The organism is Deinococcus aquatilis DSM 23025, assembly GCF_000378445.1.
Lineage (GTDB): Bacteria > Deinococcota > Deinococci > Deinococcales > Deinococcaceae > Deinococcus > Deinococcus aquatilis.
The window spans coordinates 1-55,147 of the sequence record NZ_KB899701.1 but is presented as its reverse complement, the minus strand read 5'-3'; the positions used below and the strand labels follow the sequence as shown (position 1 = coordinate 55,147).

Genomic DNA, 55,147 nt, shown 5'->3' with positions numbered 1-55,147 from the left:
GATGCCATCCACCACAGACCCGCGCAGATGCAGCAGCAGATCATCAGGAGCCTGCTGAGTCACGGCCACCGCACGGTCAAAGGCATCCATCAGTTGATTGGCCCCAGCAATGCGGGCGATGGCTGAAGGGCGCTCACTCACTGCGCCGACCAGAGCAATCAGGTCAGCCAGCGAGAGATTGCTATAAGCAGCGGCCACCGAACGCAGTGCCCGCGCTTCCAGGCGCTTGCCCTCGCGTTCCAGACGGCGGGCAATGGCAGCAAGTTCGGGATTCATGGAGCTGGCCCCGCAAATGCCTCATCTCCGGGATAGGGCCGCTCACGCATAAACAGACGGTCCAGACGAGTCACCGCCCGTTCATTGGCGTGTGTCATGGCGCGTTCCTGGGTACCCTTCATGCCCTGCTGGATCGCGTCGTACTCCATCAGCAGCAGATGGGCAACCTCATGGCCCATGTTCCGCCACAGGTGCGCCCCATCATCGTGACGGGCAGGGTCATAGACCACCTTGGCCCGTAAGTAATCGATTCGGAACCACAGCACCGCTTCTCCAGTGCCGTCCTCACTGGGAAGCTCTTTGGCCTCTATCGGTTCCATCAACCATTCGGGCGAAGGTTGGAAAAATCCCCAAGCGCTGGCATAAGCACGCTGCGCCACACGGGCAGCAAAGTCAGGATCAATCATGCCTCGCCTCCCAGAGCACACAGCCGAACTCGCTAGGGGTCAGCATCCGGCCCCACTCGGCCTGGTCATTGCCCTCGCGCACCAGCAGCAACGTGTGGTCATCGCCGTACCCACTCTCAGTAGGACTGCCCTTGGTGAGCTGGCTGCAGAACCCTTCGTTGTACGGCGGATCTTCAGTCCAGAAGCGGCACCGCTCGCAGCGTTTACGCGGCTTGCTCATATGCCACCTCCCAGATCAGGTATCAGGTCAGCGGCTTCAGCAGCGGCAGCGGCCTGAATCATCTCGTCAGTGATCGAGTTAAATCCCGCCGTCTGAAGCTCCTGGAGCGCCACCGACTTGGGCAGCACCGCCTTGCTGAACAGGTCACCCACCTCACTGATCCGCTGAGTGTTATCCATCGCCCAGCGAGGCGTCAGGCTGGCCACCAGATCCTCAGGCACATTCGCCCCCGGCAGTCCAGAAGCCAGTTTGCAGGTGTCGGTCACTAGTCCAGCAATCGCATTGCACAGATCACGAATCAACGCCCGCGCCTTGGTCTGACGCTCTGCGAGGGCCACACCGGACAGGTTGCCGCCTGACAGGTCAGGACTCCGCAACAGATCCAGCAGCGCCTGCTTATCCGAGGTCTCGGCGGCCATGTGCGGGGCGAGGTCTACGCCATCCTGAACCTCATAAGTGTCATTGGTACCGATGATCTTCAACTGGCGCGGTCCGACTTTCTTCAAGGCGTTCAGCGCAGCGTCGGCCATCGCCTTGATCACGCCCTGCACCTTGCCCAGCAGCAGATCCCGGTACATGTCGCTCTTGACCACGCGCTCCGGCCAGCCTGCGTTCTCCTGCACCGCGTTCCGGTTCACAGCGGTTTTGGCATAGCGCCGGAAAGCAGGCAGGCATTCAGGCACCAGCCCAAACGGTTGCCGGTGGGCGTCACGCCGGATGACCAGGAAGGCCAGCGGCAGACGCCCCTGAGCATGGGCCTGGGGATAGGGTGTCGGCTCCCCAGCGGCATAGTCTTTCCAGTCCTTGACCGTTGGGAAAATCTCCAACAGGCCAGCGCTGTAGCGTCTGACCTGATATTGAGTCTCATCCCCAGCCGCCACCGGCAAGACTTGGAGCACGGCCACCACTTTCAGCGCGTTGGTCGGGCTGAAGATCGGGTACAGGTAGCCGGTCAATGCCTCGACTTCCAACTGGCCCGCTTCATTGATCCGGGGAAACAGCGCCAGTTTGGCCGTGACCAGCGCATCGACCGCCAACAGGCGCACCAATTCAGAGGTGAAGATGCTGTCTACGCCCGCATCATCAGCGCTATCGGTGGTCCAGTTGATGCTGGCCGCACTCACCGCGTCGGCAATCTCACCTGCCCCACGTCCCAACTCATTGGAGAAATGCCCATTGCTGGGCAGGAATTCAGCCGGGGCCTGAGGAAACAACAGGGTGAGCTGGGCCGCCAGGCGGTTGGAAAGAACGTCGCGGGCTTCGCTCTCCAGCAGCTGCGCCCGCGTGGCGTATTCAAGATCGCCCTTCGAGAGGGGATACGGATTAGTTGTGTCCATGTGCCCCCCTACCAGCCGTCCAGGCTGCCTGCGCCAATGCTGGCGTGCTCAGTCGAATCTGCGTACATCACGGCGTAGCGCAGCATGTCCATCCCGTCATCGCCCTTCTTGACTGGGCGCTCTTTAAGCATTTCGCCATCTTTGCCCTTCTGTTTCTCCCACACGTACTCATCGATCTCTTCCACCGTGCATGTTGGCCCTTCGGCCAGCCCGGTCTCACCGTCAATCAATGCCGGATCCTGCTCGATCAGCGCACCGCGCATCACGAACAGCCGGGGTGGGGTGCCTGGGCCTCCCAGTCGGTCTTGCACGGCCTGGATACCGCTGCTCACCCGCTTGTCGGCAGGCATGGTGGTCACACCCAGTTCCTGTTCCAGGGTGGCGCGGTCTTCAGCGTCATGATCGGTAATCAGGGCCTCATACCACTCGCCCTTGCTGTACTCGGCAATCTGGACAGCATGGTCGCGCACAGTGCGCCGGGTGCGATACAGCTCGCGATACAGGTACAGCGCCCCATCTGGGTTGATAGCCCACCAGCCACAGACAAACGGGTGAATGAACCCGAAGTCGATACTTCGGAAGCGCCGCCAGTCAGACGGAATGGGGAACGGGTCAATCACATGCACCGCTTCATCGAAGGTGTCGAAAACCAGACCCTCTGCAGCGGCCCACTTCCCGTACCTCAGACGATCCCGGCGAGGCCCGGTGAGCTTATCCAGACGGGCCATATAGGACTGACCAAACGGCGTGATCTCGCCCCGGCTGCTGAAGAGTCGGGGGTTCTCTTCATGGCGGGACAGCAGACGCGTGGTCAGGCCTGCATCCATCCGTTTCTTCAGCCAGTGCGAGGGCGGCCCAGGGTTGCAGTCTCCAAAGAGCTGCTGATACGGGATGACACCGTTGCGGAGACGGGTGCTCAGGAACTCCCAATCGTTCAGGGTGAGTTCGGTTGCTTCCTGAACATAGATCGCGTCGAACTCAGCGCTCATCAGCTTGACCGGGTTATCGATGCCAGCCACGATGATCTCCGACTTGTTCGCGTACACGTAGGACTGGCGCACGTTGCGCTGCTGGTTGCGAACGTTGCAGCGGGGCTTGACGTGCTGCTCGAAGGTTACAAGGGCTGTTTCGGTCAGGGCTGCTCGAAACTTCCGGACGATGGCGAGACGGCAGCCAGGATATTTCTCGGCCAGTGCGTTGATCTTCTCCAAGGCGACTCGGCTCTTGCCGGTTCCGGCGGGGCCGTCAATCATGAATTCATCGACCTGGCAGCGCAGCACGTCCAGTGCGGAGCCACGCGGGAAATAAACACGAGCACCTGGCAGCAACGCAGCGGTCACAAGTCATCCTCGGAGAGTCCTGCAATGTACTTAACACCCAGGTCGACCTGACCCGAATGCTCAGTGCGATCGGTGAATAGCTTGTGGTGCTTACCGATCAGTTCAAGCGCCCGCACGTTGTCCTGACGCTTAAACTTCAGACCGTGCTGGGTGTATTCCACAGACTCAATAGCGAACAGCACGCCATGATCGGCAGCAGCTTCTAGCGAGGGCACCACTCGGCGGCGCGTCTCAGTCCCCGTCTGAGTCTCATAGGTAGCGTCTGGATTCAGAGCCAGCTGCACTTCCAGATCGGCAATCTCAGCTTGCCTTCTCTGGATCTGACCCTTCAACAGTTCCGGATCAATCCTATGCATCTGAGCCACTTGGGCTTCCAGGTGATCAATCTTCAGCTGCAAGGGGCGGGCCTCGAAGACCGGCACGGTGTATTCCTCTTCTTTGAGGAACTGGTCACCACCCGTGCGGGCGAGTGCGGTCAGGCGCTGCATGACTTCATCGGCGGGCATGTACTCACTCATGCGGGCCTGCACATACGTCTGCACTTCAGGACGTTGCAGGATGCGCCAGCCTTGGCGGTGGTCTTTATAGCCAGCAGCGCGTGTGGCTGCAGCTTGGTTCAAGTTGACGGCGAAGTAGTGCTCAACAAAGAGGCGGTGCTGAGGCTTGAGGGCCGCGCCCAGCTCGTCAACAGTTTTGGATGGGGTGTCAAGTTGCTGTACCACTGCGCGGTCACCTCCAGGTGAATAAGATTGGGGAATGAGTCCTTACCAACAGATTGAACTGACCGAAGACACCACCACACTGTCTCCCTACCAAGAGAACGGGCGCAGTTATGTACGAATCACTGTGGCGAAAACTGGGGTAGGCGACGGCGCGAAACTGATGGGTGGGAAGGACAAGATGGTCAGCATCACCACGGCCACCAAGGGTGGAACACATGGATTCCTGAAGTGGGAACCCATGACCACCTTCATTGTTGAAGAAAGCGCCTGATCACCACACCCGGCTGATACCTCGGCACCTGCCCGATAAATGGCTCACGCTCCAGGCCCAGATCTGGCAGGTACCAGGGCGTGGGGTCACGTTGCTTCCATTGTTTGGGCGTGGTCTGCACTCGGCCCCGCGCCTCTTGCTGCATCAGCCAGTCACGACGGTCATCCGACTGAGACAGATGTGAGGTGATCTGGGCACGGCGAGCGGCCCGCTTCTGCGCTTTCTTCGACATCGGCAGGCCTCCCTGTAGGCAATGAAAAACCCCCACCGCTTTGGTGGGGGTCACTGCTCTGAATCTACAAATAGAGTAGGTCAATCGTTGGATTTCTGCAAGCTTAAGAGGTGAGTGGCTGCCTGAGGGTCACCTAGCAGCTGCGCTACCGTCAGCACGGCCACCGCGTAAGCCATCGCCTGCTGTCGGTGAGGACTCCACCCACCGCGCTCATCGGCCAGACTCGCCAGCCCCATGCCCCGCTGAATCGGCCCCAACATCGGGTCTTCAGCCTTCTTCATGGCCTCCTGGACAGCACGTTCAGAGAGCCAGCCTAATGGGGTTTTGATCTCGGTGTAGCGTGTCACGCCTGCTGGTGCAGCGTTCCAGTTGCCCACTACTGGGATCATCTGCCGCCCGCTCGCACGGGCTGGCCCACTACCGACCACCAGCATCCCGCCGTTCTCACGGGTGTCCTGATGCCGCAGTGCCTGATACCACGCTTCAGCATGGGCACGTGCTGACTGCATCTGCTGGCGTGCGCTGATGAATTCCCGAACTGCGGGGCCGGGACCAGCGACCCGGACAGCGCGGCTTCTCTTGGTTCCGTTCGTCAAGTGCGCCTCCACTGGGCGAGAAAGGGTAAGGGTCATGGGCGCTCCAGAGGACAGCCCTGGTGGTGGTCGAACCGCCGCCCGCACATGCGGCAATGAGAGCGGCCCTGAAGCTGGCTGTAGAACTTGGCGAAGGCCTGTATGTGTGGCTCAAGCTGCCCAACAGCCTCACCAAATGCCCTCACCGATTCAGTCATCTGAATCAGACTCTTGGCCAGCGGCGAGGGGTAGCGCTCAGCCAGCAGCCGCCTCAGCATCGGATCGCTGACCGGCTTCATCCATTCCCCCACTTGGCACGGTCAAGCTCAGTCAGGAAGTCTTCAAGGGTCTGCCAGTACGGGCTACGGTTCGGCATCAGCACGCGCACCCACCAGTTGCGGGCGAAGTTCCACCGGTGAACGACCAACGGAATCTTCTGCTGCCCAGCATCAGCCTTGGCCTGTGCGTCCCACTTGGCCAGCTGCTTAGCACTGAACATCTGGCAAGCGGCGCTCAGCTTGCATTCAATGTGGAACGCATTCAGTGAGGGGCAGGCCACGTCAGGACTGTCCTTGCCGCCCTTGTATTGCACCCCTCGGCTGGCTGGGTAACCCAGCTCTGTCAGCGCCCGCGCCAGCTCACGCTCACCCTCTTTACCCTTCCGGTTGCCGTTGACGGCTTTCTTCTTAATGCTCACGCGGCCCTCTGCTGGGCCAGGTACTCGCGCAACCTCACGCGGGCCTCTTCGTAGCGGGCGCGGGTCGCGGCACTCCAACCTGGGCGGTGCTGCCCCTCCAACCACGTCAGCACGGCAGCGGGCGAGTAGTAGTGGGCATGGAAAGCTACCCGGTCCTGCACCGAGGGCATCCCGCGTTTGCGCCAGCAGGGCAGGGTACCCAGTGGGACGCCTGTCAGGTCGGCCAGCGCGTTGCCCGTCAGGTATCCACGCGGCTTGCCCCTGGGAGCCACCGGAATGGGCAGGCGGGCCACATCCTGCGGGTGATACCGGAAAGCGCGGCCCGTCACGCCCAGCACCCGCACCCGACGCACCCCATGTGGCTCCACGCGACGCAGGAACATGACCTTCGTGATGCCCAGTAACTTGGCCGCATCCACCGCACTCAGCCAGCCGTCATGCTCGGCGTCACGGGCTTGCAGGTCGCCATCCCACAGCGCCACCACTTCTGCCGCCTGATCCATGGTCAGGGTGAAGCAGATCCCCCAGTGCCGGGGCGTAAGGCCCAGTTGCCGGGCGCGGGTGATGATGGTCGCGCCTGAGACGCCCACCTGACGGCCCACCACCGCCACAAACATCTCCCCTTCAGGCGGCAGGTTCAGGCCCAGATCCGCAGCACGGCGATTCACCGCAGCGAATGAAATACCCAGGTCATACCCGATTCGTTTGTAAGAGTGCCCCTGACGAAGACGCCACCTCAGGCTCTGGAGTTGCCGTTCATCCCAGATCACAGTGCCGCAGGGCCTGCGCCGCACCTTGCCCGCTGCTTCCGGGTTCACTGCTTCCCCCCTGCCATGATCTGCTCAGCGGTCAGGGAGGTAGCCGACTGCACATCATTGGCAATCGCGGCCAAATTGGAGGCGAGGCCCGGCAGATCCATCCAGAGGGCGTACTGGCAGGCGTCCATGAGTTCCTGCACCAAGTGCACCGCTTTGGCCTCGTGCGGCTGGTAGTTGTCGTCGAGCCGCTGGCCGTACTTGGCAACTCCCGCTGCCGTGCGTTGGCGCACGCATTCGCCCAGCACTGGATTCAGCAGGTGACGGGCCTGGTCTTCGATGGTCGGCTGAAGGATGCTCACTGGCCCTCACCTGCCTCGGCCTGAGCAGAGCGAGCGGCTTCGTAGAACGCGTTCGACACCATCACATCGTCTGGATCGCACTCCTGAGCCGCTTCACGCACCCGGCTCAAGTTCTCCTGTACCCACGCCCGCACCGCGTCCTCGTCATCTGGATGGATCTCGTCAGGCAGGTACAGGCGAATGTTGAAGATGTCCACCAGCACCACGGCGTTCCTTTCGGCTTCTTTCGGCTGATCGGCATTCATCGGCATCAGTTCCCTCCAGTCGAGTGGGCGTAGAGGTCGGTCAGGGCATAACGCAGCTGCCGGTTCAGGTACAGAACCGCCAATGTCGCCAGATGGAAGTCCGCCGTTTCCGGGAACTGGAACGCGGGCAAGAAGACGCTGGTACCCGTCACCTCATGCGTCTCGCCGTTCCACAGCCGCTCTAATCCCTCCCAGTTGAAGGGCAGAATCTCGACATTCATCATGCTCATGCCCTGCGGAATCGGCGGCACGGCCATATCCCGGTAGGCAGGCCAGGCCTTCACGCGCAGCGCCTTCAGGTTGTGCTCTCGGGCTTGCTTGACCAGGGCCGGGTCAGCATCCTTCAGGCCGATCAGGTAAGCGCACAGCTTGGCGAGGCGCTCGCCCTGATAGGCCTCAGGGAACTGGAAGGTGTAGGGATCACCTGCTACCCAATGGATGCCGAGGCGGGCCGCGCACTGGTAGTAGGCCAGCAGGCCCGATTCTTCCTCACCGTGCAGGCTGATGCTGTCTTGTTTCAGGTTGGCCCACTCGGTATCGAGTTGATCCTGGATGTCCTTGATCCGGATGCCGGGGGCTGCCGTCGTCTTCTTGGAGCTGCTGCCGATCAGTGCCATGAGTTCACCTCGGGTGACAGAGTTGAGGTATTAGGTGACAGGTTGAAAAATGAACCTGTCACCCCCTTTTTTGCCGTGCTAGCCAATGGGGAGCTGTATCGGGTGACAGATGACAGGAAAAAACCTAGAGACTTCCCTATATGGGCCTCTATGTGTGTTTTCGTCATGTGCTTATAAAAAAAGCTGTCATCTGTCACCCGTAAAGAAATACGGCGTGCTGTACAGGGTTTTACGGGTGACAGGTTGAAAGATGAACCTGTCACCACTGGGCAAAAGCTGTCACCTGTCATCAGTCATCCCACCCTGTAGGGGTAGTGCTGAGCATCAGGTTGGTAAAGAGGCGGGCAGTTTTCGTGCGCTGACGATCCACGGGCTTCCCGAAATAGCGCCCTGCAGCCATCAATTGTTTAGTAAAGCTGGGAGCGCTGAGAGGCTTGTGGCCCGTGCGTCCGCACCACTCGCGGTAAGCGGTGTACAGCTCGTTATTGGTGACGGTGGCGTCGGGAACGTAGCTGCACTCTTCGCGCAGGAACCCGATTACGCGGTTCGATTCCTCTACGATCTCGCGGGCTAGGGCCGTGCCGTCGCTGTTCGGGAATCGCATCATGTTTTCGCGCAGGATCTTCAGGCCGTCCAGCATCCAGTTCAGGACACCGGGCAGCTCGTCAGGGTGGGTGAGGCGTGCTTCCAGGGAGGGGTCGGGCTTCTCCGGCTTGACGTTGAAGGCCACCGGCAGAAAGCGGCGCATCAGAGAGGTGTTGCTGGTGTCATCGCCCAGAAACGGCATGACGTTGCTGAGGATGATCAGCTTCATGTCCAACTTGGCCGTGAATGGGGTCTTATTTTTGACATCAATGCTGATCTGATCCTCACCAGTCACGCGCTTGAAGGGCAGCCAATCCACGTTGCGCTGCAACTCGGACACCACGCACAGGCGTTTGCCGACGAGCGTGCCCACCAGAAAGGAACCGTCTTTGATGTTCTCAAGGGCACTGCTGGTGGCGAGGTTGCCGAGTACCGCCTGGAGCACGCGCACGAAGGTCGACTTCCCGGTACCGCCATCACCCACCAGCAGTAGCGCCCGCTGCGGCGAGGTGTCACCGGTCAGGCACAGGCCTGCAAATTGTTGGAGCAAGAGTCGGTCTCCAGCTTCCGGCACGGCCTGGCGCAGGAAGTCATTCCATTGGTGCGCCACGATCTCAGGTCGGTAGGCCGCAGCGCTCTGGATGATCGAGAAGTATTCGGGCGTGTGCTCGTACAGCTCGTCAGTGTCCAGATTGAGAATGCCGGTGCGGGTGTTCAGTTCCCATGCACCCTGATCGACGGTGCGGCTGCCGATGCCCACGTCACGCCCGATCTTGGTCATGATTTCGGTGACTTCGGTATTTTTGACGGTGTAGCCGAACTTCTGAAGGGTCAGGTCAACGGTCTGGGCCATGACCTCATCCGGTTCCTCGTGATACACGCCGTCCTCATAGCGCCACCAGGTGCGCCAGATCTGGTGGTAGCGGTACATCAGGCCGGACTCTGCAAAGCTGGCCAGCACAAGATCGCGGTAGTCGGCCAGCTTGGGTTTATCGGGCAGGGTGGCGGCCACCGCTGCCGACAGTTCACCCTGCCCGTCGGATTTTCCAATTGTGCCGCGTGCGCCCTCCGGAGGCGTCCAGATCCCGACTCGGCTCAGGTCACGGGGTTTGGCCTTGCCATCAGTCAGGCCGGAATGCACCGTGTCCCGAATCTCGGTTGGATCTAGGCCGATGGCTTGGGCCACTTCAGTGAGTTCCTGGACGGCCTGCACTTCATCCAGAATCCCAGCGCCGATCAGGGTGCCGAGGCTGAAAGCGCTCTTGTTCAACTGGTGGTTGCGGCCACCCTCGCCGGTTCCGCGCAGCGCGTCCAGTTCTTTCTTGAGGGCGGTCTGGGCGTAGCGCTGCTGAATGGTGTCGGTGTCAGGCCGGATCGGGGCATTCGTGACCGGCAACGGTGCGGGCGCGGGTTTGGGCTTTTCGACTTCCAGGAAGGGGGCGAGGGCGTCACGCTCAGCCCAGGCATCGGCATCTTCCCAGAGGACTTGCACCGGCAGAGGGCGCTCCGGATTCTTGAGGTTCTGAGTACCGGGCAGCCTGAGAATGCGGGCCACATCGATGCTCTTGGAATCGCCGCCGAAGGCCAGCATCAGGCCCCGGTTGTAGGCCTCGGTATCTTCTGGGGTGCTGCGGGCGCGGCGTGCCCAGTAGACCTGCAAGCCGTGCCCCGAATCGACAACTGCGCGAGGGGGAAGGTTGCGTGTCTCGCAGTCAGCCAGCACTTGCTTCAGCAGCTCTTGCTTGTAGCCTGCCAGTTCGTCAGCCGACATGTTTAGCACGTCGGTCTGACCGTCCAGCAGGGCGGGGTGGTCTTTCAGATCGATGTCTACCCAGACCAGGTGTGTGGGGTGGCAGTTGGTGGCTTTGCCGTCGGATGTGTCTTTGCGGAGACTGACACCCCAGTAGGCGTCACGGCCTTTGGGCACGTCGCTCAGGTGAAAGACATTGGGATGCTCTGGAAAACAGGGCCAGGGCATCCAGGCGCGGGTACCGCCTTTCAGGAAGCGGAATTCGACCTGTCCAGCTGGGGGGGTAGACCCCCCATACAGGAGGGCCACCCATTGAAGGGGGGTTGGTTGAGTCACTGCATTGCCTCGAACAGTCCCGGCATGAACCATTGGCCAGGAGGAACAGGAACCACTGGGACGCTCACGACAGGCAGCGGCTCAGGCTCAGGGGCGGGTTCAGGTGCCAGGGCGTAAGTGCCGGGGCGCATCAGGTGTTCACCGTGACGGCTGGCCAGCACGAATGCCCCGGTGCCCTCAAAATGAGGCAGCACGCCCTTGACGACTCCGGCCCCATGTACGGGGTGGGTGATCAGGGTGCCCACTTCAGGGAGGTCGGTGGCAACGGTTAGGGTGGCCGCTGCCTGTGCCCGCAACTGGCGGTACTCGGCCATCGTGTAGCACTTGACGGTGCAGCCCTGAGACTCCATCAGGCGCGTGAATTTCTCACCGAATCCCTCAGGTGTGTCGCACGTGCTGGCGTGCAAGAAGCCGCGTGAATTGAAGGCCTGCAAATAGTTCATAGCCAGTCCTGTGAGGTGAGGTGGCCGTACTGGGGTGGCCGCGCATCAATGGCGCTGCGGTACTGACGTTGCACCTCCGCTTCGGTCGCTTCATCCACCCACCAAAACCCCTGTGCGCCTCGGCACTGCACCGGGCGAGGTAGCGCAATGGTCTCGCTGAGCTGGATGTGCAGAGCGCCCTCGCTGGCCCACACCGAACGGCTGGCCCGCGTCACGCCCGCGATGCAGGCCACAGCCACGATGCCGGGAGTGATGAAGTGCTGGGCATGCAATTTCTCGCCGCCTGCCCGCTGCGCGAGGTTCAGGGCCGCAGCGTCAGGCAGTTCGCCGCCCAGCCGGGCGTGAATGTCGGCAATGCTGCTGGTGAGGTAGCGCCAGCCCTGATTCTTGCCCCGCACTGGAGCGGCGCCGCCGTGAATGGCGATGACCTGGCCGACCAGCTCGTGCAGGCCCATGAGTTCGGCGGTGCGCTGATCCCAGTCTCTGTTCTCGATGTCCTTGCCCGCATGAGCAATGGCCCATGCCCAAGGCTGTTTCAGGGTCAGGGCTTTCACAGTGGTCTCCAGATCCCACGCAATTCGCGCACGGTGTTGAGCAGGGGCACACCCTGGAAGTCAGGGCCGCGTGTTCTGTCAAATCCGCCCGAGGGGAAGAGTTCTTCCGGACGGATCGCGAAGAGATAGGGATTCGCGTAGCCAGCGCACTCAAAACGCAGCCACTCATCGTGCGGCTTACCCGAAGATGCTTTTTCCAGTCCAAAGCAGAACTCTGCGACGTACCAGCGCAGTTCGTAATCAGTCGCACCACGCTCGGACAGCATTGCCCACGTCACGCCGGGATGGCAGCTGGCAAGCGCCCAGTCGAGACACTTCTCAGCATAGGTGCGCGGGCTGCGAGGTTCAGGCTTGAACAGCATCACGCCACACCGTCCAGATCCATGCGCTTGAAAGCTTCTTTGATCTCGCTGAGGCGGGCCAGCGCAACAGGCGCAGGGGCTTGAGCAACAGGCTGAGGCGCTTGCGCCACGTTGTCTGCCCAGAACACCTCGCCCTCCGGAGCGTCCCAAGGGTCAGGCTGGGCAGCCGCCTGCGCCACACGCGCTGCCAGTCGTTCTATGGCCGCGTGTATTTGCAGGGGTGCAGGTCGCGCCAGCCGCAGCATCAGTGTGCTGGGTTCGTCCGGTGCATCGCTGGCTGCATTGGTCCACCACGCCACCACGCGCAGAGCAGACACGATGACTAGGTGCGCCTTGGCCCGTGTAATCGCCGTGTAATACCACTTGCGGGCCATGTCATCGCGCACCTTGGCGGGCTGCATGATCAGGACGCGGCTCCAGTCCGACCCCTGAGCTTTGTGGACGGTGATCACGTAGCCCAGCTGCACGTACTTCTCCACATCATCTTCCGGGATGTCGATTTCCCGGCCCGTGATTTCGATGGTCAGGTGCGGCACGGTCTCGCCTTCCTGGACTTCCCAGTTGCCCGCGGAGTCCCGGCGCTGTACCAGCTTGGGCTTTGAGCGCATGCCCACCACGCGCCCGGTCTGGCCGTTGAAGATGTCCAGTGTGCTGCTGTTCTTGATCACGATGATCTTGTCGCCTTCCCGGATCTCGGCCTGCACCAGCGGGCGGCGTGTGCGCGGATCGGTGCCCAGCTTCCAGCAGGCGTATTCGAACAGCGGGCGGCCATGCGGGTTGATGATGGCCTGAGCGCGGAGGTTGTACCGCTCCACGTCCTCATTGCGCCAGCTGATCGTCTGCCACGCCTCGAAGTCCTGACCACCGTGGGTGCGGATCAGTTGGTCAAACAGCGCGTCCAGATTGCCGGGATCCACGCCGAGGTGCATCTCGACGCAGCCAGCCGGTGCAGGGCGGGAACGGTTCAGCACGCCTTCAGCCATGTGCAGAATGCCCTGCTGGTCTGCCTGACGGTAATTGCGGGAGAGATGGGCGCGGGCTACCCCATATCGAATCAGGTCAACGAACGGGATGCCGTAGCCGATGGGGGGCAACTGATTGTCATCACCAACCAGCACGAGGGTGGCCCCTTGCATCAGGCGGCTCACGATGGCCCACAGCAACCAACCGGGCAGCATGGAGGATTCGTCGACGACAATCAGGTCTTCGGCCAAGAATTCGACAGTGAAGGCTTTTTTCTGGAAGCCCAGTGCCTTGTGAATCGTCGAAGCCTCCGCCTGCACGTTGTACTGGTCGAACGCCTCGCGCATCCGGTCAGCGGCTTTCCCAGCGAACGCCATGCCGCGCACACTGTGGCCCTCTGTGAGCTTGCACAGCGCCAGGGCAGCGACCACATGCGTTTTCCCGCAACCTGCACCGCCTGTCAGCAACAGCACCCGGTTGGCGAGGGCAGCCCGTACAGCGTTGGTCTGCACCTCATCCAGCCCAAGGCGTTCACAGATGGCCCGCTGTGCTGGGGTCAGTTCTGCCAGCGCCACAACCCCACCGGTGGGCAAGAGACGCATCCAGCGTTCCAACCCCTTCTCTGCCTCCAGTTCTTCCGGCAGCCAGCAGCGGCCTTCCTCCACATCGACGCTGGCGTACTGGTGGGCCGGGTCGAACAGGTTCAGCTTCACGCGCTCAGCAGCAAACAGACGTTCAGTGAGAACGCCTGTCGTTTCGAGAATGCTGCGGTTGCCCGCGTGGTGGCGGCGCACGTCGTCAGAGCTGATGGCAAAGTCGGTCAACGCGATCTTGTCGGCCTTCTTGAAGCCGATGCCGTCCACCTCGATCAGGCTGTAGGGGTTACGTTCGATGGTACCGAGGGCGATATGGGGGTCGCCTTCACCCAATTCTTCGACGATCTTTTTGCCCAGCTTGGAACCAATTCCGGACAGCTCACGTATGGCTCTCTGAGGGTCGGTGCGGTAGTAGAGCGGTGAACGGTCTAACATAGTGGAACCTCCTACGAGGGGCTAAATAGGACTCCTGCGTTTGCTTGGCGGCGGCGCAGGAGTCCTGTTGTTGGGTGAGGGAGGCGGCTTAGAAGGGCAGGTCTACGGCTTCGCTGGGGCTGACTGGGAACTCGTTACCCTTGGGAGCCGGAGCCGTGCGAGCGGGAGTGCGAGGGGCTTGCTGGGCAGGTGCGGCAGCCTGAGCCGGAGCCGGTGCAGCCTGACGGGTGGGCTTCACGGGTTTCTGGGCCGCAGCGATCTGCATGACCTTGGCGATTTCGTTGCCCTGTTTTTCGCCGTTGTCCCACACGCCCACCACGAGGCGGCGCTGGACGCCAAGCATTTCGACCTTATTGACGGTCAGGCTCTTCACTTCAATCTTCTCGGGACGGCCCTGATCGTTGACGCTGCTGATGTGTTCGACCAGTTCGGCGTAGCTCTGGATGAACTCGCCCAGATCCAGGTCCAGCAGGCCCGCGTTTTCGTTGGTGAAGGCCTGACCCGCGATTTCGCCTGCTCGCTTCCAGAAGGCGCTCTTTTCGTTCCACTTCATGTTTTTGGGGAAGCCGAGGTAATCGGTCAGCTCGAATTCGGTGCCGTCCTCATCCACCCACTTCCAGACGAACATGATCTTGGGTGCGCCTTCGGGGGCGTACTGGCTGGGCTTGCCCATCATGACGATCGCTTTGTCGAGGGTCATGTCGTAGGTGCCTTCGGGGAAGAGGGTGCGCTCGAAGGTGCTGCTTTCCTTGCTTTGGCCGGTGAGTCCCATGATTGTTCTCCTGTGGTGCCCCGGTTGAGGGTCGGTGGGGCGGGTGCTGAGAGGGTGTGCGGCGGGTCGCTGGGCTGATCGGCGTTGGATGGATGCGCCGCCCCCGAGGTGGGCTAGGGATGGACGAGCCGCAGCGTCGGGAACTCACGCCGCTCGATGGTCTGTCCGTCCTTGATCACGCGGATTTCGTTCAGGCCATGACGCCGCAGGTAGAAGGCGCGGATGCTCAGGGCGGGGCGATGGTGCAGGCTGCCGTGTGCAATGCAGGCCGCACGGGCGCGGTCATGGTTGATTCGCAGGCCACGTGATTCCGGGACAGTGGAGAGCTGTTCAGTGCCGCTCAGACGGGTGATCACGTACATCAGGTCACGTCCTTTTGGGTGTTCAAATCGCGGGCTTTGTCCACGGCGTAGGCCAGCATCAGGAAGAGCGCGGTGCAGATCAGGCCGAAGATCATGCGCGGACCTTCCGGCTCAGGCGGTTCTTGGCGGTGTCACGCAGCACCAGCAGCACAAACAGCGGGGTGAGCAGCAGGCTTTTCACCGGCGCACCTCGCAGCTTTGGCAGATCGAGGCAGCGCTGGGGTGGCCGCAGGCCTGGCAGCGCTGCAAGGTTTTGGGCAGGTAGCCCAGTTCATCGATGGCGCGGAGAAGGTTTTCGATAACGACCACGGACTGCTGCTCACGGGCCTGTGCCTGCTGATAGCCGGTGATCGTCGCGTCCAGTTGGGCCAACTCATCCAGCAGGCCAATCCGCTGCTCAGCCAGGCGATCCAGAGCGCTTTCACGCTGCTGGGGTGTCATGGGCTTGCTGCGGGCTTTTTCGGTCAGCTCAGCCAGATCCGGGGCGTAAGAGGTAGTCATGCCAGCACCAGCACGAACAGGGTGCTGCCCAGTGCGGTCAAGCCCAGAATCTTGCCCACGTGGGGCAGAGTCAGGGCCACCGTGCAGGCCATCTGGAAGAATTGGCGGTTCACGCTGCGCCGCCGTTGCTGGAGAGCATCAGCGTGCCGTCACAAGCGGAGTCGTCAGCCTGAATGCCGGGGCAACGGTCACCGCTATACAGGTAGTGGCTCAGAGGCTGCTGGTAGCCGCAGCAGACGCACACGGCGTGGGTGTAGCCCTGCTGACGAAGGGCAAACTCAGTGAGGCTCAGCGCCTTGTCACCGATGGCATTCAGGCGGGCGTCACGAGTGGGGCGGTGTGGTAGCGTGGTCATGTTCAAAACCTCCTAAAGGGGTGGCCGCGTCTGATCCACGCGGCCTGTTTTTTGCTTCAGGCCGAATTGGCCGTGAGGCTGAGGTTGGGGAGGGGCGCGGTGGCCCCCAGTTGTTCGGCTTCCCAGGCGGCAAGCGCGGCGGGTGGGATGCGGATGGTTCGGCGGGCGGGGCCGACACGCACGCAGCCGAGGCGTCCAGCCTTGATCTCGGTACGCACAGTTCTGGGATCAACGGCCCACAGCGCGGCCACTTCTTCAACGGTCAGGTAAGGATTCACGCAACACCGCCTTTAGAGTTTGTAGTCAGCAATAAATCACAGGGATCACAATTTAGAGCTTTAGCAAATTCAGCCAGCCGCTCAACGGTGACATTGCCTGCCTTACCGCTCTCTACGTCGCTGATGTAGCTTGACCGCGCCGCTTTACCAAACATCCTCTCTGCGAGTTCTCGTTGGTCCAGGCCGCACCGTTCACGTGCGGCGCGGATATTCTGGCCTACTTGGTTTCGCATGCCTTAGAGTTTATAGCAAACTATAAAGACCGTCAACCCCTTTGGAGTTTGTCGCCAACTGTCTACCGATACAGGGAACTATAAATTACAGTTAAGCGTAAAGGGGAGCATGTACACCGTTCCAGTGCTTCCCAGAGGAGCTTTTGTGCCTGACGCCCCAACTCAACCCATGACCCGCGAAGAGGCCGGGGCGTATTTCAAACAGCTGAGGCTAAGTAGGAAATTGCGCCTTCAGGACGTAATCGAGGGTACAACCATTCCGAACGTTCAGTATCTCAGCGCTCTGGAAGGCGGGCGATACAACATTTTGAACAGTGAGCATTTCCCCTCATTGGTGCAATTCTTCCGCTTACCGCGTGAGGAAATCGAGCGCATCCGTCCGGGCACCATTGTCGAGATTGTGGCTGCCCCTGAAGTTGTGATTGTAGTTGAGCCAAAGCAGCGCCGCCCCCTACCAGATGAACTTCAGCAGGCCGTTGAGATGTACAGTACCCGTTACCCGGATCTGGCAAAACCTGAATGGCAGGACTACCTGGCGAGCTTCAAAAACCGCTCTATGGAAGCTGACACCCCCGAAGACTGGTTGGATTTCTACCGAAACCTTGTGCGGTTCGGTGTGCAACCTGGACAGGAAAACTAAATGCGTGAGGCCACTGCACAATTCTTGGCCGCATCTGATCGGGAACATGCCAAATACGACTACGAGCCAGATCCTCGCAAGTTGGCCGAACTCATGGGTATTCGGGTCATTCCTGGCACGAAGAACAAAGCGAGCAAAGGCCCACCCGCGCTGATCCAGATGGCGCGGGACCTACACGTGGCCCGCTGGCGCTTCACGCTGCTGCATGAGATCAACCATGTCATTGCCCAGCGTGAGGGGCTAGAAGAGGCTATTGCTGCCGAAGTAGATGAAGAGGACGCTGAGCACCACCTAGAGGCCGTGATGAACCACGGCGCAGCGCGGATGATCATGCCTGATCCACTAGTCAACATCGTCCAGCAGATGTACGGCAATACGCCGCAAGCCATTGTGAACCTGGCGATTGCTGGGCAGGCCAGTCTGCCCGCTGCATTGCACCGTTTCATCAGCTCTGACGTGGAAGCGCAACGGGCAGCATTCATCACGAGTGGCAGCTATATCGCACATGTGGCGACGTGCAACACCCGTCTCCCCTTCTGGCGCTATGAACGGGTGCCTGAGATTGGGCTGGTGTTGCCGGAAGCCAAACTCTTTGCGGTGCCCAAGCGATTGGCGACGTGCGTGGGGCTTGTCACGTTTTGAGGAGAGATATGAAAAAGCTACTGGTCTTTTCCCTGTTGTCCTTTTTTGCCAGTACGGCACAGGCACAACGCACAATTCCTTGTAACGCGAACGCTTTGGTGACCTATGCAAGCAAAGGTGGCTTACAGAGCGGACTTGACGATGTCTTCTCTTCTTTGCTGGTGTACTACCCGGCTTCCTTCCCAAACAAGGCATCAACCAAATTTGTTAGTGGCCCTTTGACTATGAAGTGCCCTACTTACACGATTTCTTCAACGAAAAATTCTATTCGGGTAGATGGGCTAATCGACAAGACGATCAAACTTATTACTCCTCCATTTCGTGATGGAGAAGTGGACAGTGAAGTACCTAAAAGACGATTTGTACTTGCTTTTTCCAGTGATTACATTTACCCAAATATTTACCAAGATTATTTTCAACAACGCCTAAGCTTAGAAATAAACAGTGGCAAGTTAAATCTCAAATATGACGGCGAAACCTACCAAAGTCTGTTTGATGATCTAGTGCTAGGGGCAAAGGTTAATGGGGGTCCACTCCAGCCAGTGTTCTTCCAGAATAAGGTGACGCAGGTGAAGCACGACGGTAACGACAAAATTGAGTTCTTCTTAAAAGGGGAATCTGCGGCTTTCGATTACGTCTCAGTCGATCTGGGGAAAAACATTATTCAGATGAAGAACGGCGTTCCGTTCCCAAGTAAATAATATGAATAGGATTTCTCCCTTCGTTTTACTGAAACTCCAGTAATGACCAAGCCCACCCGCAAGCGCGGGAACGGAGAGGGGAGCGTTCGTAAGCTCCCCTCTGGCCGCTTCCGTTTTGAAATCATGATCGAGGGCACCCGCCACAGTGGCATGGCCGACAGCAAGACGGCGGCCCAGCAAGCCCTGTCGAAGCTGATCGCAGATGCCACACGCGGCGGCGTGGTGGATCCCAGCGCCGAAACCTTGACCGAATACCTGACGCGCTGGCTGGCCGGACGGGAGAAGGCCCGCGCCGTGCGAACCCACGAGATTCAGGCTGACTTACTCCAGCGGTTCATCACGCCCACCATCGGCAACCGGCGCTTGCAGAAGCTGGCTCCGGCTGATCTGCGCCGCCTGTTCGACCACCTGAACAAAGAAAACCTCGGCGCATCCAGCCAGCGCCAGGTGCATCAGTTACTGATCTCTGCTCTGGGCGATGCATTCCGGTTGGAACTGGTCACGCGCAACGTGGCTGAGATCGTGAAGCCCGCGCCGTTGCGAGGCAAAGAGCGCAAAGGGCTACCCGCGTACACGGCTGAGGAAGCGGCCCAGTTTCTGAAGGCCGCGAAAGAGGATTGGCGCGGCGCGTTTTTCATCTTCGCCCTGAGTACCGGCATGAGGCGCGGCGAGGTGGCAGGCCTGCGCTGGCAGGATGTGAATCTGGAGAAGGGCACGGCAGAGGTGACAGAGATTGTGGCCGCGGCGAGTAAGGGGCCGATTGTCACCACGCCCAAGACCAAGGGCAGCCGCCGCACGGTCTACCTCTCCCCCGATACGGTGACGCTGCTGCGAGAGGTCCAGGCTGATCAGGCGGTGCAGCGTGAGGCGCTGGCTGGCCCAGTCAAAGGACATTCCAAAGGGTATGAACGGAAGCGGGTGTGGGCGGAGAGCGGGCGCATCTTTACGAACAGCTATGGGGCCACCCTGGATCCGCACAACCTGAAGCGGGACATGGAGCGGATCTGTGACCAGGCCGGGGTGAGGCACTTACCGATTCACGGGCTGCGCCATACCTATGCTTCGCTGAGCCTGCGCCGGGGCGTGCCGGTGGAACTGGTGAGCAAGCAGCTGGGCCATGCGTCGGTGGCCTTTACCTTGACTCAGTACCGGACGGTTTTTCAGTCGGAGCGGGAGGGGTGGGCGCTGAATCTCAGTGATCTGTTGGAGGGGAAGAAATAGGCGGTTACGCACGGGTTACGCACGTTGCACCGTTGACCCTTTTTGTGAAATGAAAAAACCCGCGCTAGGCGGGTCGAAATTGGTGGGCGGTATAGGACTTGAACCTACGACCTCTCGCGTGTGAAGCGAATGCTCTACCACTGAGCTAACCGCCCGAAACCGTACTGCTTTACTTGCTTGCCGCCCCAGAAATCGTGGTGGGCCCTGCCGGATTTGAACCGGCAACCAATCGGTTATGAGCCGACTGCTCTGACCGTTGAGCTAAGAGCCCGGACTGCCACAGGGCTGAACGATCCATCAAAGAATCATCCCGACGAGCGAGAGGAAGTGTAGCAACGGGGGCGGGCCTTGTCAAACTGAGGGCGGCGCTCTGCGGCCTCAGGCTGCCCAGCCCAGCGGTTAATTTCACCCGCTGCCCCGCGCTTTCTGCGCTGCCCTAGTTGTACTGCGCTTACTGAGCTGTGCCCGCAATCGCCAGCGTCATGCGGTTGCCTTCGCGCACCAGCAGATAGGAAAAGACCCGCTTGGCCTTCTTGTTGACAAAATTCAGCAGTCGGGGGGCGTTGTTACCGCTGCCCAGATCCGAGGTGCTGAAATACACATAGCCCTTCTTCGCCAGCGTCGTGGTGAGGGTCTGGAGGGCGGTGCTGAAGCGTTGGTTGTCGGCGGCAGTGGTCATTGGCAGGCTGTACATCTCGGCCCAGCCGTTTTTGATCGTGCCGCCCGCCAGAAGGCTTTTGCGGAAGGCCTGATAGTTCACCCCGCACTCGGGGCGCATTCCGGCGATAGAAGGCATCAGGCCATTGCCCAGCGTGCCCGGCTTGGCGGGGCAGGCAAGGGCCACAGAGGTCAGGGTCAGGGCAGTCAGGGCCAGGAGGCGGGTGTGCATGGGTTCTCCAAAAGTTGGATAGAAAGTCGGCGTTGAGGGGAGCGGCCTGCACTCTAGCCAACCCAGCGAGGGGGTGTCTGCACCGTTTGCTTAGGTTGCGGCGGGTTCTGAAGAAGACCCGAGACCACAGACCCCCTCAGACGGACCCGCTGGGCTGGCCTGCTCAGAGCAGACTTAGGGCAGGAGGCCGGGCCGCAGGCGGGGTAGAGTGCAGCGTATGCGGGTCATGCATGTGGGGTCAGAGGTGTTTCCGTTTTCGCGTTCGGGCGGGCTGGGCGATGTGCTGGGCGCACTCCCGGCAGTACAGGCCCGGCTGCTGACTGGGCCAGAGGATCAGGTCACAGTGGTTTCTCCGTGGTATGCCAGCCTCAGCGGAACGCCGCAGGAGCTGTGGCGGGGGCGCTTGCCCGAACTCGGAGCCGATGCCGGAGACGTGACGGTTGGCGAGTTGCGTGTGGACGGCGTGCGCTACCTGTTTATCGGCCTGCGCGAGTTTCATCGTCCGGGGCTGTACCACACCGACGACGTGTGGCGTTACTCGCTGTTTGGGCGAGCCGTCTTGCCGGTGCTGCGGCTGCTGGACGCTGTGCCCGACGTGCTGCACGGCCACGACTGGCAGGCAGGTTTGGCGGTGGCACATGCCCATCTGGCCGGAATTCAGACCACGTTCAGCATTCACAATCTGGCCTATCAGGGCAAATGGAACCTCGCGGAAGCCTCGCGCTGGACGGGTCTGCCGGGGTGGGCCTTCGGGCCGGACGGACTGGAATTTCACGGCGACATCAATTTTATGAAGGCGGGACTGATCTTTGCCGATCACGTCACCACCGTCAGCCCCACCTACGCGCTGGAAATCACCACGCCGCAATACGGAGAAGGGCTGGAGGGATTGCTGATTCGCCTGAACCACGAAGGACGCCTCAGCGGAATCATCAACGGGCTGGATCAGGAGCGCTGGGACCCCCGCAACGATCCCGATGTTCCGGCCTACAGCGACCTTGAAGGCAAGGAGGCGGCGCGGGCAGTCCTGCGGGCCGAATTTGGCCTGGACGACGCCCCGATTCTGGCGACCGTGAGCCGCCTGGCCGACCAGAAAGGCATCGACCTGCTGATCGAAGCGCTGGGCGACCTCGTGCCCCACTGGAATGTGGTGGTGCTGGGCGGCGGCGACCCGCTGCTCACGGCGGCCCTGACCGGCTGGAGCCAGCATCCACGTGTGGCCTTTGCGCAGGGCCTGAATGAACCTTTGGCCCACCGCATCTATGCCGGGGCCGACGCCTTTGCCATGCCCAGCCGCTTCGAACCGTGCGGCCTGTCTCAGATGATCTCCATGCGCTACGGCACGCTGCCGGTGGTGCGCGAGACGGGCGGGCTGGTGGATACCGTGCCGCACGAGGTGGGGTTCCGGTTCCCGGGGGCCACGCCCGAAGCCCTGGCCGCCGCCTGCCTGGAAGCCCGCCAGACGTTTGACGACCACCCCGAATGGAGCAGCCGGGTAGAGCGGGCCATGTCGCTGGACTTCAGTTGGGATGGCCCCGCCGCACAGTATCTGGCGCTGTACCGCCGTCTGGGTGAGGGATAAGAGTGAGCGCAAACCCTCTGGAAGAGTTGACGGTCCTTTCTCTGTTGCCCGACGACCTTGCGCCGCTGCTGGCAGGCCTGTACGAAGCCCCCGAAGAGGCCGTGGCCTGGATGGCGGGAGCCAGCGTGGCTGCGTGGGTGGTGCTGAATCCCGCCGAAGAAGTGCTGGGGGCCGTTGGCGCACGCCCCAGCCCCAAATGGGGCGCAGAACTGGTGGGCGGCGCATTTCCGGGGCCGACCCAGCACGCGGCGGCGCTGGCCCTGGCTCAAGCAGCACAGGCCGAGCGGGGGCGCGTGTACGCCTTTGCCGAACCGCACCTGTGGCCCTACGAGGCCCTGATGTCGGCGGGCTGGCGCGAAGTGGGAGCCTACCGCCGCCTGACTGGACGCATGCCCCTGCGCCATCTGGAATTGCCGCCCGGAGCCACGCTGCACCAGCTGGCCGCCGTGCAGGACCTCGCCGTACGCATGGACGCGCTGTCTACTTTTGAAGACCGAATCGGTCATCACGCCGTGTTGCCCGAATTTGCGGTAGACGGAGCCGCTGGCTTCGATTCGCACCTGAGCTTTATCGCCCTCGATGATCAGGGCCGGGGCATCGGCCTGTGCCGCGCCAGCATCGAAGACGGGCTGGGACGCGTGGATTCGCCGGGGGTGCATCCCGATTGGCGAGGTACCACGCTGCGGGCCGCGTTGCTGGACGCCGTAAATGGGCGCTTGCGGGCCGGGGGCATCACCCAGATCAGTCTCGATTCCTGGGGAGATACCGCCGCAGAACTGGCCCACGACCTGAAACTGGGGCTGCATGTGGTGGACGAAACGCCGATCTATTCGGCTCCCTGACGCAGCTCTCTGATTGGGCCTGACTCTTGGCGGTGTCTGATCAATGGTTCGGACAGTAGTTGGTTTGGAACAACAGGCCAGAGAACAATGTTGTCTGGGACGCCCAGTCTCAACCCCCCAGTCGGCTTCGCCGCCAGCCCCCCTTAAAGGGGAGCACCCAGCCCTTGTCCTCCCCTTTAAGGGGGGGCGTTGCGTCAGCAACGGGGGGGTTGTGTCGCCCAGCCTTCAAGGAATGACCCACTAGCCAAGAATCAATCAACACTGTGTTTGTCGGCATCCCTGAAAGGCATTTGAAAACTGTCCGAATCATTGGTCTGATACGGATTCCGATGAAACACCGTGCTTTTTAGTGTTGAATACGAGCGAAACGAGTAAGAAAAGAGATGGATTCCGGGAGATCGACGGACGGGCGGTGGGTTTCTGACTGTAAGGGAATCATACGGAGTCCGTATCGGCCGTTGTTGCCCTCGTCTTGCCCCTCGCCTGCCCCAGATGCTCTAGCATTCCCGGCGTGAGCGGCGACGAAGGCAGGAACGAAGGCAACGGAAGCGGGAACAGCAGGAGCGAAGGCAGTCATCTGAATCTGGCCGTGGTGCTGGTCTCGCCCAAAACACCCGGCAACATCGGCTCGGCGGCGCGGGCCATGCTGAACATGGGGGCCAGCGACCTGCGCTTGGTGGCTCCGCGCTGCAACCATCTGGATGCTCAGGCCCTGGCAATGGCTGTGCACGCCGAGGGGCTGCTGCGCTCGGCCCGCGTGTATCCCACCCTGCGCGAAGCCCTGGCAGACCGCGATATCAGCGTGGGGACCACCGCCCGCCAGCGCGGAGATCTGCCGCCGCCGCGCCATCCGGCCCAGTTGCGGCCCCTCGTGCGTGCCGCCGCCGCTCCCGCACTGGTCTTTGGCCCCGAAGAAACGGGCCTGATCAACAGCGATCTCGAACAGTGCCAGGTGACGGTCAGGATTCCCACGGGCGACTATGCCAGCCTGAATCTGGCCCAGGCGGTGCTGCTGGTGTGCTACGAATTCCTGCAAGGGTTGGACGACGTACCCGATCTGGAACGCAAAACCGCCACCCGAGATGAGATGGAAGCCGTGTACGGCCACCTGCAAGAAACCATGCACCTGATCGGCTATACCGACGCCGTGCGTGCCCGCCATACGCTGCGGCTGTGGCGAGCCATGCTTGACCGCGCCCTGATGAGCAGCGCCGAGAGTCGGCTGTTTCGGGGGTTTTTGCGTCAGGTGCACTGGAAGGTCGGAGATGCGGCGCGGCGCGGAGCAGAGGCGTTGACCGGAGCAGCAACGACAGATGAAGAGGGCAGCGGCACCCCGGAGAGTTGACTCCACCCCCGCATCCGTTACCCTTCCCGACGCCCGCCTTGCCTATGCTGTGGGCATGACCGACGCCCGCCCTTCGCCTGTACCTGTGCCGATGCCAGCGCCCATGCCCGCCGCGCCGCCCGCTCATATACCGGGAGAGGTTCGGCTGTCTGACCGGGTGCGCCTGGTCCGCAATACGCTGCCGCCGCTGATCGTGCTGGTGGTGGTTACAGTCGAGTTGCTGATTGCCCAACTGCGAAATACCGGGGGCGAGGTGTGGGCGCACGTGCTGTTTTACGGTCTCGTGGGGCCAGCCGTGACCTATTTCAGCGTGGAATGGATTGCCGAGGGCACGCGGGCACGCGAACGGGCCGAGCGGGAACTGCGCGACCTGTACGGCCAGCTCAGTGCCTCTCACGGGCGGCTGCGGGCAGTGCAGGAACTGATGCGCGACCTGACCGATGCTCCCGACATGGGCGCGGTAGTGGAGGTGGCAGCACGCGGCGCGGTGCGGGTCACGGGGGCCACCCACGCCACCCTGACCGTTCCCGGCGGTCTCAGCGGCACGGCACGCGGCGACACCCTGCTGGCCTCGCCCAGCGCCGATCTGTACGCCCTGAAGGTCGGCATTCCGGGCGGCGGCGCGATGGCCCTGCACTTTGAAACCCCGCCCACGCCGGAAATGGAAGCTCTGGCTCAGGCGCTGGCCGCCGAGGTCGCCAACGGTGTGGAGGCCGCCCGCCAACGTACCCTCGACCTGATGACGCTGTATTCGGTGGATCAGTCGATCCGGGCCGAACGCAACATGCGCCGCCTGCTCTCGCGGGTCACACGGAATATGGCCGGACGCCTGCGGGTGGATGCGCGGGCCGCCTACCTGACCGATCAGGATGGCCTGCTGAGGCTGGAATATGCCCAGGACCGCAGCGGAGAATCGGGCGCGGGCACGCCTGCCCCGGCTTTCGCCCTGCGGGTGGCACAGGCGGGCACCCCGCTGGTCGCCACACCCGAAGAAGCCGCCGAGGTCTTTGCCGGAGCGGCCAGCGCCCTCGGATTTCCCATGCGTGACGACGAAGATCTGGTGGGCGTCCTCGTGCTGGGCGACGCCCGCGCCGACGCCTTCGACGATGCCCGCATTCCGCTGCTGGCACTGATGGCGGGGCAGGCGACCTTGGCCGTTCGCAACGCCCGTGCCTACCTGTATTCCGAAGAACTCGCCATCAGCGACGAACGCGCCCGGATTGCCCGCGAGATTCATGACGGTGTGGCGCAGTCGTTGGCCTTTGCCGCCCTGAAGCTGGATGTGGTGGCCCGCCAGATCAAAACCCAGCCCGAGCAGGCCGAAGCCGAGGTCAGGGCCGCCAGTACACTGCTGCGCGAGCAGATTCGGGAAGTTAGGCGCTCTATTTTTGCGCTGCGCCCCATTGATCTGGAGCGTTACGGACTGCTGGAAACGGTGCGGCGCTACGTGGAAGACTTCGGGCAGCAAAACCGCGTCAAGAGTGTCCTGAGCATCACCGGAGACATCACCCTCTCGCCCAGTGATGAGGCTGTCGTGTTCCGAATTTTGCAGGAGAGCCTGAACAATATCGCCAAGCACGCCCGCGCCCACGAGGTGAAGGTGAGCCTGCACGGAGCGGCCCACGTCACCCTGCGCGTGCAGGACGACGGCGCGGGCTTTGATCCAGAGCAGATCAGCGGGCGGGTCAGCAGTGCAGGCGGCCTGGGCCTGATGCAGATGCGTGAGCGGGTGGAAGCCAGAGGCGGCAGGTACCGTGTGCTGAGTGCGCCCGGACACGGCACGGTGGTGGAAGCGGAAGTGCCGCAGGCGTGAGGAACCGTGAGTGGTGAGTGGGAAAGGCTGAGGGGCCACCCGAGTCATACGGAATACGACAACCCTGCTCTCCTGGCTTCCCCGCGCTACAGTAAGGCCAGTCATGTCGGAAACCATCAGCATCAAACAAAACATCGTGGTCAGGTCGCGCCCGGACGTGCTGTACCGCCTGGCGCTGGAACCCAAGCGCCGCGTCAAATGGGATCCCAACCTTACTCAGGCGGAATATTCGCAGGCCGATGCCCGCCTGACCAACAACGTGTTGGTGCGCTTTAAATTCTCACGGCGGCTGTTGGGGCTGGGGTTTACGGCCAAATACGGCCAGTTGCAGGCCCCGCAGCGTGGCGGCTGGGAAAGTGTACGCAACGTGGGGCCGCTGGAAAAACTGACGCAGGGCTGGACCTTCAAGGCCACCCCCGGCGGCACCGAAGTCACCATGACCCTGAACGGGCGGGTGCGCTACAAGTGGATCAAGACGCCTGTGGAACGCATCCTGAACAACATGGTCGTGTCTACCCTGATGGCGCTTCAGCGCACGGTAGACGCTCAGGGCGCACAGTTGATGGAAGACGTGAGCCGCGACATGCAAAAGCGGCAGGAAGAGGAACGCAAAGCTCTGAAAGAGGCCGAGAAAGCCGCCCGCAAACGCAAAAAGTAGGAGCAGCCCCACGCCTCTGGTCGGCCTGCTTGATTAAGCGACTCTCTATAGAGAGAGGCCCGCCGTCCTGAACCCCGCGTATATTGCCTGACAGTGATGGCACGGCTGCTGGAAGCGGTTCCGTGCCGGGAGGTCGCGCATGAAAATAGGCATGATTGGTCTGGGAAAAATGGGCGGCAATATGGTGCTTCGTCTCACGCAGGGCGGCCAACACGTGGTCGGCTATGACCGCACCGAGGCGAACGTCGCCAACATCGAGGCTCAGGGCGCTCAGGGCGCACGCAGCATGGACGAATTGATCGCCGCGCTGGGCGAGCCGGGAGCGCGGGCCGTGTGGATGATGGTGCCTGCCGGACAGATCACGCAGGCCGTTATCGATGATCTGGCCAGCCGACTGGCTCCCGGCGACATCATCATCGACGGGGGCAACTCCAACTTCAAGGATTCCAAGCGTCGCGCCGAGGAACTGGCCGCGAAGGGCATCCAGTTTGTGGACGTGGGCACCTCGGGCGGAATCTGGGGCCTGAAAGAGGGCTACGCCATGATGATGGGCGGCACCGTGGAAGCCATCGAGCGCCTGCGCCCGGTGTTCGAGGTCCTCGCGCCCGCACCGGACCGGGGCTGGGGCCGCATGGGGCCTTCCGGGTCGGGGCATTACGTGAAAATGGTTCACAACGGCATCGAGTACGGCATGATGCAGGCCTACGCAGAAGGTTTCGAACTGCTGGGGGCCAAGGAAGAATTCGGGCTGGACCTGGCTCAGATTGCCGAACTGTGGCGGCATGGCAGCGTGGTCCGCAGTTGGCTGCTGGACCTGACCGCCGAAGCCCTGCAAAGCGACGCGTCCTTCCATGATCTCTCGGACTATGTGGCCGACAGTGGCGAGGGCCGCTGGACGATCATCGATTCGATTGAACTGGGGGTTCCCACACCCGTCATCACGCTCAGTACCCAGATGCGTTTCCGTAGCCAGCAGGAAGTCAGTTACGCGGGCCAGATGCTCTCGGCCATGCGCCGCGCCTTTGGTGGACACGCCGTGAAAAAGCTGGAAGTGGGCAAGCAGGAAAGCGTGGTGCCCAGCGTGAAGGCCGGGGATCATCCCAGCGTGGCCTCGCCGCAGAACATCCCCACCGCTGCTGGCCGCCCCGATACGGGCAGCGTGCGTGAGGCGCAGGAACTGGGCGAGGCAGGCCAGCAGCGCGTAAAGGGTGACGCGTGAAGGGCAAGGCCAAAGAAGCGGAGCAGCAGCCCACGCCAGCTGCCGTGAAGAAGGCCGTAACCAAGAAAAAGGCCGCCCAGACGGTGGGACTGGCTCAGGCGGCTCCAGCCGAGTCGGGGCGCAAGAAGGCCACCGCCGAGAAAAAACCCCGCAAGACCCGCGCCCGCACTCCCAGCGATGTCGGTGCAGACGGCCAGAATCCCTTCCGTGCCCTGATGCGCCGCAACCGCGCACCCGAACCCGCCACGCTGGTTATTTTTGGCGTCACAGGCGACCTTGCCAAGCGTAAGCTGCTGCCCGCCGTATTCGGCCTGTGGCAGGACGGCTTGCTGGGCAGCGCCTTCAATATCGTGGGCGTGGGCCGTCAGGACATGACCGACGAGGCGTTCAAGGATTTTGCCATCGAGGCGCTGAAAAACAGCAAGGAAACCGACGCCATTCAGCCCGGCAATCTGGAAAAGTTCCGCGACCTGCTGTACTACGAATTCGGTGATTTTTCTGCCGATGACGTGTATGACCGCGTAGGGCAGGAACTGGACCGCGCCGAGGAAGCGCACGGCGGGCGCAAAAACGCGCTGTTCTATCTGTCCACGCCGCCCAGTCTGTTCGAGCCGATCAGCAACGGTCTGGGCCGCCTCGGACTGGCCGACGAATCCGAGGGCTGGCGACGCCTGGTCATCGAAAAGCCGTTCGGACACGATCTGCACAGCGCCCGCGCCCTCAACGACGCCATTCATAAAGTCTGGGACGAGTCTCAGGTGTACCGCATCGACCACTATCTGGGCAAAGAAACAGTGCAGAACCTGATGGCGATTCGCTTCGGCAACGCGATTTTCGAGCCGATCTGGAACCGGGGCTATGTGGACCACGTGCAGATCACGGCCTCCGAAGATCTGGGACTGGAAGGCCGCGCCGGGTACTACGAGGAAGCGGGCGTGGTGCGCGACATGCTGCAAAACCACCTGATGCAGCTCTTTGCCCTGACCGCGATGGAAGCGCCCGCTGCCTTCGATGCCGACGCCATCCGCGACGAGAAGACCAAAGTGCTGCGGGCCGTGAAGCCCATTCCCAAAAGCCGCGTGAAATCGGTGGCGGTGCGCGGGCAGTACGGCTCCGGCACCATGTACGGCGAGAAAGTCACGGGCTACCGCGACGAACCCAACGTGCGCCCCGGCAGCGCCACGCCGACCTATGTGGCCGTGAAGCTGGAAGTGGACAACTGGCGCTGGCAGGGCGTGCCTTTCTTCCTGCGAACCGGCAAGCGGCTGCCCAAAAAGGTCACTGAAATTGCCGTGGTCTTCAAGCGCCCGCCGCTGGGCATCTTTCCGGGCGGCCTGGAGCGCAACGTACTGGCCTTCCGCATTCAGCCCGACGAGGGCGTGAGCCTGAAGTTTTCTTCCAAGATGCCGGGGCAGGAGATGGTGCTGCGCGAGGTGGTCATGGACTTCCGCTATGACGCCTTCGGTGCCCAACTGGAAAGCCCCTACAGCCGCCTGATTCTGGACGCGCTGCTGGGCGACGCGACCCTCTTCCCGCGTGAAGACGAAGTGGATCATGCGTGGCAGATCGTCTCAGGCATTCTGGAGATGTGGGACACGCCGCCCGGACACGCCGACCACGCCCCCGAATTCCCCAACTACACCAGCGGCACCTGGGGGCCAGACGCCGCTGACGACCTGATCGGCCCGGATCGGCGCTGGCGGCGACTGTGATGGACGCTCCGCGCCGGTTGTGGGTTGTGGATCGTGGGTTGCGGGTGGCCCACACCCTGCAACTCACAGCCCACACTCCCTCCGCAGGAGGCACGTCATGACCTATGCCACCAACCACAAACCCATCGGCCCCGCCGATACCACCGTGCGCCGCGCCCAGTTGACCCTGGATGAGCTATGGGCACAGACACAGGTGGAAACGCGGGCCTACACGGGCAATATCGTGGCCCTGACCGTCAAAAAGCATGTGGGCCGGGTCGAAGAAGCGCTGGCCGGACTAGAAGGCCGCTACGCCGGACGCCAGATTATTGGCGTGATGGACGGCACCGAGGATGTGGTGGTTCATGCCACGTTGGTGCCGCAACCGGGCGGCCTGTACGTGGAGCGCCTGATTCTGAATGCCAGTGCCGAGCAGCTTCAGGGCGCGATCCTGCCCCTGCTGCGGCCTGCCACCGTGAACCATGTCTGGTGGGGCGCGGATTCGGCCCCGACGGGCGTGCTGCTGGCCGAGCTGACCGATATCGCCGATCAGGTCATTGCCGATAGCCTGACGCTGGATATTCCGCCCGCCCGCCAGTACGCGCTGGCCGATCTGGGCTGGAGCCGCAGCGCAGGCTGGCGCGAGGCGCTGGCACAGGTCTTCGATTCCAGCGACGCGGCCCGCCAACTGCCCCGTGTAGATCACCTGACTGTGCGTTATTCGGGCAGCAAGGACCTGCCTGCCCGCCTGTTCGCCGGATTTATTGCCGATACGCTGGGCTGGAAAAGCATGAAGAATGTAGAGCTGAAACGCTCGCGCTGCCACCGGGAAAACGGCGATCTGTGCGGCGTGGAACTCAGCGGCGAGGGCGTGCGCTTTGCCCTGAATGCCGAGAGTGGCGACCTGACCCGCGTGGAATCTCACTGGGACGACATGACCCGCGTGACCGAGGTGAACGTGCCCCAGATGAGCCTTGCCGAGGGACTGGCCCGCGTGATGGCCCGCCCCGAGCGCGGCGAAAGCTTCGAGCGGGCGTGGAAACTGGCGAAGGCAACCCTGTGACCGGGCCAATGAACCTCCGCACCCTCCCCACCCCCGAACTGACGGCTGCCGCTGCCGCTGAAGCGTTCGCACAGGCGGCGCGGGCGGCGGTGCAGGAGCGGGGAGCGTTTCATGTGGCCCTGTCGGGTGGCAGCACCCCGAAACTGATGTACCGGGTCTTGCGTGACCTGCCCGAGATCCCGTGGCAGGCCGTCCACGTCTATTTCAGCGATGAACGCAGCGTGGGACCAGACAGCCCCGACAGCAATTACCGTCTGGCGCAGGATGAATTGCTGAATCAGGTGTCCGTGCCCGCCGCGCAGGTGCACCGCATGGCAGGCGAGGTGCGCCCGCTGGAGACGGCAGCCGGGGCCTACGCCGCGCTGCTGCCCGCACAGATGGACGTGGTGCTGCTGGGCATGGGCGACGACGGCCACACCGCCAGTCTGTTTCCCGGCACCGACGCACTAGGGGCGGGCGGGCGTGTGGCCGCCAACTTCGTGCCCCGGCTGGACACGGGCCGCCTGACCTTCACCTACGCCGAAATCAACGCCGCCCGCGAACGCTGGATTCTGGTCACGGGCGCGGGCAAGGCCGAAATACTGCGTCAGGTGCAGGCGGGCGAGGGCAATTACCCCATTGCAGGCGTGCAGGACGCCGTGTGGTTTGTCGATGCGGCAGCGGGCGCGGAGTTGGCAAGCCGCCCACCTTCTGCCTGAAGTCACCCGAAGACCCGAAGAACAGTTCATCCAACAGAGGCCGCTTTCCCAGCGGTCTTTGCTGTTGTTCCGAACCTAGGCAAGATTCTGTACGCTCAGTCATTTGTCACATCTACAGGCGCTAAGTTCAGAAGTGTTCGGTATGTTAAAGCGAATACCCAGTCCACATCCTCTCCCCTATTCCCCGGAGGTTTCATGCGCGTTCCCACCCTGCCCGCCACCCTGCTGTTGACCCTGGCCCTCGGCCTCGGCGCTGGATCGTCTGCTCAGACCGCTGCGCCCGCTCCCGCACCTGCTGCCGTGGCCGCCCTGCAACTTCCGGCGGGCGTCACCTTCGTCACGGAGGTGGAAGGCATCCGCGAATACCGCCTCCGCAACGGCCTGCGCGTGCTGCTGTTTCCCGACAATTCGCGGCAGACCTTTACGCTGAACGTGACCTATCAGGTGGGCAGCCGCCACGAGAGCTACGGCGAAACCGGGATGGCGCACCTGCTGGAGCACATGCTGTTCAAGGGTACGCCCACCAGCGGCAACATTCTGGAGGGGCTGGGCAAGCGCGGAGCCGACTTCAACGGCACCACCAGCGAAGACCGCACCAACTACTTTGAAACCATGACCAACACTGGAGACAATCTGGAATGGGCCATTCGGATGGAAGCCGACCGGATGGTGAATTCCAAGATTGCCGCTTCGGACCTGAAAACCGAGATGCCCGTGGTCCGCAACGAGTTCGAGTCGGGCGAAAACAGTCCCTTTGGGCTGCTGTACAAGCGGGTCCGCTCGGTGGCGTATGACTGGCACAACTACGGCAACACGGCCATTGGCAACCGCAGCGACGTAGAAAATGTGCCGATCAAGGCGCTGCAAGCCTTCTACCGCAACTATTACCAGCCCGACAACGCCGTCGTGACACTGGCAGGCAACTTTGACGCGCAGGCCACGCTGAACCTGATGGCGCAGACTTTCGGGCCGATTCGCCGCCCCTTCCGTACCCTGCCCGCCCAGTACACCGAGGAAACCCCGCAGGACGGCGAACGCAGCCTGACCGTGCGCCGCGTGGGAGACGAGCAGATTGCGCTGGCGGCCTACCACATGCCCAGCGTGCGCCATCCCGACCTGCCCGCGCTGCTGGTGCTGGATGAAATTCTGGCAAACGAACCTGCGGGGCGGCTGTATGCGGCATTGGTGCAGTCCAAGCAGGCCACGGCCATCGGCAGCCTGACCAACAGCGCCAGCGATCCGGGCCTGCTGATGTACGGCGTGGTTCTGGGCAAAGACGACGACATGGCAAAGGCTCAGGCCACGCTGCTGAGCACGCTGGAAAACGCCACCAAGACCCCCTTTACCGAAGAAGACGTGACGCGCGTGCGAACCCGCGTCGCCAACGGATTCGAGCAACTGCTGACCAAGCCCGAATCGGTGGGCGTGACCCTCAGCGAATACATTGCCGCCGGAGATTGGCGCTTGCTGTTCAAGCTGCGCGACGACCTCGGCAAGGTGACGCCCGCCGACGTGCAGCGCGTCGCCACCACCTACCTGAAGCCCACCAACCGCACCCTGGGCCTGTTCGTGCCCACGGCCACACCCGACAACGTGACCATTTCTGCCGCTCCCAGCGCCGCCGAACTGCTCAGGGGCTATCAGGGCCGCGCTGCTGTGGCCGCCGGGGAAACCATTGCGCCCGAACCCGCCGCCATCGAAGCCCGCGTGACCCGCGAGAAAATCGCGGTGGGCGCAGCGCAGGCCAACACCGTACAAGCGGAAGTGGCCCTGCTGCCCAAGAAAACACGTGGCGAACGGGTGGAGTTCGTGCTGAGCGTGGATTTCGGCAACCCCGACACCGTGAAGGCCGACCGGGGAGCCGCCGACTTTATTGCGCCGCTGCTGACTCGCGGCAGCACGGGCCTGACGCGCCAGCAACTCAGCGATCAACTGGAAGCCACCAAAACGCAACTGGACGTGAGCGGCGACGCCACCGGAGTCAGCGTGAGCGTGAGCACAGACCGGGCCAACCTGCCCGGAGCCTTGGCCCTGGTGAAAAAGGTGCTGCGCGAACCCGCCTTCCCGCAGGCCGACTTCGACGAACTGAAAAAAGGCAGCATCGACGGGCTGGAAGCAGGGCGTGGCGACCCCCAGAGCGTGGCAAGCTTGGCCCTGGCGCGGGCCTTCATGCCGGCCGGAGCCAAACCCGGCGACCTCGGCTACGCGCCCACGCTGGATGAACAACTGGCCGATCTGAAGGCCGTGACGCTGGAGCAGGTGCAGGACTACTACCGCCGCGTGTGGGGGGCCGCCCGCATTCAGGTTTCGGCAGTGGGCGACTTCGATCCGCAAACCGTACGGGCTGCCGTGCCCGACATCCTGAGCGGCTGGACCAGTGGCGTGCCGTATGCCCGCGTGATTACGCCACTGGTCACGCCCGCTGCCCAGAATCTGGTCTTGAATGTGCCCGACAAGGCCAACGCCATCTATCTGGCCCGCCTGAACTTTCCTCTGCGCGACGACCAGCCCGATTACGCGGCCCTGCTGGTCGCCATGCGCGTGTACGGCAGCGGCACCGATTCGCGCCTGTTCAACCGCCTGCGCCAGAAAGACGGCCTGAGCTACGGCGCGGGCGGCAGCACCAGCGTGTCTTCACGCGATGAAAAGGCCAGTTTTACGGCCTACGCGATCTTCAATCCGAACGTGACGGCGCAGGTAGAAACCGCCATGCGCGAGGAGCTTGACCGCGCCCGCAAGGACGGCTTTACCGCCACCGAAATCGCCACCGCCAAGACCGCGCTGCTGCAAGAAGCCCGCGTAGCCCGCAGCGCCGATGGCACACTGGCCGGAAGCCTCGCCAACCAACTGGACCTGGGCCGCACCTACGCCTTTACCGCCGATCTGGAAGCCAAAATCAGCGCCGTGACGCCCGAACAGGCCACCGCCGCACTGGTGAAATACGTGAACCCGGCCAATCTGGTGATCGTGCGGGCGGGGACGTTTAAGTAAGGGTGTGGGACGTGGGGTGTAGGGGGTAGGAAAGGCAGTTGTGGTATGGCCCTGTGTGTTTGCGGGAGCCACCACCACGAAACCGCCTGCGTCCAATTCAGGGCATCCATCCAAATAAAAGCAGGGCGGGAAGCCAGATTTGCGCTTCCCGCCCCGTCTTTTCCTACACCCCACACCCCACCCCTAGATCATGCCCCCGTGCCGATCCCGGTACATCACGTAGGCCAGCCCAAGGGTACTGAGTGTACTGACCAGGCTGCTGAGGCCGTAGCTGATCAGCGGCAGCGTGATTCCGGTCAGGGGCAGCACACTGAGGGCGGCTCCCACATTTTCTATGACCTGAAACCCGATCTGGCCCAGGATGCCCGCGAACAGAATCTGATCCTGGAGCCGGGGCGCTTCGGCGGCCATGCCTGCCAGCCCCCAGAACAACATGCCGTATAGCGCCAGTACGGCCAGTGCGCCCACCAAGCCCTGTTCTTCGGCCCAGGTGCTGAAGGCAAAATCGGTGTGGGCTTCGGGCAAAAAGCCGTTGTGAGACTGCGAGCCCTCCTTGTAGCCTTTGCCCTGCAACCCGCCTGAACCGACGGCAATGGTGCTCTGGATGACCTGATACCCGGCCCCGCGTGGGTCCTGGTAGGGGTCGAGGAAGATGGTCAGGCGCTTTTGCTGATACGGCTCCAGGTGCGGATACAGCACGGTGGGGAAAGCCACGCCCAGCGCCAGCACAGCCAGGGCAGCGTGCCACCACGGAATTCGGGCGGCCAACATGATCACGGCAAACATCACGCCCAGTACCATCGCCCCGCCGAAGTCCTGAATGACCACCAGGCCAATGGCAGGCAGAAATACCGCCAATGCCATGGCATAGGTTCTGATCCCCTGATAACCGCTGCGGAGTACCAGGGGGAGCATCAGAATCAGAGCAAATTTCAGGATTTCCAGGGGCTGGAATTGCAGCGGCCCCAATTCGATCCAGTTTTTCTGGCCGTTCACTTCCTTGCCGATCACAAAAGTGCTGGCCTGCATCAGCAGGGCGAGGCCGTACAGGTAAGGTGCGATACGGTAGATCCGGTCGCGTCCAGCCCACCACAGCAGCGCAATGGGTACGGCGGCCAGCCCCACACCGACCATCTGTTTGGTCAGCACGCCGGGAGCCACACGGGGAGCCAGCGCCGCTGTACTGACTGTCAGCAGCCCCACCGCCAGCAGCGCCAGAATGATTACCGGGAAACGGAGATCGTACTTCACGCCGAACCCCTGCCTAACAACACGTTTGCCCCACCACAGTCTTGGCCGTCACCCCTACAAGCTAGGGCAAGGCGCGTGGACTGTGTGTGAGGCTGGCTGGACGGTCTAGGAGTGGGTGTGGACCAGAAGGGTCAGCGACCCTTGTTGGACGTGTGCCCCGGCGCGTTTTCATCGATGGGAATGTTTGCCATCAAGACCACCATGTCGCCGCGCTGCTCGATCTCGATGCTGCTGCTGCCGGTGGGAAAGTAGCGCTTGACCACTTCCAGCAGGTCCTGGCGCAGGGCGTCCACCTTACCGGGCGGAATCTGGGCGCGGTCGTAGGCCAGCACGAGTTCGAGGCGGTCTTTGAGGGTCTCTTTGGTGCGGCCCCGCTTCATCCATGAAAACATCTCACGCCCCCCCGAACAGACGCCGCCACACTGACCAGAAGCCCCGGTCTTCTTCAAACTTGGGATACGGCACGTCTTCGCCCTTCATGCGGCGGGCGGTGTCCATAAAAGCCTGTCCCGCCTTGGTCTTGCCCAGCACAGCGGGTTCCCCGACGTTGGTGCTGACGATGATGCCTTCGTCTTCGGGCACGATCCCAATGGGCTTGACGCCCAGGATGTCCAGAATGTCGGCCTCGCTGAGCATGTTACCGCTGGCCACCATTTTGGGCCTCAGCCGGTTGATCAGCAGCCGGATTTCATTGACCTGTTGGGATTCCAGCAGTCCGATGATGCGGTCGGCGTCACGCACGCTGGAGACTTCGGGGTTCACGACCACCAGCGCCCCCTCGGCAGGAGCGGCAGCCGTACGGAAGCCCGATTCAATTCCGGCGGGACTGTCGATCAGCACGCGGTCGAACTTCTCTTCTTCGATCAGGCCGCGCACCACCGTCTTGAAGACTTCGGGGTCAAGGGCGTCCTTGTCGCGGGTCTGGGAGGCGGGCAGCAGGTACAGGTTCTCCACGCGCTTGTCGCGGATCAGGGCCTGACTCATGCGGCATTTGCCTTCCAGCACATCAATCAGGTCAAACACCACGCGGGATTCGAGACCCATGACCACGTCAAGGTTCCGCAAACCCACGTCCACGTCGATGACCACGACTTTTTCGCCCAGTTTGGCAAGCGCCGCGCCGATGTTGGCTGTGGTCGTGGTTTTGCCCACGCCCCCCTTACCAGACGTGACCACAATGACCTTCGCATTCATATGCGGCGCAGTCTAGCAAGTGACCCGCCCAAACGGGTAATACCCTCCCCCTACTGTATTGCCTTCCCCAAGAATTCACTAGAGAAGCTCAACTGTAGAAACCTATTGGGAGCAACCTGATCGCCACAAGAGGTCAGCGTGGGAGGAAACAGGGGCAAGGCAGGCGGCAGGAGAATGGACGCCACCTGTGACCCTGTTGATCTTGTACGGGTGATCTGTACGGGAAACACTGGCGATGTGACCTGTGTCCTTCTTGCCCAGTCGTGCGGCCTGTATAATGCCGGGTTGAAGCCTCCGCGCCCCCTTGACGGCCTCTTTTCACAAGAACCTAGGGCGTGGCGCGTGAGCGAGCAGGCATCAAGACTGAGCAAGATCAAGACCACACAGCAGGATGAGGCGGCGGGCGGCTCCGACGGGAGCCAACACACGGCGCGAGGAGAACACATGACGGCAACAACTGAGCGGCTCCCGGAAAGCATGCTGATCGCCCCCAAAAAAGTAGGATTCATCAGCCTCGGCTGCCCCAAAGCGCTGGTGGACAGCGAGCGGATTCTGACCCAACTGCGGGCTGAGGGGTACGAAGTGGCTCCAAGCTACGCCGACGCACACGCCGTCATCGTAAATACCTGCGGCTTTATCACGCCCGCCGTGGAAGAAAGTCTGAATGCCATCGGCGAGGCGCTGGACGCCACGGGCCGCGTGATCGTGACCGGATGCCTGGGCGAGCGGCCCGAAAAGATTCTGGAGCGCCATCCCAAGGTGGCGGCCATTACCGGATCGGAAGCCGTGGATGACGTGATGGAGCATGTGCGGCGGCTGTTGCCGATAGAAACCGACGCCTTTACCGGGCTGTTGCCGGTGGCCGCCCCCGGCATGCGCCCCGACGTTCAGGTGCCCACCCGAGAAGACACCCGCCACGGCGACGTTTTTGCGCCCAGCGTGCGCCTGACGCCCCGGCATTACGCCTACGTCAAGATTGCCGAGGGCTGCAACCACACCTGCTCGTTCTGCATCATTCCCAAGCTGCGCGGCCTTCAGGTCAGCCGGGATGCGGGCGCAGTGCTGTACGAAGCCTTCCGGCTGGTGGCGGGCGGTACCAAGGAACTGATGGTGATTTCGCAGGACACGAGTGCTTATGGCGTGGACGTGCGCCACCGTGAGAGCGAGTTTCAGGGCGAGCAGGTGCGTGCCCACCTGACCGATCTGGCCGTGAAACTGGGCGAGATGGGCGCGTGGGTGCGGATGCATTACGTGTACCCCTACCCGCACGTAGACCGGATCGTGGAGCTGATGGCGCAGGGCAAGATTCTGCCTTATCTGGATATTCCCTTGCAGCACGCCTCGCCTAAAATTCTGCGTTCCATGCGGCGTCCGGGGGCGGGCAAGCAGCTCGATACCATCCGGCGTTGGCGCGAGATCTGCCCGGAACTGGTCATCCGGTCTACGTTTATCGTGGGTTTTCCCGGCGAAACCGAAACCGAGTTTCAGGAACTCCTGACCTTCCTGGAAGACGCCCGCCTGGACCGCGTGGGGGCCTTCCCCTACAGCGATGTGGATGAGGCCGACGCCAACAAGCTGGAGGGTGCGGTGCCGCAGGACGTCAAGGAAGAACGGCTGGCCCGCTTTATGGAAGTGGCGCAGCGCATCAGTGCCGAAAAGCTGGCCGAGAAGGTGGGCCGCGTGATGGACGTGATCATCGACGAGTTCAACGACGATGAGGACGACGCTCCCGGCACCCGCCTGATTGGCCGCACCAAGGGCGACGCCCCCGGCATCGACGGTCAGGTGTACCTGTTTGCAGGCGAACTGGCCGGACAACTGAAAATTGGTGACATCGTGAAGGCCCGCATCGAGGACAGCGACGAATACGACCTCTACGGTGAGGTGCTGGAGCGCCCGGAATGGAAGCCCAACGTGCCGCAACTGGGGCATTTCGGGAAACACTGATACGGACTGAGGGGCTGATTCTCCTCCAACGCACGGGCGGGCGGCATGAGCTGACCCGCCTGACTTGTCTTCAGGGCATCCACACCGCAAAAAATAAGGCCATGCCTTCCCGGTCAAGTGGTTCCGTGTTCTCCGTGTTGTTGCTGCTGGTGGCCCTGGGCCTGTTGTTGCTGGCAGGTGTGCAGTCGTGGCGCTCGGTGCGGGCGGCGACCTGGCCGACGACCTCCGGCACCGTGACCCGCAGCTGGCTGGAACCCAGCGGCGGCAGTGGCGGACGCAAACGCATCTGGACGCCCCATGTGGCCTACACCTACACCGTCGGCGGCGTGCCCTACAGCGGTGAGCGCCTGACCTACGGCACGCCCGGCAACAGTGACTACGGCCAGCAACAGCGCGGGCTGAGGCGCTATCCGGTAGGCGGCGTGGTGCGCGTGCATTACGCGCCCGGCACCCCACAGGAAAGCGTGCTCGAATCCGGCCTGCGCGGTATCCCGTGGATGACCTTCGTGGTAGGTATCATCGTTTTGATGATCTCCGGCTGGGCGCATAGGAGCCGGTAAATACCCCGGCCCTGACAGACCCGTGTGACGCCCTTTCCCCTACACTCTCCGGGTGAATCTCGACCTCTTCGTGGTGGTGTGCGCTGCCGTCTTCGGCCTGCTGGTCGGCTCGTTTTCCAACGTGCTGATCTGGCGGCTCCCACGCGGCGAAAACATCGCCTTTCCGCCCAGCCACTGTCCACACTGCAACCACGCACTCAGCCCACTAGACCTCATTCCTGTCGCCTCCTGGGTCGCCCTGGGCGGCAAGTGCCGTTATTGCCGTGCCCCCATCAAGCGGCGGTATCCGGTGGTCGAACTGCTGACCGGCCTCGGCTACGGCGTCATTGCCGCGCTCTTTCCACTGGCCGTGTACGGCGTGGGCACGCTGGGGCTGATGGTGCTGTTTACGCTGCTGCTGGTCGCCAGCGCCATTGATCTGGACACCTACACCATTCCCGATGAACTGACGCTGCCGGGAGTGGGACTGGGCCTGATCTTTGCCTTTTTTGGGGCGCGGGCAGCGGGGGCCGAGTACGACCTGCCCAACCTGCCGGAAGCAGTGAACGGAGCGCTGTTGGGCGCGGGCTTACTGGTCACCATCGACGTGCTGGCTTCGTGGGTGCTGCGGCGCTTTAGGGAACGGCAATACCCGGACTTTCCCATCGGCTACCAGCAGATCAGCCTGGCGTTGCTGGCGGGAGCATGGTTGGGGCCGTGGTGGGGCGCGGGCGTGGGCCTTCTATCGGTGGGCGTGAATCTGGCGGCGCGGCGCGTGGTGCGGGTGCCCGAACTGCTGACCGTCGGCGGCTTTCTGGTCAGCGTGATGTTGGGCAGCGCGGGCTACGGCATGGGCCTGATCCTGATGGTTCAGGGCGCACTGGCCGCAGCGGGCGCGGTGTCCCTGGTGGCAGGGCTGTACTGGTGGTGGCAATACCGGGGCTCGGCCAAAGCGGAAGCCGACGCCCCCACCGAAAACGACACCCCCTACGACCCCAGCGCGATGGGCTTTGGTGATGTCAAACTGGCCGCCGTCATCGGCGCATTCCTGGGCTGGGAACGGCTCCTGGTGGCCGTGGTGGTGGCCGTGGTCGCCGGGGCCTTGTTCGGCATCGTGCAACTGGCCCTCAAGAGCGAAAACCGCGTCAAGTTCGGGCCATATCTGGCGCTGGGCGCAGTGGTGGCCCTGATCTGGGGGGCGGCGATTGTGGAAGCGTACCGGGGAATGCTGGGCCTATAGGCATCATCACTCAAGGCAACAGGCCCCGTGTCAGCGCGACATCCGGGGCCTGAGTTTTTTTGAGCGCTTCGGCTTACGCTTCCGGCTGGGCAACCACCGTGATTCGCTGGCCCTGCCGCACACGGTTCAGGCGCACGTCGGCCAACACGGTCACTTGTACCCGCGCTGCGTTGGCCGCGTCCTGGGCCACCGTCTGCACGAACAGTTCCATATCGCGCACCACGGGATGGGCAAAAAAAGCGTCGATGTAGGTATCCAGACTGAACAGTTCCAGCAGCCATTCCCCCGCCTGATAACTGACGGTCAGGGTGCTGCCGGGGGCCGGATTCTGGGTGGCTGGGCACAGTTCGGGCAGATGCAGGATGTGTTCCACGAGGGTGGGCAACTGGGGGCGGGCGTTGGCGATGGTCTTCAGCAGTTCGGCAGGTACGCTGATGGTTTCAGGAGCACTTTGCGGCTCGGGCTGGCCTGCCTGCGTGACGGGGCACTTATTCACGACGTGGCGGTACGCTGGGCGACGCGCACCCGGAAAGCGAACAACGCGGCGATCAGGTACTTGGCGAGAATGTCGGCAAAGATGATCTGGGCGATGTCGCGGGAACTCATATCGCCGTAGAAGGCCAGCAGCGTAAAAAGGATGGAATCCAGCGGCACACTGACGGCGTTGCTGGCGAGCACCCGCGTCCACCAGTTGCGGTGAATCAGGCTCTGATAGACGCCCGTATCGGCCAGTTCGCCCACCAGAAGTGCCAGAAACGAAGCGCCGATAAAGCGCCAGGGCGTCCCCGTGAACAGGGCAAATAAGGTATTGACCAACAACGCCAGCGCAATGGCGATATACACGGCCCGCAGCCCGCCCGCCCGGTGAATCCGGTCACGAAGCGTGAATACGGCAGCAAAAAAGATGGTGCCCACGCTCAACAGGCCGAAGAGCGGCAGGGGAATAAAAGTATTGAGTGTCACATTGGCGAGCAAAATGCTCAGCGCGTACAGGGCAATCAGCAGCAGCGGAAGCGCCGCCACCCGCCCAGTCAGATTCCCCTGCGGCAGGTCCCGCTCTGATCCATCACGATTGTTTCTCATACAGCCTCCAGCCGCAGCGACAACACAGGTCACGGGCAAGCAGAAAGCGTAGCAGGAATAGGGTGGCAGGAAGGAGCAAGAGGCACGGATACCCCCGTTGCTGCCCAGCGTTTCCTTGGGCAGAGGAGTGTCCTGCCGCTGGCCCTGCTCACAAACGCTGTGCAGTCAGTGCTATGCCCTCAGCGTTTGCGGCCAAACACCGATGGAGACGGCGTGGGGGCAGCGCTTGTCTGGTACTCGCGCACAGCGGCATGCAGCCACTCGGGCGTGCGGTTGTCGAAGCTGGAAGCGGGCATCCATTCGGCGCTGTACAGTTCGGCGGGTTGCGGATTCAGGATGCCGGAGCAGTATTCGGTGCCAAAAATCAGGTACAGGCGGCTGCCCTCCTGCCCCGATTCGGTGCCGCGTGCGGCGTGGCTGCCCACCAGGCGCAGGTCGGACACCGAGATTCCAACCTGGGCCAGCAGAGCGCGGCGCAGACTCAGTTCAGCCACCCCGCTGCCCGCCTCTGCACTGAGCAACAGCCCCGGCAGACCGTAATTGCCACCCGGCAAGAGGGGACGGCGCGGGCGCACCAGCAGATACTGGTTGCGCTGCTGCACGAGGGCGAACACACCCACCTGATAGGTGACGGGCACAGTGCGTTCTGGTGGGGGCGTGGTCACAGCTTCTCCTGAGATGAGGACGGTCAGACGGCTTGTGTCCGCCAGGCGAACGGCCCCTGGTCTGGTGGCCTGAATTCAGCGGCCCGAATGCGGCGGCCTCAGTCTAACGGTTCAGCTTGGGCACACGCCACACCCGCCGCCCATCCGCGCCGCAGCGGAGAAACCAGTTCCTGCGCCTCCAGGCAACCGGCCAGTTGCCAGAAGGCCGCGTCGTGCGCTGGGTTCGTCCAGGCAGGAGACTGCACGAGCAGCACGCCGCTGACCTCCGCCGGATCGGGCAGACCGTCGGTGGGATGGGCCATCCGGCGCAGGGTGAGGCGGGAGAGCGGATCGGGGGGCAGAACAGCAGAGATTTCGCTGTGGGTGCGCTCCAGATCAAAGCCCTCGGCCACGGCCAACCCCGCATGCCAGGCCGGATACAGACAGCCGTAGCGCCCGATCAGGCCCGCGCCGAGGCCGAGGCCTGCCCAGTTGCCGGGCCGCACCCGCGTTCCGTCTCCACTGCGACTGGCAAGGTCGTGGTGGGAATCGATGTTCAGCACGTCGTTGGGAACTCCGCTGTGCCGGGCCTGCTCTTCCAGCCAGCCCCAGGCATCAGCGTGAGACAGCGTGACCCATGCCGGACACCCCGCGTAGCGCTCCAGTGCCTCCCAGCCGGGATACAGCGGATAATCGGCATCCAGCGGCGTCCAGCCTCGGGCCTGCGGATCGCGCCTCAGGGTGCGGGCCTGCCACGCTTCCTGACGGTCTGCGGGCAGGTCGCGGGTGCCCCAGATCGGCGCGTCGAACACGAGGTCGGCGCACCCGCTGTAGGCGTCCCAGTCGATGCTCAGCAGCATGGGTATGGGTGGTGGAGTGTCAGGCGGTGAAGGGGCATGGCGGCCCCATTATCCGCGCCGGGGTGGGGCCAGCGACAACTCTGCCCGGCCCTCATGCTCCGGGATCAAATTCCAGCACCCAACTGACACTGGCTGGGTCGCGCACGAAGCCGAAGCGGTCGTTGATAGCCAGCATGGGCGCGTTGTCGCTGGCGTTATCGGTTCGCAGGAACACCGGACCGCCCGCCTCTGCCGCCAATGCACGGGCCACCCGCAGAACGTGCAATTTCAGCAGCGTGGCGACGCCCTGCCCGCGCCAGTCCCGCGTGACCCCGGTCAATCCGGTCAGCAGGTCGGCACTGGCTTCAGACCGGAAGAGGGTGGATTGGCCGATCCATTGGCCGCCGGGAGCCTGTGCGATCAGGTAGGCTTCCGGCAACAGGCCTGGGTCGTTCAGCACGCCCTCCAGAAACACTTCAAAGGTCAGTGGGGTGGCAGGCTCGGAGCGCGGCACATCCTGACGCACATCGCACATCAGGGCGTGCAGGCGCTCGGGCAGGTCGGGTGTCTGGGCCGCACGCAACTCCGCGAGGCTGCGAACGCGCACGCCCAGAGCCGTCAGACGCGCTTCGGTAGGCAAAAACAGCGTTTCGTCGAAGGGATGCTGGTTCAGGTGGCCTTCACTCAGGTTCAGGGCGCTGGTGAAATACCGCTTGCCGGGAGTAAAGCCGCGCCGGGTCAGGAAGAAGGAGGCCACCGGATGATCCTCGCGAGCCAGCGTGCGTACCGACAGGGCCTGCCAGCCGCGCAGTTGACCCAGCAGCGGCTCCCAGAGCGCCGCGCCTGCGCCCTGCCCCTGACGGTCGGGACGCACCGCCAATTCCAGCATGAAGCGTTGCGGGTGGTACATGCCCGGATTTTGAGACAGCAGGCCCAGCCCCACCACCTCGCCGTTTTCGGCCTGAGCCAGCAGCGCCGTATGACGGTAGCCCCAGGCGGTCTGCTGCGCCGTCTGGTGTTGCAACTCGGGGCCACTGAAGGGGTCGTGCGGGTGGGCCGCAGTCCACACCTCGGCAGCGGCGTTCCAGTCACCGTCTTCGACAGGACGCACCGACCAGGCGCTCATTGTTGGTCGGCGGCCTCCAAAAACCGCTGCATCTCTATCCAGGCGGGTTCCTTCACGAATCCCAGCCGCTCGTTGATCTTCAGCATGGGGAGGTTAGAGCTGGCGTTGCCCGTCCAGATTGTCCTCGCCCCCCGCACACGGGCCTGCTCGATGGATTTCAGCTTCAGCGCCAGCGCCAGCCCCAATCGGCGGTGGGCACGAACCGCCCCGGTCAGGCCCGTGTTCAGGCGGCCCTCGTCGGCAGGGTCAAGCCACTGTTCGGTGAGGGCCGCCACCTCACCGCTGGCCTCATGCACCGCCATCAGCACCGCTTCCGGCCAGAACTGCGGGTGCGTTTCGCGTTTGCGGAACTCGGTTTCTATGATGGGCGTGGCTTCCGAGGTACGCGGCACATCGGCGCGGGCCTGCGCGAATCCGGCAAAGTAGGCGGCCCACGCCGCGTCCACGCCACGTTCGGCCATCAGATCGGTCAGAGAGACGGCGCGGTAGCCGGGGGGCAGTTGGGCAGCGGCGGCAAACGGCGTGGGATCGAACTGCTGAACGTCCAGCACATTGTCGAAAAAGCGCATGGCCTCGGCAAAACCCCAGTGCGCCAGAAATGCGAGGCCACGGGGCCGGTCTTCCTGGGTGCCGGCCATCAACTCGCGTGCGCCGCGCTTCCGCAGGTGTGCCCACAGCGCTTCAGCCAGGGCACGCCCCACGCCCCGGCCCTCGGCTTGCGGCAACACCATCAGTTCAAGGTGGTAGCGGTCAGGATCGAACATACTCGGCCACTGCGCCGCCGACGCCGCCCCGACCATCCCTCCGGCCTGATCCTCGGCCACCAGCCGGTACAGATGAGGCCGAAGGGGATGTTGCCGCAACTGATCGTCGCCGTGCCGCAGATACTCGGCAGTGACGGTCTGGTGCGGCCACACCTGCTGTTGCAGCGCCGCCAGAGCCGAATAATCGGCGTCGGTGGCGGGGCGAATCTGAAGGGTGAGGGGAAGCGTGGCGGTCATTTCGTTTCTCCGGTGGATTCTTCTGCCCCCGCCAGTTGCAGTTCGTAGCGCAGATGAGTCGGCCCCCGCACAAAGCCCAGCGCCTGATTCATGCCCAGCATGGCTACGTTCGGCGCGTCGTTGAAGGTGCGGATTTCGCCGCCGCCGTGGGCATTCAGCGCCTGCATCGCCGCCACTTTCAGGGCCTTGGCGACCCCCTTGCCCCGGTCTTCGCGTCGCACGCCCGTCATGCCGATCACGTAAAACCCCGAAGGATTTTGCATCAGCGTGGAATAGCCCACGTAATCTCCGGTGAGGGGGTCGTTCAGGCCGGGGCGCACCGCCACAAAAGAGAAGTCGGCGCTGAAAGTGGGGTCTTCCAGTTCCTGCTTTTCCCACGCCTCGAAGGGCCGTTTGGTCAGGGCCGTGCCCATCGGGACATCCTGAAACAGCAGCCAGTCCAGCTCCCAGAGTTGGCGGTTGCGCTTGGGGTCGGCAGCCAGAGACGCCACCGAATGCAGCTCTATGCCGTGCGCGGCCACCGACTGCATCAACGGGCCGAAGCGCGACAGATCCGTCTCGGAGGTCTGAATCCGGCTCTCGAACCGCTCCCAGACCACCTTCCAACCACGTGCGGCAAGGAAGGCGCGGCCCGCCTCGTGGTGCGCCCCATCCGACAGCATGGTGCGAACTTCCCGCGCTCCACGCGCCTGCACCCGCGCCAGCAACTCCCGGTACATCGCCCCGCCCACGCCCTGCTCGCGGGCCTCCGGGTGAACGCTGAAATTGCCCCAATAGCGCCATTCCTCGAAGGCAAAATCATCGTGCCCAACGCGGCCCACACCCACCACGCGCCCACCCTGCTCGGCCACCAGATCGGTGCGGAACAGGTTGGGGTCTTCGGCCTCATCCCACGTCTGGAGCAGTTCGGGCGTCACGGGCCACTCTGGGTTGGCGGCGCTCAGCACCCACGCGGCGTCCACGTAATCGCCGGGAATGCGGAACTCGCGCAGATGAAAGGTGGGCGGGCTGGCCGGGGTGGAAACATCTGTAGGAGAAACGGTGGAATCGGTCATGCCTCTATGCTGAAGGATGGACGGTGGGAAGCGCATCGGCCAAGAAACGTAGCGGGGCAGGAAGTGGGTTGTAGGGAGTAGGAAAAGAGAACCACCCCAGTTTCAGCCCAGTTTTTCTTTTGCCTTTCCTATTGCCCACTCACCACTGACCACTGACGGGTTTTCCCCCTATCCTGACCCCCATGACTCATACTCCTGCTTCACAGCCCGTCCGCCTCAAGCTCCTGCTGATCCTGCCGCACCCCGACGACGAGGTGTACGGCGCGTCCGGCACGCTGATGACCCTGCTGTCCGAGGGCCACAGCTGCGGCCTCGTGACCCTCACGCACGGCGAGGCGGGGCGCACGCTGGGCCTGTGCGAGACGCCGCAGGAACTGGCGCGGATGCGGGACGTGGAACTGCGGGCCTGCCTGGAAGTGATCGGGCTGACCACCACCCCCGGCAGCAGCTTCGAGCAGCACGATTTTCCCGACAAGTACCTGAAAGATCAGCCCCTGGAACCTCTGATCGAAACGGCCCGCGAGGCCATGACGCGCCACCGCCCCGAAATCGTGCTGACCTTTCCGCCCAACGGCAGCAACGGCCACCCTGACCACATCACTACCCACCGCGCCGTAAAAGCCGCCTGGGACGCCCTGCCCGAAGAAGACCGCCCGCGCCTGTGGTACTACGCCAGCAATACCGCCCCCGAAAATGAGGCGCTGCTGGCCGAATGGCTGCCCGCCAACCTGAGCCGCGACGTGACGCCCTTCGTGACGCGCAAGCTGCAAGCCATCGCCTGCCACCGCACGCAGGCCCTCAGCACGGTGGACTTTATCCGCAAGTTTCCAGAACGGATTATGGAAGAAACGTTTTACGAACTAGGGATGTAAAAAGGGCAGGGGTGTAAAAAGAAAGATCGTGGATCGTGGGAAAGACCAAACCACGATCCACGTTCTACGGTCCGTCCTCAGTCTTCCCACTCCGCTACCGGCACGAAATCTACTCCCTCTCCCGTCGTGCCCGTCACGTTGTACCGTTTGTCGAACGTGACCAGCAGTTCGCCTCTGTCGAAATGCTGGGGCGAAACGACGGCCTTGCGGAACAAATAGTTGCCGTCATCGTCAAGGCCGATGTGGGCACTTTTGGTAAACCGGAATTCCACGATTTCGCCGTGCCGTTTGGTGCGGACCCGTACGCGGTAGGTATGGGCGTCATCTTGCTTGACGTTGGGATTCTTGCCGCCTGATTTTTTGCCGAACAGTCCGAACATGGTGATTCTCCTGAGAAAGGGGGAAGGGGGTGGGAACGCTGTTTTTCTGCTGTTTTTCTTAGACTTCCCGCAGCAACTCTGTCAGCAAAGCGACGTGTTGGGGCCAGCGGTCCAGACGGACATGTTCGTGGGTGGCATGTGCGCCGTCGCCGGGTGCGCCCAGACCGTCAAGGGTCGGAGACAGCGGGGCGGTGAAATTGCCGTCGCTGCCGCCACCGACCACCGCTTCACTGAGCTGGAAGCCGAGGCTGCCTGCCAAAGCCTGCGCCCGTGCATACAGCGCCAGCGTCTGCGGGCCGCGCTCGAAGGGAGGACGGTTCAGGCCGCCGCCGAGTTCCAGCCGAACACGGGGATCGCTGGAAGTCAGGGCCTGCATACTGGCGGTTACGCGCTCGCCCTCGGCCAGGGTGCTGACCCGCACATCCACTTCCAGGGTGCAGCGGGCCGGAATGACGTTCACAGCGCTGCCACCCCGGATCAGGCCCACGCTGACCGTGGTTCCCGCTTCCGGCTGGGCCAGCGCATGAATGGCCGGAATCAGGCGGGCGGCCTCGGCAATGGCGCTGGCTCCTTCCTCCGGCTTGTTTCCGGCATGACTGGCAACCCCGTGCAGGGTCAGCACAAAAGAGCCGACGCCCTTGCGGCCCGTTTTGAGGGCGTGGGTATCGGCCACAGGCGGCTCTACCACCAACACGGCGCGGGCTTGGCGGGCGGCAGCCTCGATGTGGGCGCGGCTGCTATGAGAACCGATTTCCTCGTCAGGGGTGATCAGCAGGCGAATACCGCCCAGAGGCCAACCCCCAGACGCGTGTAAGGCACGCAGGGCATGAATGGCCGACACGATTCCGGCTTTCATGTCGTAGGTTCCGGGGCCGTACACACGGTCGCCCTCGACCCGGAACGGCATGCCCTCCAGCGTGCCTTGCGGCCAGACGGTATCGGCATGGGTCAGGATCAGGGCAGGGCGCTGCTGCTCTCCGAACTGAAAAGAGCGCGTGCCGCCCGCCAGATTCTCCACCTCGGCTCCGAGGGCACGCGCCCAGCCTTCCACCACGTCCATCACGCGGCTGATGGCCTGTGCGTCACCGGACGGAGATTCTATTTCGACCAGTTGGTGGAGATCGGGCAGCAGTTGGGCCACGTCGGGGAGGGAGGCGGGAGAGGTCATGCGGTCATGCTAGCGCCACCAGACAAAAAACACGCCGCCCACTGCAACAGACAGGTGGACGGCGGAAAAGTGCGGTTTCAGGACGGCAAACTTCAGGTCAGCAGCAGCACTTGCTGGGGGTCGGCCCGCACGACGGCGCGGCCCCGCATATACAGGTCGTTGAGTGCCTGAGAGCCGAAAATGCGGGCCAGACGCGTGCTGGTCAGTTCGATGGTGCGGCCGCCGATCTTCAGGCGAACGATGTCGATGGTTCCGGGAACCCATGTACAGGAAAGTTCTTGCATGGTCAACCTCCAAGGTGGCGTTACTCCGCCAAGAAGCGAGACGGTGGGGGTTGGGGCGAGGTCAGAAAATGGAAGCAGACAGAAGGGCACGCCGTACGAAAACAGTGCGTACCTGGGGGCAATGGCCTTGCCGGGCCTGCGTGCCCAGAGGGCAATACAGGCGGTGAAAACCGGTAAGACAAGCATAAGATTTCCAATTGCGAGAAAGGAAAGAACAAATAGGATTCGTCTTGAGAGAGCGATCATAAATCTCTGGCCCGCTCTCCCGAGCCTGCATTTGTGCACGTTGTGGACGAATACAAACCTGAGCCGAAGCTGACGAAAGATGTGAAAGCTTCACAGAACACCCAAGTGTTCTAGGCAAATTGGGGCAAATGTTGCAAAGCTCAGTCAGGAGCTTCGGCCCCAAATCACATTCCATCTCTCCGCTTTTCTGCCTCGCCGGAATGTGCTTGACTGCGGAGGTGATTCCCACCAATTCAGGAGCCGCTTCATCGGTTCAGGCCGGAGCCGCGCAGCCAGATTCTCTGCTGGGCCTGCACTTCCCCTCTGATCCGCAACTCTCGCCAGATGGACGGCAGGTGGCCTTCGTGCTGACCCGTAGCGAGGAAGAAGATCCGCGCAAACCTGATCCGGCCTATGCCAGACCGCGTCTGCGTTCGCAGATCTGGCACTCGGACGGCGGGCAGGCCGTACTGCTGACACGTGGAGAAGGCAGCGACGCCTCGCCCCGCTGGTCGCCGGATGGAGCAACCCTGGCCTTTACGCGGGCCGCTGCTGGAGCGAAGCCGCAGTTGTACCTGCTGCCCCTGTCGGGTGGGGAGGCCCAGCGGATCACGGACTTCGAGCATGGTGTGCAGGACGTGCAGTGGAGTCCCGACGGCCAATCATTGACCTTCCTGAGTCTGGGCAACGACGAGGACAGGCGCGACGAACGCGGCGAGGCGCGGGTGATTACGCGCCCCCGCTACCGCTTCAATGGCCGCGACTGGCTCCCCGAGACGCCTGCCCGGTTGTGGCGTTACGACCTGACCGCAGAAGAATTGACCGAGTGGCACGCGCCCGCTGTAGAAATCAGTGGCTATGCATGGTGGCCCGATTCGCACGGCGTGGTGTTCGCCTCCAGTACCGATGAACTGGCGGCCAGCCAGTGGCGGCAGGAACTCTTTACCCTGACCCTGGCAGGCGAGGTCAGCCAATTTGGACGCTGGAATTCCTCTCTTTCGGCGCTGGCCCCGCACAAGGGTGGGCAGCGTGTGGCCGTGGTGGGCCGACCTGAAGGTAAAGGCAGCCCCGAAGACGACCATCTGTTCGTGCTACATGAGGACGGCACTTCGACTCGGGCGGATACAGGCTGGGATTTTCCGGTGGGCCAACTGGTGGGCGGAGACTGCCACGTGGGGTCCTTTCCTGTCCGCCCCGTGTGGCAGGGCGAAGAACTGTTGGTTCTCAGTACGGTGGGCGGCAGTTGCGGCCTGTTCCGGGTGGGGCCGGACGGGACGGTCACAGCGCACGACCACCGACCGGAAGGTGTTGTTTCGGCCTTTACCAGCGTGGGCAACGGCCTCGCGCTGATCCGCGAGAGTGCCACGCAGTTTCCTGAGGTGGAACTGAACGGCGTTGCTGTGACCGACCTGCACGCCCGTCTGCCCTTCGCCGCCCGCACGCCCGAACGGGTTCCTTTTTCCACTGACGCCGGAGAGGGAGAAGGCTGGGTGCTGCTGCCGGAGGGTGAGGCCCGCGTGCCCGCCCTGCTCAGCATTCACGGCGGGCCGCATACCGCCTACGGTCACGCCTTCATCCACGAATTTCAACTCCTGGCCGCACGTGGCTACGGCGTTACCTACAGCAACCCTCGCGGGAGCGTGGGCTACGGGCAGGCATGGTCGAGCGGCAACTACGGGCGCTGGGGCAGCGTGGACTACGATGACCTGATGGGCTTTTTCGAGACGGCGCTGGCCGCCTTTCCCCGGCTGGACGGCCAGAATGCAGCCGTGATGGGCGGCAGCTACGGCGGCTATATGACCAACTGGATCACGGGCCACACCGACCGCTTCCGGGCCGCCATCACTGACCGGAGTATCTGCAATCTGGTGTCCTTCAGCGGCACTTCCGACATCGGCCTGCGCTTCTGGCACGATGAACTGGGCCTGAACGCCCACCGCAGCGCCGACGCCGAGCGGCTGTGGGCCATGAGTCCACTGAAATTTGCCGAGCATGTGCAGACGCCTACCCTGATCGTGCATAGCGTGCTGGATCACCGCTGCCCCGTAGAACAGGCCGAGCAGTGGTACGCCGCCCTGACCCAGATAGGCGTGCCCGTGCGGATGGTGCGCTTTCCCGGCGAAAATCACGAACTCAGCCGCTCTGGTCGCCCTGACCGCCGGATTCAGCGTCTGGAAGAGTACCTGGGGTGGCTGGACCGGTATCTGGGAGCGGATCAGCCCGAATAGAGCGTTTTGTCGGGAGTCGGTTGCGGAAAGCGGCAAGGGATTGACGGTCTGGGGGCTAAGGCAAGATGAGGGCGCTTGCTTATGGCCCTTTCGCCCGCTGCCCAGTGGACCGGAAAAGCTGTAAATCGGCGGGCCTGTTGGCTTTAGACCTTCCTCAGACCCTTTGACGTTTCCAAGTCCAATCAATAGCAAAGAGGGCCGGAAATCAATCCCGGCCCTCTTACTGATTCAGGTCCTACTCAAAAGATTTAGTCTTCGTCGCGGCGCTTGTTGTTGTCCCAGCCCCGGTCGGGGCGAGCGCGGGGACGATCCGTGCTGGCGTCAGCACCCTCGCGGGGGCGGAATTCGCTCGGCGCGGAAGGAGCGCGGTCTTCACGGGGGCGGAAGTTGCTGCCTTGGTAGCCGCCGCTGCCCTGTCCACCACGGTCTTCGCGGGGACGGAAGCCGCCGCCCTGACCGCCACGGTCGCCGCCGCCCTGATAGCCGCCCTGGCCACCACGGTCTTCACGGGGACGGAAGCCGCCACCCTGACCGCCACGGTCGCCGCCACCCTGGTAGCCGCCCTGGCCGCCGGGTCGGAAGCCACCACGGTCGCCGCCACCCTGATAGCCGCCCTGGCCGCCACGGTCTTCACGGGGACGGAAGCCGCCGCCCTGACCACCACGGTCGCCACCACCCTGATAGCCGCCACGGTCTTCGCGGGGACGGAAGCCGCCACTCTGACCGCCACGGTCGCCGCCGCCCTGATAGCCGCCACGGTCTTCACGGGGACGGAAGCCGCCACCCTGACCACCACGGTCGCCGCCGCCCTGATAGCCGCCACGGTCTTCGCGGGGACGCTCCTCACGGGGCTTGTCCTCACGGGGCTTGAATCCGGTGGTCTGGGCACCCTGCGCCTCGCGCATTTCGCGCACTTCACGGCGCAGGCCACGCAGTTCCTTGCCCTGCGCTTCCATCAATTCCTTCAACTCGCCCAGCAGGGCCAGCAGGTCATCGGCGTCGATGTACTCGTCTTCGCCTTCCTCGTCCTCTTCGCCTTCACCCTCGGCGCTCAGGCCGCGCTCGGCTTCTTCTTCCTGTGCATCCAGCACGGGGTCTTCGTCGGGTTCGCCTTCCAGCTGGGGCAGGATGTCGCGCAGTTCGGCGGGGGTTTCCTGCACGGGGGATTGCGCGGCTACGGCCTGCGCGTCAGTGTCGTGCTGTGCCGGATTCTGCCCGTCGGTGGGGGCGTCCATGCGCTGTTCATTGTTGTCGGTCATGCGAATACTCCTTTTTCCTGCGCTCTTCGCTGCGCTGTTCGTGCGCAAAAAAGCGTGGATCGTACCCCGCAGTCTAACACCACTGGAGGCCTCTTCTGTTGTTTCATATTAGAGAGGGTTCAAAACTCGGCCAGTTCGGTACTCAGCGGCGGAACAGACTCCGCAGCACAGGCCGCAGCACCACGAACAGCAGGAAGCCGGTCCCGACGCCGCACAGCAGGGCCAGAAACGGATTCAGGTTCAGGCCCATCCACAGCGCCACAAACGTGAAGACCCCACCAAATGAGCCGATCAGGGTCGCCAGTCGCCGAGCATTGTCGTCAGGTTTCCAAGACTCTAGATCCATGACACTACCCTGTCATATTTGATACAGATGAATGCCCCAATTTGATTTGAGACCGGTAGATGCTCTGTTAACGGCATAGCTTATACAGACTGGCGTGACTTCCACACTTCCGAAAAAGCGTTATGGGAACGTAGGTTCTCGGTAATCCTCACCATATGGGACTTCCGTCAGGGTTAAGTTACCCAGCCGTCTTATACTGAGCTTCATGAAACGTGCCGTGCTGACCACTCTCGCCCTGCTTGCCGCTGCGACGGCGTCGGCCCAGACTGCGCCCCGCACAGTCAATATCGGCCTCGGCTACATTCCCAACGTGCAGTTCACGCCGTTTTATGTGGCCGATACGCTGGGCTATTTCAAGGCAGAAGGCCTGAACGTCAAGTATCAGCACGGCTTCGTTTCTGAATTGATGCCGCTGCTGCTGCAGGGCAAACTGGACTTTATCGTGGGCGATCCCGAAGACGCCGTGTTCGCCCGCAATCAGGGTGCCCCGGTGAAGTACATCATGGCGATGTACCAGAAGATTCCAGTGACGGTCTTCAGCACCAAGCCGCTGAACAATGTGGCCGACCTGAAAGGCAAGACGCTGGGCATTCCCGGACCTTTCGGAAGCACCTATAACGCGGTGCAGGCTCTGCTGGACAGTGCAGGTCTGAAAGAAGGCAGCGACGTGAAATTGGCCAGCATCGGCTTTACGCAGCTCGACGCGGTGCGGGCCGGGCGCGTGGACGCCGCCGCCGGGTACGTCAACAACGAGGTGGTGCAGTTGCGGGCCGCTGGAACCCGCGTGTACACGCTGGACGTGACTGCGGCCTACCCGATGGTGGGCGCGGGCCTGATCACGCTCGACAAGAACCTGAAAACCGACCTCGCCCGCAAGGTGGTTCGGGCCAGCCAACGCGCCCTGAAATTCACAGTCACCGACCCCGCCCGCGCCTTCAAATTGGCGCAGCCCACCTTCGGCGCAGGGGGCGGCACGCTGGACATCCTGAAAGCCAGCACGCCCCTGATGACGGGCGCGTACACCCGCGTCAACGGCATCGGGGCCAGCGATCCGGGCGCATGGAACAAGGCCGTGGCCGCGCTGATCAAGCAGGGCAACCTGAGTGCCGGAGCCAAAGCCACCGACTTTTACACCAATACGCTGGTCAGCAAAACCATTCGCTGAGACAGATTCTGATTGAATCCATGAATCAACTCCTGCTCGCCCATTCAGGAGGGCATAGCAACCCTCCAACTGTCGCAAAAGCATGAGGACAGGGCCAGAATTCAGGTTGAGGCACAAGCCATCTCCGGCCTTCCAAGCACTGGTCTGAACAGTTTTGGGATTTTTCGGTGCTGGCGATGAGGGCAGTTGTCAAAAATATTGTTTGTTTTTGACCTAACAGAGGAACTGAACTAGGAAAAGCACTTGGGAGCATGGAAGCGTCAGCGAGAAAGACTGCTGACGCTTCCATTTGAACCAATGCTCTGAACACAGTGTTTTAGCTCCCCTCTCTTTGTGGGAGACTCGCAGGGCTACGAAGCAGAGGCTGGGAATGCCTCCAAGACGACCTATTCTCTATGCCCTATTTTTTCAAACCAATAACTGTACGAATCATTAGACCTCTTGCGAAAGTCATGACGGGCAGGCTCGGGTCAGGTTGCAGAGCGCGGCAATGAGTTGAACCCGGAGGGCGAAGCGACGCCGCCGATGTCGGTAGACGCCCTTCAACACGCGAAAGATCTTCATCCGCCGAATGACATGCAGGGTGTCCTGCCGGGTATGCGCCAGCACACGGTTTTCTTGGCGTTGGTCGGCGGAGAGGGGCGACGCTCGCGTCGCCTTATGGGTGGTGATGGCGTGCCCGTGGGTTCTCCAGAGGCCCTGATACCCGGCGTCCCCGATCAGGGCCG

Annotated in this window: 63 protein-coding genes and 2 tRNA genes (1 of these 65 cut by a window edge); 21 read left to right on the top strand and 44 right to left on the bottom strand. The window is 62.7% G+C overall.

The features are described 5' to 3' along the window. The 6 genes in view from F561_RS27090 to F561_RS0105590 are tightly spaced (at most 8 nt apart) and all read right to left on the bottom strand, a layout consistent with a single transcriptional unit that may run on beyond the window. A protein-coding gene (locus F561_RS27090) for a phage minor head protein (RefSeq protein WP_019008972.1) crosses the window boundary here: on the bottom strand, positions 1–276 show its beginning. 498 nt of this gene lie to the left of the window's left edge; only the first 276 of its 774 coding nucleotides appear in the window; the start codon lies at positions 274–276; its stop codon lies beyond the left edge, outside the window. Next, positions 273–683, bottom strand: coding sequence for a hypothetical protein (locus F561_RS0105610; RefSeq protein WP_019008971.1), 411 nt, complete (start codon positions 681–683; stop codon positions 273–275). The genes F561_RS27090 and F561_RS0105610 overlap by 4 nt, the downstream gene beginning before the upstream one ends. Continuing rightward, entirely contained in the window at positions 676–903 is a 228-nt protein-coding gene (locus F561_RS0105605; protein WP_019008970.1) for a hypothetical protein, read from the bottom strand. The genes F561_RS0105610 and F561_RS0105605 overlap by 8 nt, the downstream gene beginning before the upstream one ends. After that, positions 900–2,240 (bottom strand): hypothetical protein, encoded by a 1,341-nt coding sequence (locus F561_RS0105600; protein WP_019008969.1) that lies wholly within the window; start codon positions 2,238–2,240, stop codon positions 900–902. The genes F561_RS0105605 and F561_RS0105600 overlap by 4 nt, the downstream gene beginning before the upstream one ends. Before the next feature lie 8 nt (positions 2,241–2,248). Next, positions 2,249–3,580: a phage terminase large subunit gene (locus F561_RS0105595; RefSeq protein WP_019008968.1), complete on the bottom strand. Its 1,332-nt coding sequence runs from the start codon at positions 3,578–3,580 to the stop codon at positions 2,249–2,251. Continuing rightward, positions 3,577–4,302 (bottom strand): terminase small subunit, encoded by a 726-nt coding sequence (locus tag F561_RS0105590; protein WP_019008967.1) that lies wholly within the window; start codon positions 4,300–4,302, stop codon positions 3,577–3,579. The genes F561_RS0105595 and F561_RS0105590 overlap by 4 nt, the downstream gene beginning before the upstream one ends. A gap of 34 nt (positions 4,303–4,336) precedes the next feature. On the opposite strand from F561_RS0105590, the gene F561_RS0105585 reads away from it, so the two are divergent. After that, positions 4,337–4,573 carry a hypothetical protein gene (locus F561_RS0105585; RefSeq protein ID WP_019008966.1) on the top strand — a complete coding sequence of 79 codons (237 nt, stop codon included), beginning with the start codon at positions 4,337–4,339 and terminating at the stop codon, positions 4,571–4,573. Here the strand turns inward: F561_RS0105585 and F561_RS0105580 are convergent. The 19 genes from F561_RS0105580 to F561_RS27785 form a co-directional block, all read right to left on the bottom strand. Further along, the gene (locus tag F561_RS0105580) at positions 4,551–4,805 is read right to left on the bottom strand and encodes a hypothetical protein (RefSeq protein ID WP_019008965.1); all 255 of its coding nucleotides are present in this window, start codon (positions 4,803–4,805) and stop codon (positions 4,551–4,553) included. The genes F561_RS0105585 and F561_RS0105580 overlap by 23 nt on opposite strands. A gap of 80 nt (positions 4,806–4,885) precedes the next feature. Continuing rightward, complete coding sequence (locus tag F561_RS0105575) at positions 4,886–5,437, bottom strand: hypothetical protein (RefSeq protein ID WP_019008964.1); 552 nt, start codon at positions 5,435–5,437, stop codon at positions 4,886–4,888. Beyond that, complete coding sequence (locus tag F561_RS0105570) at positions 5,434–5,676, bottom strand: hypothetical protein (protein WP_019008963.1); 243 nt, start codon at positions 5,674–5,676, stop codon at positions 5,434–5,436. The genes F561_RS0105575 and F561_RS0105570 overlap by 4 nt, the downstream gene beginning before the upstream one ends. Then, positions 5,673–6,074, bottom strand: a complete 402-nt coding sequence (locus F561_RS0105565) for a putative PDDEXK endonuclease (protein WP_019008962.1) — start codon at positions 6,072–6,074, stop codon at positions 5,673–5,675. Before F561_RS0105565 ends, F561_RS0105570 begins: the two co-directional genes overlap by 4 nt. Beyond that, positions 6,071–6,892: a hypothetical protein gene (locus F561_RS0105560; protein ID WP_019008961.1), complete on the bottom strand. Its 822-nt coding sequence runs from the start codon at positions 6,890–6,892 to the stop codon at positions 6,071–6,073. The genes F561_RS0105565 and F561_RS0105560 overlap by 4 nt, the downstream gene beginning before the upstream one ends. Then, positions 6,889–7,191, bottom strand: coding sequence for a hypothetical protein (locus tag F561_RS0105555; protein WP_019008960.1), 303 nt, complete (start codon positions 7,189–7,191; stop codon positions 6,889–6,891). The genes F561_RS0105560 and F561_RS0105555 overlap by 4 nt, the downstream gene beginning before the upstream one ends. Further along, entirely contained in the window at positions 7,188–7,442 is a 255-nt protein-coding gene (locus F561_RS0105550; protein WP_019008959.1) for a hypothetical protein, read from the bottom strand. Before F561_RS0105550 ends, F561_RS0105555 begins: the two co-directional genes overlap by 4 nt. Next, positions 7,442–8,053, bottom strand: coding sequence for a hypothetical protein (locus F561_RS0105545; RefSeq protein WP_019008958.1), 612 nt, complete (start codon positions 8,051–8,053; stop codon positions 7,442–7,444). The genes F561_RS0105550 and F561_RS0105545 overlap by 1 nt, the downstream gene beginning before the upstream one ends. A 289-nt stretch (positions 8,054–8,342) precedes the next feature. Next, the gene (locus F561_RS0105540) at positions 8,343–10,724 is read right to left on the bottom strand and encodes a DNA primase family protein (protein WP_169389492.1); all 2,382 of its coding nucleotides are present in this window, start codon (positions 10,722–10,724) and stop codon (positions 8,343–8,345) included. Further along, positions 10,721–11,167, bottom strand: a complete 447-nt coding sequence (locus F561_RS0105535) for a hypothetical protein (protein WP_019008956.1) — start codon at positions 11,165–11,167, stop codon at positions 10,721–10,723. The genes F561_RS0105540 and F561_RS0105535 overlap by 4 nt, the downstream gene beginning before the upstream one ends. Further along, positions 11,164–11,721 (bottom strand): ASCH domain-containing protein, encoded by a 558-nt coding sequence (locus F561_RS0105530; protein ID WP_019008955.1) that lies wholly within the window; start codon positions 11,719–11,721, stop codon positions 11,164–11,166. Before F561_RS0105530 ends, F561_RS0105535 begins: the two co-directional genes overlap by 4 nt. Next, positions 11,718–12,083 (bottom strand): hypothetical protein, encoded by a 366-nt coding sequence (locus F561_RS0105525; RefSeq protein ID WP_019008954.1) that lies wholly within the window; start codon positions 12,081–12,083, stop codon positions 11,718–11,720. Before F561_RS0105525 ends, F561_RS0105530 begins: the two co-directional genes overlap by 4 nt. Then, positions 12,083–14,077 (bottom strand): AAA family ATPase, encoded by a 1,995-nt coding sequence (locus tag F561_RS0105520; protein ID WP_019008953.1) that lies wholly within the window; start codon positions 14,075–14,077, stop codon positions 12,083–12,085. The genes F561_RS0105525 and F561_RS0105520 overlap by 1 nt, the downstream gene beginning before the upstream one ends. A gap of 88 nt (positions 14,078–14,165) precedes the next feature. Further along, on the bottom strand, positions 14,166–14,849 hold the full coding sequence (locus F561_RS0105515; protein ID WP_019008952.1) for a hypothetical protein: 684 nt from the start codon (positions 14,847–14,849) through the stop codon (positions 14,166–14,168). Between the two features lie 113 nt (positions 14,850–14,962). Beyond that, positions 14,963–15,211, bottom strand: a complete 249-nt coding sequence (locus F561_RS0105510) for a hypothetical protein (RefSeq protein ID WP_019008951.1) — start codon at positions 15,209–15,211, stop codon at positions 14,963–14,965. Positions 15,212–15,388: 177 nt separating this feature from the next. Continuing rightward, positions 15,389–15,712: a hypothetical protein gene (locus tag F561_RS0105495; protein ID WP_019008948.1), complete on the bottom strand. Its 324-nt coding sequence runs from the start codon at positions 15,710–15,712 to the stop codon at positions 15,389–15,391. A 109-nt stretch (positions 15,713–15,821) separates the two neighbouring features. After that, positions 15,822–16,067 (bottom strand): hypothetical protein, encoded by a 246-nt coding sequence (locus F561_RS0105485; RefSeq protein ID WP_019008946.1) that lies wholly within the window; start codon positions 16,065–16,067, stop codon positions 15,822–15,824. Positions 16,068–16,123: 56 nt separating this feature from the next. Then, entirely contained in the window at positions 16,124–16,345 is a 222-nt protein-coding gene (locus F561_RS0105480; RefSeq protein WP_019008945.1) for a helix-turn-helix domain-containing protein, read from the bottom strand. Further along, the gene (locus F561_RS27785; protein WP_040379939.1) at positions 16,342–16,578 is read right to left on the bottom strand and encodes a helix-turn-helix domain-containing protein; all 237 of its coding nucleotides are present in this window, start codon (positions 16,576–16,578) and stop codon (positions 16,342–16,344) included. Before F561_RS27785 ends, F561_RS0105480 begins: the two co-directional genes overlap by 4 nt. A gap of 169 nt (positions 16,579–16,747) precedes the next feature. On the opposite strand from F561_RS27785, the gene F561_RS0105470 reads away from it, so the two are divergent. The 4 genes from F561_RS0105470 to F561_RS0105455 are packed head-to-tail and all read left to right on the top strand — an operon-like array spanning position 16,748 to position 19,782. Then, positions 16,748–17,218 (top strand): helix-turn-helix domain-containing protein, encoded by a 471-nt coding sequence (locus F561_RS0105470; RefSeq protein ID WP_019008944.1) that lies wholly within the window; start codon positions 16,748–16,750, stop codon positions 17,216–17,218. Continuing rightward, complete coding sequence (locus F561_RS0105465) at positions 17,219–17,860, top strand: ImmA/IrrE family metallo-endopeptidase (RefSeq protein ID WP_019008943.1); 642 nt, start codon at positions 17,219–17,221, stop codon at positions 17,858–17,860. An 8-nt stretch (positions 17,861–17,868) separates the two neighbouring features. Continuing rightward, positions 17,869–18,561: a hypothetical protein gene (locus F561_RS0105460; protein ID WP_019008942.1), complete on the top strand. Its 693-nt coding sequence runs from the start codon at positions 17,869–17,871 to the stop codon at positions 18,559–18,561. Between the two features lie 42 nt (positions 18,562–18,603). After that, positions 18,604–19,782: a tyrosine-type recombinase/integrase gene (locus F561_RS0105455; RefSeq protein ID WP_019008941.1), complete on the top strand. Its 1,179-nt coding sequence runs from the start codon at positions 18,604–18,606 to the stop codon at positions 19,780–19,782. Positions 19,783–19,862: 80 nt separating this feature from the next. On the opposite strand, the gene F561_RS0105450 is transcribed toward F561_RS0105455, so the two are convergent. From F561_RS0105450 to F561_RS0105440, 3 genes are all read right to left on the bottom strand, one after another. Then, positions 19,863–19,937 (bottom strand) — tRNA-Val (locus F561_RS0105450). 40 nt (positions 19,938–19,977) lie between these two features. Continuing rightward, positions 19,978–20,053: transfer RNA gene (locus F561_RS0105445), tRNA-Ile, on the bottom strand. 180 nt (positions 20,054–20,233) lie between these two features. Then, a complete protein-coding gene (locus F561_RS0105440) occupies positions 20,234–20,671 on the bottom strand; it encodes a hypothetical protein (protein WP_019008940.1) in 438 nt (145 codons plus the stop codon). A 217-nt stretch (positions 20,672–20,888) separates the two neighbouring features. On the opposite strand from F561_RS0105440, the gene F561_RS0105435 reads away from it, so the two are divergent. The 10 genes from F561_RS0105435 to F561_RS0105390 all read left to right on the top strand — a co-directional run bounded on the left by F561_RS0105435 (position 20,889) and on the right by F561_RS0105390 (position 34,573). Then, positions 20,889–22,253, top strand: a complete 1,365-nt coding sequence (locus F561_RS0105435) for a glycogen synthase (protein ID WP_019008939.1) — start codon at positions 20,889–20,891, stop codon at positions 22,251–22,253. 2 nt (positions 22,254–22,255) lie between these two features. Further along, entirely contained in the window at positions 22,256–23,095 is an 840-nt protein-coding gene (locus tag F561_RS0105430) for a hypothetical protein (RefSeq protein WP_019008938.1), read from the top strand. A 577-nt stretch (positions 23,096–23,672) separates the two neighbouring features. Beyond that, a complete protein-coding gene (locus F561_RS0105425; RefSeq protein ID WP_040379964.1) occupies positions 23,673–24,440 on the top strand; it encodes an RNA methyltransferase in 768 nt (255 codons plus the stop codon). A gap of 103 nt (positions 24,441–24,543) precedes the next feature. Further along, a complete protein-coding gene (locus F561_RS0105420; RefSeq protein ID WP_051096836.1) occupies positions 24,544–26,253 on the top strand; it encodes a GAF domain-containing sensor histidine kinase in 1,710 nt (569 codons plus the stop codon). A gap of 103 nt (positions 26,254–26,356) precedes the next feature. Then, positions 26,357–26,911: an SRPBCC family protein gene (locus F561_RS0105415; RefSeq protein WP_019008935.1), complete on the top strand. Its 555-nt coding sequence runs from the start codon at positions 26,357–26,359 to the stop codon at positions 26,909–26,911. A 139-nt stretch (positions 26,912–27,050) separates the two neighbouring features. Beyond that, positions 27,051–28,130, top strand: coding sequence for a phosphogluconate dehydrogenase (NAD(+)-dependent, decarboxylating) (gene gnd, locus F561_RS0105410; protein ID WP_019008934.1), 1,080 nt, complete (start codon positions 27,051–27,053; stop codon positions 28,128–28,130). Continuing rightward, on the top strand, positions 28,127–29,842 hold the full coding sequence (gene zwf / locus F561_RS0105405) for a glucose-6-phosphate dehydrogenase (RefSeq protein WP_019008933.1): 1,716 nt from the start codon (positions 28,127–28,129) through the stop codon (positions 29,840–29,842). Before gnd ends, zwf begins: the two co-directional genes overlap by 4 nt. Before the next feature lie 97 nt (positions 29,843–29,939). Then, positions 29,940–30,884: a glucose-6-phosphate dehydrogenase assembly protein OpcA gene (locus F561_RS0105400; protein ID WP_019008932.1), complete on the top strand. Its 945-nt coding sequence runs from the start codon at positions 29,940–29,942 to the stop codon at positions 30,882–30,884. Next, a complete protein-coding gene (gene pgl / locus F561_RS0105395) occupies positions 30,881–31,582 on the top strand; it encodes a 6-phosphogluconolactonase (RefSeq protein ID WP_245556437.1) in 702 nt (233 codons plus the stop codon). The genes F561_RS0105400 and pgl overlap by 4 nt, the downstream gene beginning before the upstream one ends. 195 nt (positions 31,583–31,777) lie before the next feature. After that, entirely contained in the window at positions 31,778–34,573 is a 2,796-nt protein-coding gene (locus F561_RS0105390; RefSeq protein WP_019008930.1) for a M16 family metallopeptidase, read from the top strand. A gap of 183 nt (positions 34,574–34,756) precedes the next feature. Here F561_RS0105390 and F561_RS0105385 read toward each other — a convergent pair whose 3' ends face one another. The 3 genes from F561_RS0105385 to minD form a co-directional block, all read right to left on the bottom strand. Further along, a complete protein-coding gene (locus F561_RS0105385) occupies positions 34,757–35,824 on the bottom strand; it encodes an FtsW/RodA/SpoVE family cell cycle protein (RefSeq protein WP_019008929.1) in 1,068 nt (355 codons plus the stop codon). Positions 35,825–35,955: 131 nt separating this feature from the next. After that, positions 35,956–36,216: a cell division topological specificity factor MinE gene (gene minE, locus F561_RS0105380; RefSeq protein WP_026298623.1), complete on the bottom strand. Its 261-nt coding sequence runs from the start codon at positions 36,214–36,216 to the stop codon at positions 35,956–35,958. Position 36,217: 1 nt separating this feature from the next. Then, positions 36,218–37,018 carry a septum site-determining protein MinD gene (gene minD / locus F561_RS0105375; RefSeq protein WP_019008927.1) on the bottom strand — a complete coding sequence of 267 codons (801 nt, stop codon included), beginning with the start codon at positions 37,016–37,018 and terminating at the stop codon, positions 36,218–36,220. A gap of 444 nt (positions 37,019–37,462) precedes the next feature. On the opposite strand from minD, the gene rimO reads away from it, so the two are divergent. The 3 genes from rimO (at position 37,463) to F561_RS0105360 (ending at position 40,744) form a co-directional block, all read left to right on the top strand. Further along, positions 37,463–38,965: a 30S ribosomal protein S12 methylthiotransferase RimO gene (gene rimO, locus F561_RS0105370; RefSeq protein ID WP_026298622.1), complete on the top strand. Its 1,503-nt coding sequence runs from the start codon at positions 37,463–37,465 to the stop codon at positions 38,963–38,965. A 125-nt stretch (positions 38,966–39,090) separates the two neighbouring features. Next, positions 39,091–39,525 carry a DUF3592 domain-containing protein gene (locus F561_RS0105365; protein WP_019008925.1) on the top strand — a complete coding sequence of 145 codons (435 nt, stop codon included), beginning with the start codon at positions 39,091–39,093 and terminating at the stop codon, positions 39,523–39,525. A 52-nt stretch (positions 39,526–39,577) separates the two neighbouring features. Next, positions 39,578–40,744 carry a prepilin peptidase gene (locus F561_RS0105360; RefSeq protein ID WP_019008924.1) on the top strand — a complete coding sequence of 389 codons (1,167 nt, stop codon included), beginning with the start codon at positions 39,578–39,580 and terminating at the stop codon, positions 40,742–40,744. 73 nt (positions 40,745–40,817) lie between these two features. Here F561_RS0105360 and F561_RS0105355 read toward each other — a convergent pair whose 3' ends face one another. The 7 genes from F561_RS0105355 to F561_RS0105325 all read right to left on the bottom strand — a co-directional run bounded on the left by F561_RS0105355 (position 40,818) and on the right by F561_RS0105325 (position 46,492). Continuing rightward, complete coding sequence (locus F561_RS0105355; protein ID WP_019008923.1) at positions 40,818–41,240, bottom strand: hypothetical protein; 423 nt, start codon at positions 41,238–41,240, stop codon at positions 40,818–40,820. Further along, positions 41,237–41,827: a VUT family protein gene (locus F561_RS0105350; RefSeq protein WP_019008922.1), complete on the bottom strand. Its 591-nt coding sequence runs from the start codon at positions 41,825–41,827 to the stop codon at positions 41,237–41,239. Before F561_RS0105350 ends, F561_RS0105355 begins: the two co-directional genes overlap by 4 nt. Before the next feature lie 179 nt (positions 41,828–42,006). Beyond that, positions 42,007–42,492 (bottom strand): NUDIX hydrolase, encoded by a 486-nt coding sequence (locus tag F561_RS24860; RefSeq protein ID WP_019008921.1) that lies wholly within the window; start codon positions 42,490–42,492, stop codon positions 42,007–42,009. Positions 42,493–42,590: 98 nt separating this feature from the next. Then, complete coding sequence (locus F561_RS24855) at positions 42,591–43,331, bottom strand: hypothetical protein (RefSeq protein ID WP_019008920.1); 741 nt, start codon at positions 43,329–43,331, stop codon at positions 42,591–42,593. 91 nt (positions 43,332–43,422) lie between these two features. Beyond that, entirely contained in the window at positions 43,423–44,436 is a 1,014-nt protein-coding gene (locus F561_RS0105335) for a GNAT family N-acetyltransferase (protein ID WP_019008919.1), read from the bottom strand. Then, positions 44,433–45,437, bottom strand: coding sequence for a GNAT family N-acetyltransferase (locus F561_RS0105330; RefSeq protein ID WP_019008918.1), 1,005 nt, complete (start codon positions 45,435–45,437; stop codon positions 44,433–44,435). The genes F561_RS0105335 and F561_RS0105330 overlap by 4 nt, the downstream gene beginning before the upstream one ends. Beyond that, a complete protein-coding gene (locus F561_RS0105325) occupies positions 45,434–46,492 on the bottom strand; it encodes a GNAT family N-acetyltransferase (RefSeq protein ID WP_019008917.1) in 1,059 nt (352 codons plus the stop codon). Before F561_RS0105325 ends, F561_RS0105330 begins: the two co-directional genes overlap by 4 nt. A 182-nt stretch (positions 46,493–46,674) precedes the next feature. Between F561_RS0105325 and F561_RS0105320 the strand changes: the two genes are divergently transcribed. After that, on the top strand, positions 46,675–47,364 hold the full coding sequence (locus F561_RS0105320; protein WP_019008916.1) for a PIG-L deacetylase family protein: 690 nt from the start codon (positions 46,675–46,677) through the stop codon (positions 47,362–47,364). 77 nt (positions 47,365–47,441) lie between these two features. Here the strand turns inward: F561_RS0105320 and F561_RS0105315 are convergent, their stop codons facing one another. The 3 genes from F561_RS0105315 to F561_RS0105305 all read right to left on the bottom strand — a co-directional run bounded on the left by F561_RS0105315 (position 47,442) and on the right by F561_RS0105305 (position 49,196). Next, complete coding sequence (locus tag F561_RS0105315; protein ID WP_019008915.1) at positions 47,442–47,744, bottom strand: hypothetical protein; 303 nt, start codon at positions 47,742–47,744, stop codon at positions 47,442–47,444. 58 nt (positions 47,745–47,802) lie between these two features. Further along, positions 47,803–48,912, bottom strand: a complete 1,110-nt coding sequence (locus tag F561_RS0105310) for a M20 family metallopeptidase (protein WP_019008914.1) — start codon at positions 48,910–48,912, stop codon at positions 47,803–47,805. Between the two features lie 92 nt (positions 48,913–49,004). Beyond that, positions 49,005–49,196 carry a hypothetical protein gene (locus F561_RS0105305; protein WP_019008913.1) on the bottom strand — a complete coding sequence of 64 codons (192 nt, stop codon included), beginning with the start codon at positions 49,194–49,196 and terminating at the stop codon, positions 49,005–49,007. A gap of 446 nt (positions 49,197–49,642) precedes the next feature. Here F561_RS0105305 and F561_RS0105300 point away from each other — a divergent pair, with 446 nt between their 5' ends. Beyond that, complete coding sequence (locus tag F561_RS0105300) at positions 49,643–51,649, top strand: prolyl oligopeptidase family serine peptidase (protein WP_019008912.1); 2,007 nt, start codon at positions 49,643–49,645, stop codon at positions 51,647–51,649. Between the two features lie 248 nt (positions 51,650–51,897). Here F561_RS0105300 and F561_RS0105295 read toward each other — a convergent pair whose 3' ends face one another. Continuing rightward, positions 51,898–52,908 (bottom strand): hypothetical protein, encoded by a 1,011-nt coding sequence (locus F561_RS0105295; protein ID WP_019008911.1) that lies wholly within the window; start codon positions 52,906–52,908, stop codon positions 51,898–51,900. Between the two features lie 142 nt (positions 52,909–53,050). Beyond that, entirely contained in the window at positions 53,051–53,254 is a 204-nt protein-coding gene (locus tag F561_RS0105290) for a hypothetical protein (protein WP_019008910.1), read from the bottom strand. Positions 53,255–53,459: 205 nt separating this feature from the next. Here F561_RS0105290 and F561_RS0105285 point away from each other — a divergent pair, with 205 nt between their 5' ends. Next, on the top strand, positions 53,460–54,419 hold the full coding sequence (locus tag F561_RS0105285) for an ABC transporter substrate-binding protein (protein ID WP_019008909.1): 960 nt from the start codon (positions 53,460–53,462) through the stop codon (positions 54,417–54,419). 450 nt (positions 54,420–54,869) lie between these two features. Here F561_RS0105285 and F561_RS24850 read toward each other — a convergent pair. Then, positions 54,870–55,147: transposase family protein (locus F561_RS24850; protein WP_019008908.1), on the bottom strand; the 278-nt coding region annotated here is incomplete at its 5' end.

Bases quoted from the DNA above. Each gene is read 5' to 3' on its own strand.
- F561_RS0105610 (WP_019008971.1), bottom strand. From the start codon at position 683: ATGATTGATCCTGACTTTGCTGCCCGTGTGGCGCAGCGTGCTTATGCC.
- F561_RS0105605 (WP_019008970.1), bottom strand. From the start codon at position 903: ATGAGCAAGCCGCGTAAACGCTGCGAGCGGTGCCGCTTCTGGACTGAA.
- F561_RS0105600 (WP_019008969.1), bottom strand. From the start codon at position 2,240: ATGGACACAACTAATCCGTATCCCCTCTCGAAGGGCGATCTTGAATAC.
- F561_RS0105585 (WP_019008966.1), top strand. From the start codon at position 4,337: ATGAGTCCTTACCAACAGATTGAACTGACCGAAGACACCACCACACTG.
- F561_RS0105580 (WP_019008965.1), bottom strand. From the start codon at position 4,805: ATGTCGAAGAAAGCGCAGAAGCGGGCCGCTCGCCGTGCCCAGATCACC.
- F561_RS0105575 (WP_019008964.1), bottom strand. From the start codon at position 5,437: ATGACCCTTACCCTTTCTCGCCCAGTGGAGGCGCACTTGACGAACGGA.
- F561_RS0105570 (WP_019008963.1), bottom strand. From the start codon at position 5,676: ATGAAGCCGGTCAGCGATCCGATGCTGAGGCGGCTGCTGGCTGAGCGC.
- F561_RS0105550 (WP_019008959.1), bottom strand. From the start codon at position 7,442: ATGCCGATGAATGCCGATCAGCCGAAAGAAGCCGAAAGGAACGCCGTG.
- F561_RS0105545 (WP_019008958.1), bottom strand. From the start codon at position 8,053: ATGGCACTGATCGGCAGCAGCTCCAAGAAGACGACGGCAGCCCCCGGC.
- F561_RS0105535 (WP_019008956.1), bottom strand. From the start codon at position 11,167: ATGAACTATTTGCAGGCCTTCAATTCACGCGGCTTCTTGCACGCCAGC.
- F561_RS0105525 (WP_019008954.1), bottom strand. From the start codon at position 12,083: ATGCTGTTCAAGCCTGAACCTCGCAGCCCGCGCACCTATGCTGAGAAG.
- F561_RS0105520 (WP_019008953.1), bottom strand. From the start codon at position 14,077: ATGTTAGACCGTTCACCGCTCTACTACCGCACCGACCCTCAGAGAGCC.
- F561_RS0105515 (WP_019008952.1), bottom strand. From the start codon at position 14,849: ATGGGACTCACCGGCCAAAGCAAGGAAAGCAGCACCTTCGAGCGCACC.
- F561_RS0105510 (WP_019008951.1), bottom strand. From the start codon at position 15,211: ATGTACGTGATCACCCGTCTGAGCGGCACTGAACAGCTCTCCACTGTC.
- F561_RS0105495 (WP_019008948.1), bottom strand. From the start codon at position 15,712: ATGACTACCTCTTACGCCCCGGATCTGGCTGAGCTGACCGAAAAAGCC.
- F561_RS0105485 (WP_019008946.1), bottom strand. From the start codon at position 16,067: ATGACCACGCTACCACACCGCCCCACTCGTGACGCCCGCCTGAATGCC.
- F561_RS27785 (WP_040379939.1), bottom strand. From the start codon at position 16,578: ATGCGAAACCAAGTAGGCCAGAATATCCGCGCCGCACGTGAACGGTGC.
- F561_RS0105470 (WP_019008944.1), top strand. From the start codon at position 16,748: ATGACCCGCGAAGAGGCCGGGGCGTATTTCAAACAGCTGAGGCTAAGT.
- F561_RS0105465 (WP_019008943.1), top strand. From the start codon at position 17,219: ATGCGTGAGGCCACTGCACAATTCTTGGCCGCATCTGATCGGGAACAT.
- F561_RS0105460 (WP_019008942.1), top strand. From the start codon at position 17,869: ATGAAAAAGCTACTGGTCTTTTCCCTGTTGTCCTTTTTTGCCAGTACG.
- F561_RS0105455 (WP_019008941.1), top strand. From the start codon at position 18,604: ATGACCAAGCCCACCCGCAAGCGCGGGAACGGAGAGGGGAGCGTTCGT.
- F561_RS0105440 (WP_019008940.1), bottom strand. From the start codon at position 20,671: ATGCACACCCGCCTCCTGGCCCTGACTGCCCTGACCCTGACCTCTGTG.
- F561_RS0105435 (WP_019008939.1), top strand. From the start codon at position 20,889: ATGCGGGTCATGCATGTGGGGTCAGAGGTGTTTCCGTTTTCGCGTTCG.
- F561_RS0105420 (WP_051096836.1), top strand. From the start codon at position 24,544: ATGCCCGCCGCGCCGCCCGCTCATATACCGGGAGAGGTTCGGCTGTCT.
- F561_RS0105415 (WP_019008935.1), top strand. From the start codon at position 26,357: ATGTCGGAAACCATCAGCATCAAACAAAACATCGTGGTCAGGTCGCGC.
- gnd (WP_019008934.1), top strand. From the start codon at position 27,051: ATGAAAATAGGCATGATTGGTCTGGGAAAAATGGGCGGCAATATGGTG.
- F561_RS0105400 (WP_019008932.1), top strand. From the start codon at position 29,940: ATGACCTATGCCACCAACCACAAACCCATCGGCCCCGCCGATACCACC.
- F561_RS0105390 (WP_019008930.1), top strand. From the start codon at position 31,778: ATGCGCGTTCCCACCCTGCCCGCCACCCTGCTGTTGACCCTGGCCCTC.
- minE (WP_026298623.1), bottom strand. From the start codon at position 36,216: ATGTTTTCATGGATGAAGCGGGGCCGCACCAAAGAGACCCTCAAAGAC.
- minD (WP_019008927.1), bottom strand. From the start codon at position 37,018: ATGAATGCGAAGGTCATTGTGGTCACGTCTGGTAAGGGGGGCGTGGGC.
- rimO (WP_026298622.1), top strand. From the start codon at position 37,463: ATGACGGCAACAACTGAGCGGCTCCCGGAAAGCATGCTGATCGCCCCC.
- F561_RS0105350 (WP_019008922.1), bottom strand. From the start codon at position 41,827: ATGAGAAACAATCGTGATGGATCAGAGCGGGACCTGCCGCAGGGGAAT.
- F561_RS24855 (WP_019008920.1), bottom strand. From the start codon at position 43,331: ATGCTGCTGAGCATCGACTGGGACGCCTACAGCGGGTGCGCCGACCTC.
- F561_RS0105335 (WP_019008919.1), bottom strand. From the start codon at position 44,436: ATGAGCGCCTGGTCGGTGCGTCCTGTCGAAGACGGTGACTGGAACGCC.
- F561_RS0105330 (WP_019008918.1), bottom strand. From the start codon at position 45,437: ATGACCGCCACGCTTCCCCTCACCCTTCAGATTCGCCCCGCCACCGAC.
- F561_RS0105325 (WP_019008917.1), bottom strand. From the start codon at position 46,492: ATGACCGATTCCACCGTTTCTCCTACAGATGTTTCCACCCCGGCCAGC.
- F561_RS0105320 (WP_019008916.1), top strand. From the start codon at position 46,675: ATGACTCATACTCCTGCTTCACAGCCCGTCCGCCTCAAGCTCCTGCTG.
- F561_RS0105315 (WP_019008915.1), bottom strand. From the start codon at position 47,744: ATGTTCGGACTGTTCGGCAAAAAATCAGGCGGCAAGAATCCCAACGTC.
- F561_RS0105310 (WP_019008914.1), bottom strand. From the start codon at position 48,912: ATGACCTCTCCCGCCTCCCTCCCCGACGTGGCCCAACTGCTGCCCGAT.
- F561_RS0105305 (WP_019008913.1), bottom strand. From the start codon at position 49,196: ATGCAAGAACTTTCCTGTACATGGGTTCCCGGAACCATCGACATCGTT.
- F561_RS0105300 (WP_019008912.1), top strand. From the start codon at position 49,643: ATGTGCTTGACTGCGGAGGTGATTCCCACCAATTCAGGAGCCGCTTCA.
- F561_RS0105295 (WP_019008911.1), bottom strand. From the start codon at position 52,908: ATGACCGACAACAATGAACAGCGCATGGACGCCCCCACCGACGGGCAG.
- F561_RS0105290 (WP_019008910.1), bottom strand. From the start codon at position 53,254: ATGGATCTAGAGTCTTGGAAACCTGACGACAATGCTCGGCGACTGGCG.
- F561_RS0105285 (WP_019008909.1), top strand. From the start codon at position 53,460: ATGAAACGTGCCGTGCTGACCACTCTCGCCCTGCTTGCCGCTGCGACG.